68 protein-coding genes and 1 tRNA gene (1 of these 69 cut by a window edge) are annotated in these 57,369 nt (G+C 33.2%); 35 read left to right on the top strand and 34 right to left on the bottom strand.

Annotated features, from left to right (window positions below; translation table 11 throughout):
- Both WDZ98_RS10115 and WDZ98_RS10110 read right to left on the bottom strand, forming a co-directional pair.
- Positions 1-100 carry the start of a response regulator gene (locus tag WDZ98_RS10115; protein ID WP_368057760.1) on the bottom strand. It extends 530 nt beyond the left edge of the window, so 100 of the gene's 630 nt are visible here — the first part of the coding sequence; the start codon lies at positions 98-100; the stop codon falls past the left edge of the window.
- 342 nt (positions 101-442) lie between these two features.
- A complete protein-coding gene (locus WDZ98_RS10110; RefSeq protein ID WP_368057762.1) occupies positions 443-784 on the bottom strand; it encodes a hypothetical protein in 342 nt (113 codons plus the stop codon).
- A gap of 129 nt (positions 785-913) precedes the next feature.
- Between WDZ98_RS10110 and WDZ98_RS10105 the strand changes: the two genes are divergently transcribed.
- The gene (locus tag WDZ98_RS10105; protein ID WP_368057764.1) at positions 914-1,288 is read left to right on the top strand and encodes a hypothetical protein; all 375 of its coding nucleotides are present in this window, start codon (positions 914-916) and stop codon (positions 1,286-1,288) included.
- Between the two features lie 231 nt (positions 1,289-1,519).
- Here the strand turns inward: WDZ98_RS10105 and WDZ98_RS10100 are convergent, their stop codons facing one another.
- Positions 1,520-1,888, bottom strand: a complete 369-nt coding sequence (locus tag WDZ98_RS10100; RefSeq protein WP_368057766.1) for a response regulator — start codon at positions 1,886-1,888, stop codon at positions 1,520-1,522.
- A gap of 56 nt (positions 1,889-1,944) precedes the next feature.
- Here WDZ98_RS10100 and WDZ98_RS10095 point away from each other — a divergent pair, with 56 nt between their 5' ends.
- The 4 genes from WDZ98_RS10095 to WDZ98_RS10080 all read left to right on the top strand — a co-directional run bounded on the left by WDZ98_RS10095 (position 1,945) and on the right by WDZ98_RS10080 (position 5,483).
- Complete coding sequence (locus WDZ98_RS10095; protein ID WP_368057768.1) at positions 1,945-3,522, top strand: porin PorA family protein; 1,578 nt, start codon at positions 1,945-1,947, stop codon at positions 3,520-3,522.
- 359 nt (positions 3,523-3,881) lie between these two features.
- Complete coding sequence (locus WDZ98_RS10090; RefSeq protein ID WP_368057772.1) at positions 3,882-4,175, top strand: winged helix-turn-helix domain-containing protein; 294 nt, start codon at positions 3,882-3,884, stop codon at positions 4,173-4,175.
- A 108-nt stretch (positions 4,176-4,283) separates the two neighbouring features.
- Positions 4,284-5,042: a transporter gene (locus tag WDZ98_RS10085; RefSeq protein ID WP_368057774.1), complete on the top strand. Its 759-nt coding sequence runs from the start codon at positions 4,284-4,286 to the stop codon at positions 5,040-5,042.
- 231 nt (positions 5,043-5,273) lie between these two features.
- Positions 5,274-5,483: a hypothetical protein gene (locus WDZ98_RS10080; protein WP_368057776.1), complete on the top strand. Its 210-nt coding sequence runs from the start codon at positions 5,274-5,276 to the stop codon at positions 5,481-5,483.
- On the opposite strand, the gene WDZ98_RS10075 is transcribed toward WDZ98_RS10080, so the two are convergent.
- Positions 5,476-6,072 (bottom strand): protein-disulfide isomerase, encoded by a 597-nt coding sequence (locus tag WDZ98_RS10075; RefSeq protein WP_368057778.1) that lies wholly within the window; start codon positions 6,070-6,072, stop codon positions 5,476-5,478. The two genes, WDZ98_RS10080 and WDZ98_RS10075, sit on opposite strands and share 8 nt — an antisense overlap.
- A gap of 379 nt (positions 6,073-6,451) precedes the next feature.
- Here WDZ98_RS10075 and WDZ98_RS10070 point away from each other — a divergent pair, with 379 nt between their 5' ends.
- Positions 6,452-6,859, top strand: coding sequence for an HIT domain-containing protein (locus WDZ98_RS10070; protein WP_368057780.1), 408 nt, complete (start codon positions 6,452-6,454; stop codon positions 6,857-6,859).
- Here WDZ98_RS10070 and prf1 read toward each other — a convergent pair.
- Genes prf1 through WDZ98_RS10055 form a run of 3 tightly spaced genes read right to left on the bottom strand, consistent with a single transcriptional unit; the run spans position 6,852 to position 9,667 of the window.
- Complete coding sequence (gene prf1, locus WDZ98_RS10065) at positions 6,852-8,132, bottom strand: peptide chain release factor aRF-1 (protein ID WP_368057782.1); 1,281 nt, start codon at positions 8,130-8,132, stop codon at positions 6,852-6,854. The two genes, WDZ98_RS10070 and prf1, sit on opposite strands and share 8 nt — an antisense overlap.
- Positions 8,133-8,186: 54 nt before the next feature.
- Positions 8,187-8,831, bottom strand: a complete 645-nt coding sequence (locus tag WDZ98_RS10060) for a DsbA family protein (RefSeq protein WP_368057784.1) — start codon at positions 8,829-8,831, stop codon at positions 8,187-8,189.
- Positions 8,832-8,890: 59 nt separating this feature from the next.
- Positions 8,891-9,667 (bottom strand): response regulator, encoded by a 777-nt coding sequence (locus tag WDZ98_RS10055; RefSeq protein WP_368057786.1) that lies wholly within the window; start codon positions 9,665-9,667, stop codon positions 8,891-8,893.
- Between the two features lie 145 nt (positions 9,668-9,812).
- Between WDZ98_RS10055 and WDZ98_RS10050 the strand changes: the two genes are divergently transcribed.
- Entirely contained in the window at positions 9,813-10,028 is a 216-nt protein-coding gene (locus WDZ98_RS10050; protein WP_368057788.1) for a CbtB domain-containing protein, read from the top strand.
- 4 nt (positions 10,029-10,032) lie between these two features.
- On the opposite strand, the gene WDZ98_RS10045 is transcribed toward WDZ98_RS10050, so the two are convergent.
- A complete protein-coding gene (locus WDZ98_RS10045; protein ID WP_368057790.1) occupies positions 10,033-10,668 on the bottom strand; it encodes a DUF4443 domain-containing protein in 636 nt (211 codons plus the stop codon).
- 79 nt (positions 10,669-10,747) lie between these two features.
- Between WDZ98_RS10045 and WDZ98_RS10040 the strand changes: the two genes are divergently transcribed.
- The 5 genes from WDZ98_RS10040 (at position 10,748) to WDZ98_RS10020 (ending at position 12,719) form a co-directional block, all read left to right on the top strand.
- Entirely contained in the window at positions 10,748-10,963 is a 216-nt protein-coding gene (locus WDZ98_RS10040) for a CbtB domain-containing protein (RefSeq protein ID WP_368057788.1), read from the top strand.
- A gap of 9 nt (positions 10,964-10,972) precedes the next feature.
- The gene (locus tag WDZ98_RS10035) at positions 10,973-11,701 is read left to right on the top strand and encodes a CbtA family protein (protein ID WP_368057792.1); all 729 of its coding nucleotides are present in this window, start codon (positions 10,973-10,975) and stop codon (positions 11,699-11,701) included.
- A 70-nt stretch (positions 11,702-11,771) separates the two neighbouring features.
- Positions 11,772-12,101, top strand: a complete 330-nt coding sequence (locus tag WDZ98_RS10030; RefSeq protein WP_368057794.1) for an ArsR/SmtB family transcription factor — start codon at positions 11,772-11,774, stop codon at positions 12,099-12,101.
- An 8-nt stretch (positions 12,102-12,109) separates the two neighbouring features.
- Positions 12,110-12,460, top strand: a complete 351-nt coding sequence (locus WDZ98_RS10025; protein ID WP_368057796.1) for an ArsR family transcriptional regulator — start codon at positions 12,110-12,112, stop codon at positions 12,458-12,460.
- Between the two features lie 97 nt (positions 12,461-12,557).
- On the top strand, positions 12,558-12,719 hold the full coding sequence (locus WDZ98_RS10020; RefSeq protein WP_368057798.1) for a hypothetical protein: 162 nt from the start codon (positions 12,558-12,560) through the stop codon (positions 12,717-12,719).
- Positions 12,720-12,911: 192 nt separating this feature from the next.
- Here WDZ98_RS10020 and WDZ98_RS10015 read toward each other — a convergent pair whose 3' ends face one another.
- From WDZ98_RS10015 to WDZ98_RS10005, 3 genes are read right to left on the bottom strand one after another with little or no spacing between them, the layout of a single operon-like run.
- Positions 12,912-13,937, bottom strand: a complete 1,026-nt coding sequence (locus WDZ98_RS10015; RefSeq protein WP_368057800.1) for a DUF1297 domain-containing protein — start codon at positions 13,935-13,937, stop codon at positions 12,912-12,914.
- A 23-nt stretch (positions 13,938-13,960) separates the two neighbouring features.
- Complete coding sequence (locus WDZ98_RS10010; protein WP_368057802.1) at positions 13,961-14,170, bottom strand: hypothetical protein; 210 nt, start codon at positions 14,168-14,170, stop codon at positions 13,961-13,963.
- Between the two features lie 51 nt (positions 14,171-14,221).
- Entirely contained in the window at positions 14,222-14,410 is a 189-nt protein-coding gene (locus WDZ98_RS10005) for a hypothetical protein (protein WP_368057804.1), read from the bottom strand.
- A gap of 112 nt (positions 14,411-14,522) precedes the next feature.
- On the opposite strand from WDZ98_RS10005, the gene aspS reads away from it, so the two are divergent.
- Positions 14,523-15,833 (top strand): aspartate--tRNA(Asn) ligase, encoded by a 1,311-nt coding sequence (aspS, locus tag WDZ98_RS10000; protein WP_368057806.1) that lies wholly within the window; start codon positions 14,523-14,525, stop codon positions 15,831-15,833.
- Positions 15,834-15,876: 43 nt separating this feature from the next.
- A complete protein-coding gene (locus WDZ98_RS09995; protein ID WP_368057808.1) occupies positions 15,877-16,008 on the top strand; it encodes a hypothetical protein in 132 nt (43 codons plus the stop codon).
- 87 nt (positions 16,009-16,095) lie between these two features.
- Here the strand turns inward: WDZ98_RS09995 and WDZ98_RS09990 are convergent, their stop codons facing one another.
- From WDZ98_RS09990 to WDZ98_RS09980, 3 genes are all read right to left on the bottom strand, one after another.
- The gene (locus tag WDZ98_RS09990) at positions 16,096-16,986 is read right to left on the bottom strand and encodes a transcription initiation factor IIB family protein (RefSeq protein WP_368057810.1); all 891 of its coding nucleotides are present in this window, start codon (positions 16,984-16,986) and stop codon (positions 16,096-16,098) included.
- Between the two features lie 23 nt (positions 16,987-17,009).
- On the bottom strand, positions 17,010-17,867 hold the full coding sequence (locus WDZ98_RS09985) for a hypothetical protein (protein ID WP_368057812.1): 858 nt from the start codon (positions 17,865-17,867) through the stop codon (positions 17,010-17,012).
- 609 nt (positions 17,868-18,476) lie between these two features.
- Positions 18,477-18,620: a hypothetical protein gene (locus WDZ98_RS09980; protein ID WP_368057814.1), complete on the bottom strand. Its 144-nt coding sequence runs from the start codon at positions 18,618-18,620 to the stop codon at positions 18,477-18,479.
- Positions 18,621-18,794: 174 nt separating this feature from the next.
- Between WDZ98_RS09980 and WDZ98_RS09975 the strand changes: the two genes are divergently transcribed.
- Positions 18,795-19,478, top strand: coding sequence for a class I SAM-dependent methyltransferase (locus tag WDZ98_RS09975; protein ID WP_368057816.1), 684 nt, complete (start codon positions 18,795-18,797; stop codon positions 19,476-19,478).
- On the opposite strand, the gene WDZ98_RS09970 is transcribed toward WDZ98_RS09975, so the two are convergent.
- Both WDZ98_RS09970 and WDZ98_RS09965 read right to left on the bottom strand, forming a co-directional pair.
- Positions 19,446-19,883, bottom strand: a complete 438-nt coding sequence (locus tag WDZ98_RS09970) for a hypothetical protein (RefSeq protein WP_368057818.1) — start codon at positions 19,881-19,883, stop codon at positions 19,446-19,448. The two genes, WDZ98_RS09975 and WDZ98_RS09970, sit on opposite strands and share 33 nt — an antisense overlap.
- Positions 19,884-19,907: 24 nt before the next feature.
- The gene (locus tag WDZ98_RS09965) at positions 19,908-20,594 is read right to left on the bottom strand and encodes a hypothetical protein (protein WP_368057820.1); all 687 of its coding nucleotides are present in this window, start codon (positions 20,592-20,594) and stop codon (positions 19,908-19,910) included.
- Positions 20,595-20,766: 172 nt separating this feature from the next.
- On the opposite strand from WDZ98_RS09965, the gene WDZ98_RS09960 reads away from it, so the two are divergent.
- Positions 20,767-21,054 (top strand): hypothetical protein, encoded by a 288-nt coding sequence (locus WDZ98_RS09960; protein WP_368057822.1) that lies wholly within the window; start codon positions 20,767-20,769, stop codon positions 21,052-21,054.
- 404 nt (positions 21,055-21,458) lie between these two features.
- Here the strand turns inward: WDZ98_RS09960 and WDZ98_RS09955 are convergent, their stop codons facing one another.
- Positions 21,459-21,602 carry a hypothetical protein gene (locus WDZ98_RS09955; protein WP_368057824.1) on the bottom strand — a complete coding sequence of 48 codons (144 nt, stop codon included), beginning with the start codon at positions 21,600-21,602 and terminating at the stop codon, positions 21,459-21,461.
- 410 nt (positions 21,603-22,012) lie between these two features.
- Between WDZ98_RS09955 and WDZ98_RS09950 the strand changes: the two genes are divergently transcribed.
- Positions 22,013-22,159, top strand: a complete 147-nt coding sequence (locus WDZ98_RS09950; RefSeq protein WP_368057826.1) for a hypothetical protein — start codon at positions 22,013-22,015, stop codon at positions 22,157-22,159.
- Between the two features lie 284 nt (positions 22,160-22,443).
- On the top strand, positions 22,444-22,641 hold the full coding sequence (locus WDZ98_RS09945) for a hypothetical protein (protein ID WP_368057828.1): 198 nt from the start codon (positions 22,444-22,446) through the stop codon (positions 22,639-22,641).
- Positions 22,642-23,128: 487 nt separating this feature from the next.
- On the opposite strand, the gene WDZ98_RS09940 is transcribed toward WDZ98_RS09945, so the two are convergent.
- Positions 23,129-25,504 carry a hypothetical protein gene (locus tag WDZ98_RS09940; RefSeq protein ID WP_368057830.1) on the bottom strand — a complete coding sequence of 792 codons (2,376 nt, stop codon included), beginning with the start codon at positions 25,502-25,504 and terminating at the stop codon, positions 23,129-23,131.
- Between the two features lie 168 nt (positions 25,505-25,672).
- Here WDZ98_RS09940 and WDZ98_RS09935 point away from each other — a divergent pair, with 168 nt between their 5' ends.
- From WDZ98_RS09935 to WDZ98_RS09905, 7 genes are all read left to right on the top strand, one after another.
- Entirely contained in the window at positions 25,673-26,515 is an 843-nt protein-coding gene (locus tag WDZ98_RS09935) for a plastocyanin/azurin family copper-binding protein (RefSeq protein ID WP_368057832.1), read from the top strand.
- Between the two features lie 276 nt (positions 26,516-26,791).
- Positions 26,792-27,049 (top strand): hypothetical protein, encoded by a 258-nt coding sequence (locus tag WDZ98_RS09930; protein WP_368057834.1) that lies wholly within the window; start codon positions 26,792-26,794, stop codon positions 27,047-27,049.
- A 535-nt stretch (positions 27,050-27,584) separates the two neighbouring features.
- Entirely contained in the window at positions 27,585-27,854 is a 270-nt protein-coding gene (locus WDZ98_RS09925; RefSeq protein ID WP_368057838.1) for an aspartyl/glutamyl-tRNA amidotransferase subunit C, read from the top strand.
- A complete protein-coding gene (gatA, locus tag WDZ98_RS09920; protein ID WP_368057840.1) occupies positions 27,851-29,296 on the top strand; it encodes an Asp-tRNA(Asn)/Glu-tRNA(Gln) amidotransferase subunit GatA in 1,446 nt (481 codons plus the stop codon). Before WDZ98_RS09925 ends, gatA begins: the two co-directional genes overlap by 4 nt.
- A complete protein-coding gene (gene gatB / locus WDZ98_RS09915) occupies positions 29,293-30,699 on the top strand; it encodes an Asp-tRNA(Asn)/Glu-tRNA(Gln) amidotransferase subunit GatB (protein WP_368057842.1) in 1,407 nt (468 codons plus the stop codon). The genes gatA and gatB overlap by 4 nt, the downstream gene beginning before the upstream one ends.
- Positions 30,699-30,962, top strand: a complete 264-nt coding sequence (locus WDZ98_RS09910; protein WP_368057844.1) for a hypothetical protein — start codon at positions 30,699-30,701, stop codon at positions 30,960-30,962. Before gatB ends, WDZ98_RS09910 begins: the two co-directional genes overlap by 1 nt.
- 36 nt (positions 30,963-30,998) lie before the next feature.
- Positions 30,999-32,933, top strand: coding sequence for an AMP-binding protein (locus tag WDZ98_RS09905; protein WP_368057846.1), 1,935 nt, complete (start codon positions 30,999-31,001; stop codon positions 32,931-32,933).
- On the opposite strand, the gene WDZ98_RS09900 is transcribed toward WDZ98_RS09905, so the two are convergent.
- The 11 genes from WDZ98_RS09900 to WDZ98_RS09850 all read right to left on the bottom strand — a co-directional run bounded on the left by WDZ98_RS09900 (position 32,923) and on the right by WDZ98_RS09850 (position 46,132).
- Positions 32,923-34,041 (bottom strand): sensor histidine kinase, encoded by a 1,119-nt coding sequence (locus tag WDZ98_RS09900; protein WP_368057848.1) that lies wholly within the window; start codon positions 34,039-34,041, stop codon positions 32,923-32,925. The two genes, WDZ98_RS09905 and WDZ98_RS09900, sit on opposite strands and share 11 nt — an antisense overlap.
- A gap of 12 nt (positions 34,042-34,053) precedes the next feature.
- Complete coding sequence (locus WDZ98_RS09895; protein ID WP_368057850.1) at positions 34,054-34,470, bottom strand: response regulator; 417 nt, start codon at positions 34,468-34,470, stop codon at positions 34,054-34,056.
- A complete protein-coding gene (locus WDZ98_RS09890; RefSeq protein WP_368057852.1) occupies positions 34,467-35,426 on the bottom strand; it encodes a TrmB family transcriptional regulator in 960 nt (319 codons plus the stop codon). Before WDZ98_RS09890 ends, WDZ98_RS09895 begins: the two co-directional genes overlap by 4 nt.
- Before the next feature lie 75 nt (positions 35,427-35,501).
- Positions 35,502-36,197 (bottom strand): A24 family peptidase C-terminal domain-containing protein, encoded by a 696-nt coding sequence (locus WDZ98_RS09885; RefSeq protein WP_368057854.1) that lies wholly within the window; start codon positions 36,195-36,197, stop codon positions 35,502-35,504.
- 77 nt (positions 36,198-36,274) lie between these two features.
- The gene (locus WDZ98_RS09880; protein ID WP_368057856.1) at positions 36,275-38,815 is read right to left on the bottom strand and encodes a hypothetical protein; all 2,541 of its coding nucleotides are present in this window, start codon (positions 38,813-38,815) and stop codon (positions 36,275-36,277) included.
- A gap of 95 nt (positions 38,816-38,910) precedes the next feature.
- A complete protein-coding gene (locus tag WDZ98_RS09875) occupies positions 38,911-40,356 on the bottom strand; it encodes a type II secretion system F family protein (RefSeq protein WP_368057858.1) in 1,446 nt (481 codons plus the stop codon).
- 2 nt (positions 40,357-40,358) lie between these two features.
- Positions 40,359-41,894: a type II/IV secretion system ATPase subunit gene (locus tag WDZ98_RS09870; RefSeq protein WP_368057860.1), complete on the bottom strand. Its 1,536-nt coding sequence runs from the start codon at positions 41,892-41,894 to the stop codon at positions 40,359-40,361.
- A 128-nt stretch (positions 41,895-42,022) separates the two neighbouring features.
- Positions 42,023-42,655 carry a hypothetical protein gene (locus WDZ98_RS09865; protein ID WP_368057862.1) on the bottom strand — a complete coding sequence of 211 codons (633 nt, stop codon included), beginning with the start codon at positions 42,653-42,655 and terminating at the stop codon, positions 42,023-42,025.
- A gap of 141 nt (positions 42,656-42,796) precedes the next feature.
- Entirely contained in the window at positions 42,797-43,435 is a 639-nt protein-coding gene (locus WDZ98_RS09860; protein ID WP_368057864.1) for a hypothetical protein, read from the bottom strand.
- 95 nt (positions 43,436-43,530) lie between these two features.
- Complete coding sequence (locus WDZ98_RS09855; RefSeq protein ID WP_368057866.1) at positions 43,531-45,102, bottom strand: vWA domain-containing protein; 1,572 nt, start codon at positions 45,100-45,102, stop codon at positions 43,531-43,533.
- 10 nt (positions 45,103-45,112) lie between these two features.
- Positions 45,113-46,132: an AAA family ATPase gene (locus WDZ98_RS09850; protein WP_368057868.1), complete on the bottom strand. Its 1,020-nt coding sequence runs from the start codon at positions 46,130-46,132 to the stop codon at positions 45,113-45,115.
- A gap of 98 nt (positions 46,133-46,230) precedes the next feature.
- Here WDZ98_RS09850 and WDZ98_RS09845 point away from each other — a divergent pair, with 98 nt between their 5' ends.
- From WDZ98_RS09845 to WDZ98_RS09815, 7 genes are all read left to right on the top strand, one after another.
- Positions 46,231-46,743: a hypothetical protein gene (locus tag WDZ98_RS09845; RefSeq protein WP_368057870.1), complete on the top strand. Its 513-nt coding sequence runs from the start codon at positions 46,231-46,233 to the stop codon at positions 46,741-46,743.
- A 58-nt stretch (positions 46,744-46,801) separates the two neighbouring features.
- Entirely contained in the window at positions 46,802-47,287 is a 486-nt protein-coding gene (locus tag WDZ98_RS09840; protein WP_368060986.1) for a hypothetical protein, read from the top strand.
- Positions 47,284-49,902 (top strand): LamG-like jellyroll fold domain-containing protein, encoded by a 2,619-nt coding sequence (locus WDZ98_RS09835; RefSeq protein ID WP_368057874.1) that lies wholly within the window; start codon positions 47,284-47,286, stop codon positions 49,900-49,902. Before WDZ98_RS09840 ends, WDZ98_RS09835 begins: the two co-directional genes overlap by 4 nt.
- A 143-nt stretch (positions 49,903-50,045) precedes the next feature.
- Positions 50,046-50,573, top strand: a complete 528-nt coding sequence (locus tag WDZ98_RS09830) for a hypothetical protein (protein WP_368057876.1) — start codon at positions 50,046-50,048, stop codon at positions 50,571-50,573.
- Complete coding sequence (locus WDZ98_RS09825) at positions 50,570-51,256, top strand: hypothetical protein (protein WP_368057878.1); 687 nt, start codon at positions 50,570-50,572, stop codon at positions 51,254-51,256. Before WDZ98_RS09830 ends, WDZ98_RS09825 begins: the two co-directional genes overlap by 4 nt.
- Before the next feature lie 129 nt (positions 51,257-51,385).
- A complete protein-coding gene (locus WDZ98_RS09820) occupies positions 51,386-52,090 on the top strand; it encodes a TrmB family transcriptional regulator (protein ID WP_368060984.1) in 705 nt (234 codons plus the stop codon).
- Positions 52,091-52,316: 226 nt separating this feature from the next.
- Entirely contained in the window at positions 52,317-53,054 is a 738-nt protein-coding gene (locus tag WDZ98_RS09815) for an RAD55 family ATPase (protein WP_368057882.1), read from the top strand.
- Here the strand turns inward: WDZ98_RS09815 and WDZ98_RS09810 are convergent, their stop codons facing one another.
- Positions 53,055-54,278, bottom strand: a complete 1,224-nt coding sequence (locus WDZ98_RS09810) for a TIGR00300 family protein (protein WP_368057884.1) — start codon at positions 54,276-54,278, stop codon at positions 53,055-53,057.
- A gap of 50 nt (positions 54,279-54,328) precedes the next feature.
- Positions 54,329-54,676 (bottom strand): hypothetical protein, encoded by a 348-nt coding sequence (locus WDZ98_RS09805; RefSeq protein WP_368057886.1) that lies wholly within the window; start codon positions 54,674-54,676, stop codon positions 54,329-54,331.
- 77 nt (positions 54,677-54,753) lie between these two features.
- Between WDZ98_RS09805 and WDZ98_RS09800 the strand changes: the two genes are divergently transcribed.
- Complete coding sequence (locus WDZ98_RS09800) at positions 54,754-55,050, top strand: hypothetical protein (protein WP_368057888.1); 297 nt, start codon at positions 54,754-54,756, stop codon at positions 55,048-55,050.
- Here WDZ98_RS09800 and WDZ98_RS09795 read toward each other — a convergent pair.
- Together WDZ98_RS09795 and WDZ98_RS09790 are read right to left on the bottom strand one after the other, a co-directional pair.
- Positions 55,047-55,271: a hydrolase gene (locus WDZ98_RS09795; protein ID WP_368057890.1), complete on the bottom strand. Its 225-nt coding sequence runs from the start codon at positions 55,269-55,271 to the stop codon at positions 55,047-55,049. The genes WDZ98_RS09800 and WDZ98_RS09795 overlap by 4 nt on opposite strands.
- Positions 55,272-55,274: 3 nt before the next feature.
- Positions 55,275-55,805: an HD family hydrolase gene (locus tag WDZ98_RS09790; RefSeq protein ID WP_368057892.1), complete on the bottom strand. Its 531-nt coding sequence runs from the start codon at positions 55,803-55,805 to the stop codon at positions 55,275-55,277.
- Between the two features lie 79 nt (positions 55,806-55,884).
- Here WDZ98_RS09790 and WDZ98_RS09785 point away from each other — a divergent pair, with 79 nt between their 5' ends.
- Complete coding sequence (locus WDZ98_RS09785) at positions 55,885-56,421, top strand: cob(I)yrinic acid a,c-diamide adenosyltransferase (RefSeq protein WP_368057894.1); 537 nt, start codon at positions 55,885-55,887, stop codon at positions 56,419-56,421.
- A gap of 43 nt (positions 56,422-56,464) precedes the next feature.
- Positions 56,465-56,541 (top strand) — tRNA-Phe (locus tag WDZ98_RS09780).
- Positions 56,542-56,775: 234 nt separating this feature from the next.
- On the opposite strand, the gene WDZ98_RS09775 is transcribed toward WDZ98_RS09780, so the two are convergent.
- Positions 56,776-57,066 carry a hypothetical protein gene (locus tag WDZ98_RS09775; RefSeq protein WP_368057896.1) on the bottom strand — a complete coding sequence of 97 codons (291 nt, stop codon included), beginning with the start codon at positions 57,064-57,066 and terminating at the stop codon, positions 56,776-56,778.
- Positions 57,067-57,369 lie beyond the last annotated feature (303 nt).

Genomic DNA, 57,369 nt, shown 5'->3' with positions numbered 1-57,369 from the left:
CGTTAATCATATCCAACAAGTCACAAAACACGTCAATAATATTCTGATCATCCTCAATGATGATACAGTTGAGCTTTCTGAGAGTTGGACTGTCTTTCATATGTTACATAAAATAATACATTCATAATTTATATAATTTTCGTAACTTGTTAATTCCATATTTGGGAATTTCCATAAAATGTATGTGAATATTTAAAATTACATTTTAATAAATACCGCAGCATTACAAAATAATCATGAAATATTCATTTGATGAGAATCCATTCCAGCGATCTGAGGTGTCCATATCCATAAAAGAAATTATTAAATGTCAAAAATGTCTCTCAAATGACGTTCTTTGCTGGTTTCATACAGAGTCATTAAAAACAAGCGTTATCATCGATGTGCAAAACTGGATTAATGACAGCAAAACAATTCAAAAAAATGAGATTTTGCGTGATTTTTAATATAGTTTCACTACTATTTGTTTTGCAGAAATGATGTCATCCTTGTCATATGCAATGATGTAAAGAAGAGCATTGCCGTTTGCAAACGCGGTAATGTTGTGCAGTATTATTTTATCATGAGTTGTTTGCTCTGAGAGGTTAGGAAAACAGCTCACACATCCTATCTCATAATGAGATATACCGTCATCATGATTCCAAATTAATTTAACTGAAATTTCAGAACTCTCAGACTCAAATGGAATTGCATTGACATCCTCCAATGGTTGAGCATGTGCAACATTTATGAAAGCAAATACAAAGACACTAGCAATTACGCCTAACAGAATTTTAGAATTCATTTGAATCTCTACTTATCATAATGTTTTAGTTTTATCTTTTAAGCATGTCGCAGTATTCATACGTTATTTAATTCATAGATCAATGCAAAAAATTTGAGCAATTAAATATGATGCATGCATAATTGAACCATGGAAGAAGATGCTATCCGATTTTGGATTATTCCAATCATATGTTTAGTTATTGTAATGGGATTTTTTGTTTTTTCAGTAGATTATAAAATAAACACAATTTTTCCTAATGCCGAACTAGAAAGACAAGAGATGAAAGAAATGTCTTGCCCTGAAATTCTACTAAAAGATTCTTCAAATAGATATTGGACTTCAGAAAATGCCCAGATAGGAAAAGCCAAGGCTCTCAGTTGCGAGGGTCCGCAAGAAAGTCAAAGTTCTGGTCTTAGTCCATATGTTGAGTTTTGTACTCCGGGAGGATTTGCACCTGTTAAAAAAATTGAAAACAGCACTTACTTATTTAATCATGATACATGTGTCTGGGATTTGAGATAAACCCTTTTTGTTCTTTTATTCTTGGGATTAAGTAAAAATCTGTTTTCATTTCTTGCTATGTCTGAGAGGTTCCTATCACATGTATTGTCGTTACATTCTCTTCCAATGTGATGTTCATTCTATCTAGGAATATTTTTAATAGAATAATTACACTATTAATGTTCAGAATATTTTGCTTGTGAGAGTAGCTTCAGCGTAGTTTTTTTGATTTGAAAATTTGAAAAGATTAATCTATTTTGTATTAATTCTGTACTTTTCAGTTAGTACTTTTTTTATCTCATTTTGATTAAATGGCTTGTAGATTATCTCAGAGATATTCAGATCATACAGTCTTTGCTGTGTCTCTGATGAGACATCTGCAGTTATGGCAACAATTTTTGCATTCGAATCAATCTCTTTTATTTTTTCAATTCCATAAAACCCGTCATATTTTGGCATCATGATATCTGTGAATAGGATGTCTGGTCGATGTATTTCATACAGATTTACTGCTTTACCGTCATGTCCTATTGCTAGTATTTCCAAGCCCATAAGCTCCAAAATATCAGATAATACCTTTGTAATGTTATAATCGTCATCTACTATGATACAACTGATCATGATTACGACATACCATATCATAATATAAACAAAAGTATGTTCATATCCAATATAATTTGGATTTGTTTTTTAGTGGGACAACTACTAAAAATTATGACGTGATTTTTAATTTCAAATCAAAACTTGTTATAGGATTTTTAATAATTTTAACAGTAATTACAATATATGAAATATCCGTATATGAGATAAAAAAAATTCCTTTAGACTACAAGTTAATTTCAGAGCACGAGGGTGAAGACAGGATACTTGAATCCCTTGATGGAAACCTGTCTGAACCATTTCTAATTCGTGAGACTTTGAGACAGTACGTTACAAATGTGACAGGAGACATATTGGAAATCAAGGCCACGATTGTTGGAATAGACCCTACAACAAACAACATTGTCTTTAATAGTGAACAGACTTTTTTTGTTGATAGAGATTCAAGAAAGCATGCACAGACAAACGAATATTTTGCATTTCCGCCAAATGTGAAAAAACAAGACTATGAGTTTTTTCATCCAATGATATTTACCACTACAACTTTTGTTTTTGAAAAAACAAACAAGATAGATGATCTTGAAGTGTATGACTTTTCGTGCAGGTATGCAGGCATTGATGTGTCTTCCGCTTTCCCACAATTTACATCAAAACAAATACTTTCTGATGGAAAATGCATGGTTTCAGTAGAGCCTGTAACTGGCATGGTTGTATCGTTTTCCAAGGACTGGGATGACTATTTTGTTGATGAAGGTATACGCGGAGCGCAGGTGGAGTTTGGAGGCAAGCGCACAACTGATTATTCTGAATCAATTCTTGTAGATAGTGCCAAGTCTACAAAATCACTTTACCACTTTTTTGATGTTGTGCTGCCAGTACTTGTTGGTATAATCGGAATTATTGCATTATTAGTAATGATATTGTTTGAAAAAACAAAAAACCAGACAAGAATGATACTTCAGGCCCAAAACGACCTGATAAAAAAAGAAAAATTATCTATACTTGGTGAACTAACTTCAAGAATTTCACATGATTTGAGAAATCCGCTCAGCGTAATTCAGTTGACAATTGACAGTATGGAATCAAGAATCGATAAAAAATTAGATCCAAAACTAGATGAATACATTCCTATCATTCGTGATGCAATGTTAAGGATTAATCACCAAATAAGCCAGGTCTTGGGATTTGTCAAGACCCCTCTTCCTGAAATGAAACTGGTATCAATTTTAGCAATATTACAAGAATCTATTGCAAGTACAAACATTTCAAAAAACATTACAGTTGAACTACCAGAAAATGATTTCTCATTAATGGCAAATAAAATTCAGTTGCAGGCAGCATTTGTAAATCTCTTCTCCAATGCCGCTGACGCAATTGGAAAAAACGGTGGAAAAATTACCATACGTGCAAAAAATCAAAACAATAATCTGATCTTAGAGTTTGAGGATTCAGGAGAAGGTATATCAAAAGAGAACCTAGAGAAAATTTTTGAGCCTTTATTTACTACAAAGCAGCAAGGGACTGGACTTGGACTGGCAAGTGTCAAATCAATTATCGAGATTCATGGTGGAAGTATCTCTGTAAGTTCTCCTCCAACAGTCTTTACAGTAATAATTCCAGAAAACGCTGAAAAACTTGCAAATAATATTGGTTAGATAGTATCAAACGACATTAAGCGATGACCTAATTACAATAAACAACAAAAACTCAAAAATGGTTTAAAATCTTCTAAAAATACATTACCAATAGTATGTATCAGAGAGAAACTTTCAATATTCATGCAAGAAAAAACATTGGAATTATTGAAACAGGATATTCTAACATATTGGAAGGATTTGAAAGAGGGAGATTTTATGAATGATGAATTCTTAAAGGAACTTAACGCATGTATTGGTTATTACAATGAGTATAAGCGTGGACAATTAGTAAAAACAAAATAAAATTAAAACCGTAAAATAATTATGTCTGTCTATTAAAACAAATTATAAGAGATGAGTTTTATTAGTAACTAATTATGACTGTAAATCATAAAGTAATTGAAATTTTAAAAACTAAATCACTAGTGCCAACCTTTGATCCAAGCATGAAAACCTTGATGCGCATAGTAAAATTTATGACTGAAAATTCATCTGGAGGAAAAACCCAGCTAGCACTTGATACTAAACTAAACTATGCAAGACTTGCAAAACACATTGTATGGATGGAGAAAAAGGGCCTTGTTGAATCTACAATAGACGAAAATAAAATCAATGTTGCTTTAACTGAAACTGGTAGAGATTTTGCTAAAATAATCTCAAAAATTCTTTGATATTCAGTTAATGATACTGACAAATTTGTCTGCTATCCTACTACATGTGTTAATCAAACACTCATTCATGTCAGCGCCGCTTAATACGATATATTCAATTATATCATCATGACAAAAACAAAACAACTTCTAATACTTCCTGTATTAGCAGCATTAATTTCTGTTTTAGCTTTTTCTGCTCAAGATGCAGCAGCATTAACTTTTACAGTCAATGATAAAATATCCTGTGAATCTCCAGCAGTAGGTGGAACATGGAACTCTATTACTTCCACATGTGCAGTTGCAACTCTTGTAATTGGACCAACTGACACACTAGTAATTGCATCAAATGTTAATTTTAACATTGGAACAATAACTAGCAGCGGTGTAATAGTCAATAACGGAACAATTAACATTGCAAGTGGCGGTGTAATTACAACTTCTGGTACCTTTATCAATAACGGTGTTATTGATAATGTCAGCGGTACAATAACAAATAGTGGACCATTCAATAACTTTGGTGAACTAACTTCATCTGGTACAATCACTAATGGACCTACGGGTGTTATACAAAACAGAGGTCACATGACTAGCACCGGTGTAATCACATCATCGGGTGCAATCCAAACAAACTGGGGTAGTGTATTGATTAGTAGTGGCACCTTTACCAACTCATTGAATTTGGTCAACAACGGCAGCATCATGACTTCTGGTACATTTACCAACAGTGGTCCAGTTATGAACATAGGTGACATCCTAAATCAAGGCTTGTTTACCAATAGTAACACAATCACAAATTGGGGAGGAATATTCAACCTATGTGGTGGATCAATCACAAATTCAGGAACGATAGCGGTACGCACAGTAATAGACATCTGTGCAGCTTAAGATAAACACGCTATCTTTTTTTATTTTTTTTATTAATTTTTTTAAATCTCATTTCATACCTATCTGTATCCATTTCTATCTCCAAAATGGTGGCGAATCTATGTGGTGTTTAAATGAAAACTACCAAATAATTTTTAAATGTAAATTATTAGATTAGAATCTAGGCTTTGTTGATATTATCTATTTGAAAAATTTCATTGAGTTTAAATTGTAAATATTTTGGATTATTTTATGGAACAAAAAACTCTGGAATGTCCAGTATGTAAAAGCAATAAAGCTGAGATTGCAGGAGAGAATGTCAAACTTAGTGGACGATTTGAAGATAAGGAATTTCTTACTACTGAACTCACTGTTTTAAAATGCACAAGATGTGGATATTATATGCTATTTGATAAAATGGCTCAATTCACAACAAAAGAAGAATCTGAAAATTCTATTTAATTAATTCTTGATTGTCTAATTGTAACAAATATGATTCAATTTCTTCAGGTGTCTCAGAACCAAACACAACTAAGATTCTATCTCCTTCCATAATCTCATAATTTGTTATGTCTGATACTTGTTCTCGATTGATGAAGAACTTTAGTGTATATTCGTCATTAGTACAAAATGATTTTCCATCTGGAAATACATAACATTGATCATCTATACCAATACCTATGGTGTCAAACAGATATCCTAAATTCACACCTGTAGCGTGTTTGTGAATTGTGGTTCCATCATTTCCTTCAAAATGAATCCAAGATGATTTGATTTGGAAAGCTGGACTGGAAAATTCAAACGTATCTCCAAAAATCTTCACCAAAATTGCTGCGTGTGAATGCTCACTGCCTAATGCGCCTGCATTTTCTGGTCCACCTGGTGCTGTTTCTGTCATGTTGATAAATATCCAACTTGCATATCCTACAATTAATGCAATTCCAACGAAAACTCCAACTGCAATTAATGTCTGTTTTCTTTTTTCATTCGAATGTTTAGTAGCATAGTTTTCACGTTTTTCTTCACGTTCACGCCTTTCTTTTCGTCCCATTGGATAGTAAAACTCTAAAATTTACCCTAATTAACTATTCGACACTTTCTATGTAAAACTCGCAATATTTTTTGAATATTGAATCACACATTTTATGATGTGTTGGCGTTTATGAAAAGAGTCAACCTTTGATCGATATTGTTGTTGACAAGGTACTTTGTATTATTATTCAAATCATAGTCTATGTGAGTTGCAAGGAAGGATTTATTCATGATTTTGTGTGGTTTGAGATATTATCATCAAAAAGATGCATGCATTGTGGCCAAGAAGAAATCTAGGAATATAGGATTTACTTTTTACAGTTAGGTTGTCTGTCTGTTCTTAGATCTGATTATGTCTAACTAGAAACAATAAATAAAATTACAAGATGCATCTCTTTATGGGTTGTATTTTTTGTGACATTTTAGAAGGAAAGAAAGATGGTCATTTTCTATATGAAGATGAACATCACGTAGCATTTTTAGATAAATATCCTATAGATGTAGGTCATAGTTTGGTAATTCCAAGAAAACATCATGAAAGAATCACTGATATGGATTCTCAAGATGTTGGAAATGTGTTTGCCATAGTTCCAAAAATTGCAAAAGCCATTCTAGATGCAACCGGAGCTGACGCATTTAGTTTGGGCCAAAACAATGGAAGGGCAGCAAAGCAAATCATTCCGCATGTTCATATTCATATTATTCCAAGATACAACAGTAAAGGAACAGTCTGGACAAAGCGCCAAATATCAACTGATGAGCAATTGTTAGAACTTGCAGCAAAAATCCGTGCTTTTCTTATTTAGAGTGTCCTGGATTATATCTCAGGATTGCACCTACTTTACCTAAACTTGCAAGCATATTGCCATGTTCTGCACTTCCAGAAATGACCTCTAATCTAGTTCCTGTTTTTGCTGCAAGTAATTCTAAATAGTCTACAATGTCTTGTTCGTTAGCTTCAACTTCCATGGAATTACATCCTGGACATGGGTTGTTTGCAAATTGTGTTTTTTTTGGAATGACTAGTGGTCTTTCAACTATTTCCTCTTGAAGATGTTGACATCGTTTACATTTTCCTTCTATTCGATTCAAGTTTGTGTTATCTGTAATTAGTAACACGTCAACAACATTGTTTTTTAGATATTCTATGACTTCTTTTAATCCATATGATCCCTTTCCAGTGTTATTGTTAATTTCTCTAAACAAATCTTCCACCATCTTTTTTTCTTCTACCATTCTAAAATCTCCTAAAATGTCGGCAGATTTTACAAAAGCTTCTCGTATTCCCTCAGCACCTGAATATGATGCATCAATAGTGTTTATGATGTTGTTTTGTAATCTATACTCTAAATAATTTCCATTAATGAAATCTTCTTTTGTATGTCCCGGACCTGAAATTATCAATCCTTTCACTGGATAAATGTCAATAAAATACTCTCTTGTAGTCTGTGCAACTCTGTTGTAAAAATAACTTAACTCCATCTCTCTGAGTTTTTGGAATCTCTTTGCTGATTGACCCCCCTGCCTGTGTTTTCCTGCTACTCCAGACCCTGTTTGCCCTAACACTTCGATTTTATCTCCGTGTAATAATCCCCATCCTGCATCTTTAGCATCAATTGCTAAAAACCCTATGAGGTTGTCATCTTTTAACATGTCTTTTAGAATGTCTACATGAAAATGATCATCGCATCTGTACAAATATTGATTCAGGTCTTTTGGAGGATCAACCTCCCACACTGTCACAACTTCACTTCCAAGTGGTCCTCCTTCTTCTGGTGGTAATGCTCCGCAGAACACCACTAGACCTCTTTCTGGTGTTTTTTTGTATAGTTTTAATCTCTGAATAACTTTACCAAGTGAATCAACAACATGTGATCTTGTTAAATCTGATTTTATGTTATCTGCAGTTCCTTGTTCTTGTTGTAGTGAGCTGATAATTTCATGGAGTTGCTTTCCCTTTGGAATATACACTGTGATGAGCTCTGTGCCTCTGCCTGATTTATGAGATAATTCTTCAAGTGTTTTTCTGATTTTATAGAGTTTGACTGAATCTTGTTTCTCTACGTTGATTTTTTCCATTTCTCCTCTTACTTTAATATGCGAATATTAATTGATTCACTTCTGATTTCAAAATTACATTTCATCAAAGGTTTTGAGAAACACTTCTAGAGGTTGATTCCCTCTTATTTTGATAATTTTTTCATCATTGAAGACTAAAAATGATGGTGTGGCATCAATTCCGATCTCTTTTCCAAATTCATGTAATGTAGTTACTTTTTGTTCATATTTTTTTCCATCAAGGCATTTGTTGAATTCATCTAAATTCAAATTTACAGTATTTGCAAATTTTTCAAGCGAATTTCTTGTTATCCAGCCTGTTCTCTCGCCTCCCCAATTTTTGTATAGTTCATCATGATATTGCCAGTATTTTTCTTGATCTTGAGCACAATATGCTGCTTGTGCTGCAAGAAATGAATCTGGTCCATTTAGGGGAAAGTCTTTAAAAACTAATTTCACTTTACCTGTTTTTATAAAATCTTCATTAATGATATCTAAAGTACTTTGGTGAAATTTGTAGCAAAATGTACATTGATAATCTCCCCATTCCAGTATTGTAATTGGAGCGTTTGAATTTCCAAGAATTGGTGATCCACCACTAATTAGTTTTGTAGTTGTAAGTAAGTTTGAGTCTGTTTCTGATTCAGGATAAAATGCCAAAAACACTCCAGTAACAATTCCAATTATTACTGGAATTGCTAATAGGTAAAATTTTGTCATTATGGAATTGTAATCAGTTCACCGTAAATATCTTATCTATTTTATCTGAACTTTTGTGATTAAATATGATTTTGTAATATGATCATCACTTCAGAGAGTTTTTGACTAATGTCTTTTTCCTCTTGATTTAGATTAATTTTTTCTAATTTTTCAAAAATCGCAGAATTATTTATCATATAGTCTAACACATCTAATGAAAATGGTTTTTCAATTACTGCAATTGCCTTGTTGAGTTTTGTTAATACTTCTAATAGTGTTTTTTCAAGATATCCTGACGCAAAAATTATTTTTTGTTGAGGATTGATGTTTAAAATTTCTACTGCAGCTTGCAATCCTGTCATAAATGGCATTTTCTGATCAAGTATCACAATATCAAAATGACTCTCTGCTTGTTCTGAGGAATTTTCTTTTTTGTATATGTCCACGCATTTTCTACCGTCTGTCGCTGTTGTTACTTCTCTGCCTCTGCCTTCAAGAAATGTCTTGTATAATGTTAAAATTTCTGGTTCATCATCTGCAATTAGAATTCTCAACGATTTTTTTTGAATTTTTTCTTCTTGATAGATATTTTCAATTCCAATTTTACTTATTTCTAATTTGATTGGATCTAAGATCTTTGATTCTGCCAATCTTCCAAAGACACTTTCTGCTAATGATGCAAATAACTCATAGTTTGTTGTGATTTCTTTTTCTTTTTTTCCAGAAATTTTTGTCATTGTTTGCATAATTGATTTGTATCCGTTTGCACCATACAGATCAACAAGTTCTCCCTGAATGATCTCAGAAATTTGTCTTTCATACTGTATGTCGTTATTTTCTGTTCCTAAATTTCCCATTTTACAAAATTTTATGGAAAAAATGAATCAAAAAGACACGTATGTTAGATCTGAGAATAACAGTTTTTTTATGCCTAAATTTTGACTTTTTATTGATTCTGACATTATCCAAGAGCTTAAATATATTCAGAGAATCATGTTTTTCATGTCAGAATCACAACAAATCAATGTATCAAAATCAAGTGTTTCAAAAATAGCAATTCTGGCATTATCAATAATCTTTGCAGTAGGATTGTTTGTTGTTGGATTTGATCAAGGGCATATCTTTAGTCTAGTTTATGGTGAACAAGCATTCACTGACCTTTACATTCATGAGCTTACCCACGATATGAGACATGCCGCAGGATTTCCTTGCCATTAGCTCACTATTTTTCATTTCTTAAAGTCCATAATGCTGTATTGATTGCTGATATTTCTGCTACAAATTTATCATCTGATGATGTGATAATAATCACATCTCCATCCTTTGGGTCTAGTGTCTTGATTAATTCTTCTTTAGTTTGAAATTCATCTAAAAAACAAACCATGTTGTCTCCTGAAAAAACAAACTCATTATTTTTGAAGACAAGTGTCAATGAATCACTTGCTCCATATAGAATAGCATAGTCACGTTGTTGCATCCCATTTCCTAGGTTTGAAACATATTCTTTCTTTAATCTGATTGCATAGTTGTATTTTCCATTAGTTATGTTGCAGTTTTTTATGAAATTTTGTGAAGGTATAGCTCTGCAAAATTCTGTAGCAAATTTCATTCCTTTTTTTGTAAGAAACGTTCCTGATTTTATCGAGGATACTATTCCATATTCTTTCAAATGTGAAATTAGTGTTTTCACAGCTCCTTCTCCTAAATGGATTTCTTTACAAAATGTTGCACGACTAACATATTTTTGATCATTAAAACAAAAAATTGATTTCAATACATGTGGTGTGCTAAATGTTAATACTCTGCTTGATCCTTTCCGTGTGACTATATTCTGTAGTGTTTTGATTTCTTGTTCCACAAAAATATGTTAATTTCATAGTATATAAATTGGATAAAACATCCAACTGTTTAAATAATGTCTGAAAATATTTTACGTATTGTCAGAATCACAACAAATCAATGTATCAAAATCAAGTGTTTCAAAAATAGCAATTCTGGCATTATCAATAATCTTTGCAGTAGGATTGTTTGTTGTTGGATTTGATCAAGGGCATATCTTTAGTCTAGTTTATGGTGAACAAGCATTCACTGACCTTTACATTCATGAGCTTACCCACGATATGAGACATGCCGCAGGATTTCCTTGCCATTAGGTGTTTGATTTGAAAACAATCTTTTTCATAACTATCGTTTTAATATCTGGCGCATTTGCTGGATTAATCCATGGCACTGTAAATTTTACAATTGTAGAACCATATCTGGATGAAGCAATAGGAATTGAAAATCACAATTTGTTTGAATCTGGTGAAGAAGAAGACACTCCTAAATTTTGGGTAGAATATGAGGAATATCGAATATGGCAAAAAAGTGGACAGATTTTAGCCGGTATCATTCTAGGAACTTCAGTCGGCGCCCTTTTTGGAATAGTGTTTTTATTCTCTAGAAATTCTCTTCCTGGAAATCATGATGTAAAAAAATCCGTTTTACTTGCAGGAATTATGTGGATTACTTTGTATTTCATACCTTTTCTCAAATATCCTGCAAATCCACCAACTGTGGGTGATGGCGAAACAGTAGTTCTTAGAGCAATTTTGTATCTTTCTTTTATTGCAATCTCTGGAATAGGTGCTCTAGCATTTTACAAACTATCAAAGAAATTTAAAAACAATAAAAAATTTGTATCTTTAATTGGTTATGGAATTTTCATTAGTGCTGTCTTTTTCATAATGCCTGAAAATCCTGATGAAATTACCGCACCTATGAATTTGGTAAATGAATTCAGATTCATGTCCGTCTTGGGGGTTTCATCTTTTTGGATTTCCGTTGGAATTATTTTGGGATTGTTTTGGAATAGATTTGAATCTGAGAAAAAAACTATAAAATATTCATAATTATTCTAACTCTATAGAATGAGAACAATGACATCTCGTTTAAATATATGACCCATATTTCTGATATTTGATGTCTAGAAAATTAACATTACCTCAATTAAAAAAATATGATATTACTCAAAGAGTGATTGAAGCCTTGGCTGATTCTGAATCTCGTGCAATTTTATTTTCAATCATAAAAAAAGGAAATACTGCCGCTGAACTTTCAGATAAATTAAAAATTCCTCTTAGTTCTGTGTATAAAAAATTAAATGATCTTGAAGAATTGACACTAATTGAAGTTGAAAAATGGATGCTGTCTGATAAAGGTAGAAAATACAAAGTCTATCGAAGTAGGATTAGCAAAGCTGACATTTCCATTAGAAAACCTGATCCTGTTCTTACATTGATTCCTAACTGAGTGATTTGATGCAAAATCCTAACATTATTCAATTATCTGAATTTGATATAACTCAGAAAATTATTGAAACTTTGAGTAATGTGTGCACAAGATCAGTGTTATTTTCAGTTAAAAACGAATCAAAAGATGCAACACAAATAGCTGATGAATTAAAAATCTCACTTTCAACTGTTTACAAAACTTTGTCTACTTTGGAGGATTTGGCACTTGCTGAAGTTGACAGATTTGTTATTTCATCTGAAGGTAAAAAAATCAAGCTGTATCGTAGTAGAATAGGTAAAGTCGAAATTACTATGGATGACATGGAACCTAGTTTGAACTTGTATTCTAATACCTCAAATCCTAAATCTGCTGCCTAACGTTTCAGTATTAAAAAATAATTACAATGTTGGCTTTTTTCCATTTTTGAAACATTGGTGATAATATTATATAGAAAAATTTTGGATTAAAATTAACATGAATATCTGTAGTGAAGCCCATACACCAGTTTACAAAATAACTTACAAAGGTGCAAAAGGTAGTAAATACAAACCTGAATGGCTAGTTTGTGAAAATTGCCATGAAAAAAAATATTTTGGAGCTTTTGATGTTGTCTTGAATATTGAAAAACTTTATTGATCTTGATTTTCATCTGATGTTCATTCTAATAGTTTAGAATCAAGACATTCTGAGATTGCCCAAAAGTATTCTTACTCAATGATCTGAAATTGGTGGATTATTCTAGCCTTACATCTTCTTTGAAGATCATAGATGCTGTAAGACAAGAATTAGAAGTGTCTGAAAAGGCTGCAGTTCTAATAGAGTTATAGATTATGTTGTAATCTTCTCTAACTGATTGGATTCTGTGGCAGTTTTTACTTCTCTTGCTATTCTTTTACCCATACTCATTGTCTCATTAAACAGTAATGAATAGTATGGAGAGCCATCCATGTAGATATTACTTCCTGCAACAATCCTTGCAGAAAACTCAAACGATGTGAATTTGGCATTTTCATCATAAACACCTTCTATACAAAACGGACCGTTCATTCCAGGTGCCACTATTCTTTTAGCAGCTTTTACAAAATTTTCTCCCATATTATACACTTCATCTAATAATGATTCGCGTAACACTAGAGGACTATTCCCAATGACGTTAAATGAAGGAACTTTGTTTGATTTTAACTGTTGTTCTGCAGGAATTCTTCCTAATCCTTCAATATCTGATTCATGTCTTTGATCAACTCCAAAGAATTCTAACTCTTCTTTCAACGGAGAATAGAAAAATGTCAAATATGCCAAAACACCAGCTGCATATTCTTGAATGTAAAGTGTTTCGTCTTTTGAAATCACTCCTTCTATAATTAACTGATTTCGTTTTGTATTGTAATCATTTTCATTTGCTGCCATAAAGTATCCTTTGCCACCAGCTGCTCCTTGTCTTTTTACAATGACCAAACTTTCAATATCTTTAGGATCACTCACTGGTTTTGGAACTGGAAGATTTGCTTCCTTCATTAATTTTTCTTTCATTACTCTATCTGATTCCCATCTTAAAATCCATTTGTTACCAAAGATTGGAGTTTTAATTGACTCAATCTCTTCTGAACTCATCTGTGCAATTAATGTTCCATGTGGGATTAGCACTGCATTATTTTGTTCAAGAATTGATTGACATTTTTGATCAAGAACTTCTTTGAAAGAATCTACAAGTATTAGTTCATCAATAAATGGAAATCTACGATATAGTTTTTCGCGTTTGTTTTCACATATCAGAATGGTTTTCAATCCTTCATCTTTTGCACCTTTTAGGACTTGTAATGAACAGTGAGAGCCTAGAGTTGCTATTGCTGTCAATAGTGTAGATATTACTTTGCACTTTATGAACTATGTGCGGAGGAGACATACTGGAATATTTCATCTATCAGCTCTGTGCTTAGTTCTGATTTGATATCTTCCGGTATCACTTTTAACACAAAATCATACATTGATGTATTTTTAGGTAAATTGCCTCTTTCTTGTAACAGTGAAAAAACTGCAATACCATTTGAAATAATTGCCACCATTTTTTCCTTGTTTGAAAGTGTCATAACTTTATGAATAATTATGGTGATTTAATATAAATTCGACTTAGAATTTGATTATATGATTGATTTATCTAGTTTGGATATTTGTAGAATCTGAACTACTGAATCATGATTAAACACATCTAATTCTGTTTTGACATCATGTCCTTCTGCTACCTCAATTGACTGTTGTGATGCATGATGTCCTACATATGCTCCAGTGATTATGAACATTGCAATAACTAGGCCGATTAAGATATTCATGCTGTTTTGATGTGGATTTTTTGTTGGCTATAAGCATTATGAAAATCAATGTAATGGTTCATTATTTTGTATAAAAATTAATTACACCATGATATCTGGAATAAAGTAAATTATGATTAAAACTGATTTAGGAACTTTACGTCGATCTCATTACTCTGATGAAATCAATTCTTCCATGGATGGGGCTGTGGTTACTGTCATGGGTTGGGTCTTGACAATTCGTGGACATGGAAATATCAGTTTTGCAACAATTCGTGATAAAAATGGCGATATATCCATTGTAGCAAAAAAAGGGGATTGTCCTGATGACATTCGTGAAAAAATATCTTCACTAAAATCTCATTCATCAATTGCAGTTATTGGAAATGTAAAATCCTCTGAAAAGGCACCTAATGGATATGAGATTGTCCCAACTGAATTACGAGTTTTCTCTGATGTTCAGAAAATTCCTCCTTTTGAGCCTACAGTAAAAACTGTAAAAAATATTGACACTAGATTAGAGGTTAGACCTATTGATCTTAGACGTGATGTATTACAACATATTTTCAAAACTCGAAGTCTTGTCTTACAATCAATTAGAGAATATTTTGCAAATCAAAATTTTGTTGAAATCAACACTCCCAAAATGATTGCAACTGCAACTGAAGGAGGCGCTGCACTGTTTCCAATATTTTACTATAACAAAGAAGCGTTTTTAGCTCAGAGTCCGCAATTGTATAAAGAACAATTGACAATGAGTTTTGAAAAAGTATTTGAAATTGCACCCATCTTTAGAGCAGAACCATCTAGAACAAATCGTCACTTAGCTGAAGCAATTTCTATTGATTTGGAAGAAGCGTTTGTTGATTACAATGACGTGATGAATAGAATTGAAGAAATTATCAAAGTTTCTATTCAGACTGTACATAATTATGTCAAAGATAATACTGGTGCAGAATTTGTAGTTCCTTCCATTCCTGAAACAATTCCAAGATATTCTTATGATGAGCTGATTGACAAAATGCAAAAAGCGGGGGCAAAAACTGAATGGGGAGATGACTTGTATCCATCAAACCTCAAAAAGATTGGCGTTGAAGGATTCTATTTCATAAAAGATTGGCCTCTTGCTCCAAAGCCATTTTATGTTAAAGACAGTAAATCCAATCCCAAAGTTTCTGAATCTTTCGATTTGATGTTTGGCGATTTAGAATTGTCCTCAGGTAGTACAAGAATTGAAAAACGTGATGAGTTAGCTGAGAGAATGAAAAATAAAGGGATGAACACTGATGCGTTTGAGTATCATTTGGGTGCATTTGATTACGGTGTCCCACCACACGCCGGCTGTGGAATTGGTTTAGAGCGACTGATAATGGCACTTACTGGCACTGAAAATATTCGAGATGTAACATTTTATCCAAGAGATGTCGATAGGTTAACCCCGTAATTCTCGACCCCTTTTTGTAGCTTAATGGATATTTTAGGCATAGATGTCAGGAAAAACCATAGAAATTATAGAAGAGTTTGACCCCAAGAAAAAATACAACATTCCTGTCAGAAAGCAGATTGCAAAAATAATCTTGATTTGCACAGAAAATCTAAGAGAACAAGGCAATTTCTGAAAAAGACAGGATATCCCAGCAATTCTTTGGGATGGATTGCAAGGAAACGGATTTTTTAAAACAATTTGCAAGTTTTGAATATTTGTGTTATAGTACAGTCCTGAGACCCTTGCACCTATTTCTTATTGTCACTTCAGTAATTCCTGCCGCATCGGCAATGTCTTTTTGAGTTCGATTCTCATCCAAATCTATACTTGCAAGATATAATGCAGATGCTGCTAGTCCCATAGGGTGTTTTCCAGCAAGGGCGTTTTGTTTTTCTGCCTTTTTTAGAATTTCTACGGCATGGCGTTTTGTTTTCTCTGATAGTTCGGCATTACTTGCAATTTTTGCAACACATAAAACAGAATCAACAACAGGTATTTTCAGTTCTAATTCTTTGAAGATTAATCTATAGTTTGCAGTAAGTTCTTTTCTTTTTATTCCAATTGATGATGCAATTTCTTGCAATGTACGTGGGGTCTCAGATTCACGACATGCAGCATAAAGAGCAGCTGCAATAAGGGCAGAAATAGAGCGTCCTTTGATCAGTTTTTTCTCCAAAGCTTTTCTATAGATGTAGGATGCTTTTTCTACAACTGCATCAGGCAAGGACAGCTTTTCTTTTAATTTTAAAAGTTCTGATAGTGCTTGCTGGAGATTTCGCTCATCATTGTTTTTCATATGGCTTCTATTATCCCATCTTCGAAGGCGTTTCAAGGAAGATTTCATTGAAGCAGATAATGGATTTCCAGAAGAGTCTTTGTCAAAGGGATTAATCATAGTGTTTAGACCACGATCATGTCGTGTCAAGGTTGCCTTGTCACCAGTATGAGACTTGCGTGTAGTAGAATTTGTAAATGTCCTCTCAGGTCCACTGTCATTTACTTTTTCCTCTAACACCACACCACATTTGGAACAGAGTACTTCCTGAGATACTATATCTGTGATAACGGTGTTTTTTCCACATCTGGGGCACCGTGTTTCTTGCAAACTCATAATAAAATCAAAAACATTTTGTATTAGTTTCCTGCAGCTCTCTTTAGTTTTTCAGACATTGTGATTAGACTGCTTTCAAATATTTTGGGGTTTGCAATGTAAAAATCCGCATAAAAATAACCGTCATCTTCAAGCCCTTTTGTATCAATTCCCTTGTTATGCAAAAGAGTGACTGTCTTGTGTTTTTCTTCCGCATCTGCAAATCTTCTCTGTCTGATGGGTTTTAGATCATTTTTTACAAGAGAATAGCCATAGTGATCAAAGGTTTTCTCAATTTTTTCCATGTCAAAAATCCTCAAAACAGAGAATGCAAATACGGGGCCTTTCTCTGAGAATTCTAAATCAGACTGTTGTTTTTTAATTAACTCAAAAAGATTTGAGAATGCCTTGTACCCAATATATCCAACGCAGCCAGTTGCAATTATCATATCTGATCGTGGCATATCTTTGATTGGTATGCTCTCAGATTCCAAATTGACACATATTCCTTTTTTGCAAAGCCCTGTGTTTTCAGAGAATTTGAGTGCAGGCTCAGACACGTCTATTTGATAAAAATCAAGTGTGTCATCATATGGAATATTTTCAAAGATTTGTTTTGATTCTTTGATTGTAGGCTCTTGTTCTAAAAAGAAATCATCCAATTCAGACATTTTCAAATCATATTTCATTAGCGCAGAATTGATTCCATAAGAGCTTCCAATGTCTATAATGTTAATTTTTTTTGAAATTTTTTTGTAAATTTGTTTTGCAATAGAAAGATACAGTGGCTTTGTTTTATCAGGAATGCGATAGTCCAACCTCTTCATTTCTTTTAGATATGCATTTGGAAATTGCTGCGTGTAAATGTTTGTAAATTTTCTTTTTACTGCCAGCTCTTCCATGTTGGCAAAATGTTATCATGCCACCTGTTATAAAACCATCGATAAGGTAACAATACCGTATTTACCCTAAATGACATTGTCAGGGAAATTATTTAAAAATCATAGATTTGGAGAAAGAGAAAATGACTTTGATTACAGAAAAATACTCAAACTTGCAAATTTACGGACTATTTGGATTGTTCTTGACTAATGCTGTGTGGACATTTTATGCTATAACCTTGTGAAACTAGTCCCAAATGTAAGCGATACTCTTGGTTACTTGTATGAGATAATTCCTATGTTTGGAGTTTATGTTGGAATCCCACTGATTGCTTCATTGTTAATTTCGTATAGAATGCATACTCGTAGCATGTTAGTCAAGTCAAACTATGTTGTTGTATTATTAATTGGATTTTTGACGAGTTTGATATTTATGATATCGGATTATCTCTTATTGTAAAAAATGAAACCACTGCCGAGATGGAGCAGCAGATAGTTGTATTAAGTGAAAAAAAGGTGACAGTGGATATTGAACATTTGCTTGGAAACTAAAATTAAAGATGCAAAACATCAAAAGAATTAATCAATAACGGAATAACCCATAGTATGATACTGCTATGAAAGTATTTTTCAATAGCCTTCTTCATTTGGATCTAGTTCGGCATCAACTTTTTCAAATGTCATATCCCTTCTTTGACAGGATTCACATTTTTCCATAATGCCAAATTCATTCCTGTATTGACCTTTCCCATCACATCTAAAACAGACCAACATGTTCTAATGGGGTTGGATATGACTTAAGGTTTTGAGAATTTAATAAAATCCCTAATAAAGATTAGAAATTAATTGTTAGTAACAGTACCATCTAATTGTTTCATACTTAAAATCAGGATTTGGATGAGGTCATTAACTCACAAACTACTTTAAATAAAAAATTCAACAAATCTCATGATCAAAGAAAACCCCAAAGCTCTTGTTCCAATATTTTTCAATAATACGTCTAATTCGTATGATAGAATAGTAAATTGTACTACTTTGGGAAAAGATAGTTTTTGGAAACATAAAATTCTAGAGCAATTATCGACTGAAAGAACTGTATTGGATCTTGCGTGTGGTACAGGTATTCTCACAAAACAAATTGTAGAAAAGCTTCCACATTCAGAAATTATGGGTGTAGATATTACTAAAAACTATCTTGAAAAAGCAAAAGAAAAATTGATTTCATACCCAAATGTCTCTTTTGTAAATCAGGATGCGGAGAAACTTAATCTAGGGAAAAAGTTTGATTGCATTACTGCATCGTATCTACCAAAATATTGCATAGCTGATGTTCTGGTCAAAAATTGCCTCGAACACCTTAATGTGGGTGGAAAAATAATTTTACATGATTTTACATATCCAACGAATAAATTAATACGAAAAATGTGGAATTTTTACTTTAAATTACTCTATTTGGCAGGATTTTTTATTCCAAATTGGAAAAATGTCTTTGTTGATTTACCTCATCTAATACGAACCACAAATTGGGTAAAAGAATACGAAGACGTTATGAAAGATTATGGGATGAAAATATCCAAGCAAGTTCTGACATGTGGCTCTTCAACTATTATTGTAGGAATCAAGACTGTCTAGTCTTATTTCTTCTAATATAGTAAACCAAACTATTCCATTATGAGTTATTTCATACTCTCTTGATACTTTATTCTCATCAGGATTGCGATTCAAGGATATGATATTTCTGACAACGTTAATGCCATTTACATTAAGAATGGTTCCAACACCACGTTTTTTCTTTAAAAGATCGGCCATGATAAATTCAGGTAAAACAGTAGAGTCAAATTTTACGTTAGCTTTTATCACAGGTAATTCATTTGCAGTAATTGAGACCTTTCTCACAAATTGGTTAGGGGCTACAGTATTCTGTTCTATTACTTTTAGTTTAATACTACAGTCAAGGATCTCCCCAAGAACAGTAACCACCTGACCTACGGGCGCATCTAATATTTTATTTAACAAATCTTCAGAAGATATATTCACACAGTATTACCTTGTTTTAATGAATTAAAGATATCTTAAAGCAAAAAAGAGAACTGTACCAAATATTACACCAGAACTTACAATCTTGAGAATTACTTCACTTTTGTAATATGTTTCATAATTTGCATTTTGTTGTTTTAGAACTTTATACTTTCTAGATGTTACTATCAAGATATAACTTGCAAGACCCGCAATTGCAGAAAATATTATTGTTTCAACAGATATGGAATTAGATTGGATTGCAGCGCCTGCAAAAACAGGTAAAATTCCCCAAGATATGACAAATGATACATTGTTGTGAAATTTACCACGAAATAATTCTAGATTATATGCAAAAAGAAAAAATCCCTCAATTAGTCCTATTGGAAATAATAACCAAGAATCCAAAAATGCGTAATACAATCCTATAGAAAAAGCTATGATTAAGGAAATTATTGACGCTAACCAAAGCTTTGAGTGTGATATGTCTCCCCAAGGTTTTTTCTTACTTCCCAATGCATCAAGACAATGTGCAGATATTCCTATAGCAAAAAAATAGAGCAAACAAATGGATACTAGTCTATCCAGACTAAATTCTACTGAAAGAGAGCCCCATATGGTAAAGGATACTACCATTCCAGTGTAAGGTAAAAATAAAATTCCTATTGACAATCTAAAATTTCGAGAACCGAATTTTGGAACAAACCATTCCGATAATCTGTCCCCTTGCATTATTTTTTAATAACAACGTTACATTAAATGATTTAAACAAAAACCCTGTGGAAATTGGAATAAATCTGAAAAGATTTTACGTGAATTTCCAAAAATAACTTGATGTTGTTATAGTTGTATGTTGTCTCTTGTCCATCAAAAATAATTTAATCATGTATGTCCATATCATTTTATGTCTATTAAACGTCCAATGCCAAAACCAGGAATCCCTACACTGAAAAAACCCTCGATATCAAAACAAAAACGCCTTACAAAAAGAACTTCATCTGTAGTGGAAAAAAAAATTCTTAATAATCCTAAACAAATTGTCCAGAAAAAAACTAAGAAATCTGTTTTGGGTACTTGTTATCTGAACAAAAATTGTAATGCTGTACTTTCAAGACATGTTTCAAAAATCCAATGTAAGAGTGAAGGTGGGAAAAGCTGGAAAAAAACAGGAGGCCCATGTGAAAATATTTGATCCTTTTTAATCTAATTTCTTAAGATACTGTAAAGTTGTCAGTTGATCATGAATAGAGTTTACGAGTCATCAATTACAGATTTGACAGCCAGTTTGTGAGTGATTTTATGACGTTTTGTCGTAAAGATTAATTTAGTATTTGAGATATTGTCATAACCTGTTAAGAGATAGGTGGTGGATACTGTTTTATCGACAATCAGTAAAAATGGTATGCCCCACATTTAGGACAAGGTTTTTTCTTCTCATCTGGAAGAGTAATTTCTAAAGGAGTTTGACAATCTAGACATGATTCTGTTGCATTTGTTGACATGAGTTTTTTGATATGCTGTGAACTTGAGCGTATTGAAGTTTAGAAGTCATTATTATCTTGATACATTTTTCTTGAATTTTTCTTTATTGTCTTACTATCTTTCTCTAATTGATTTTTTTAATTCCTCAAAGGATTTCGAATATTCCTTTCGTATTAGATTTTCAGGTTTTGTTTTATTGTTCTTATTCTTTTGTTCTAATTTTTTCTTTGTTTTGGATTTGTTTGATGTTTTACTCATATCGAATGTGATACTGTGTTAATTTAAGGATTTAGAGTATAGAATCAACTGATACATGGGAAGTTGTATTAAATCAATGAGATACACTCTCTAGTTTTACCCAAAAACGGTTCAAGGCTATGCAGATTTGAATCTAAAATATGGTTTTTAGACACAAACGAAAAAGTCTATCTTTTTTCAATTTTTAATCTACTGATGATGACACAAGAATGTAAAATATATGATATCAAAAAAATAGACAGGTGTTATTTTATTCCAGATACCACAATCAAGCCATTATGGAAAAATTTTCTTTATGCAAATACTGTAATTGAAAATATCTATCATTTGATTTCAACTACGATTATATTTTTGGAAAAACATGGGTGTTATTTAGTAATGCTTAATTCGATATACTCTTTCTATATGTCATGATCGATGTAAAAGATTTGAAAGTGTGCTCTAACTGTGGAACCGTGTATTATGAAAAATTTTCCAGAGGATTATGTCCTAATTGTCACACCAACAACTATGAGCAGGTATCAGCTGACAACGGCGTAGGAAATTTAGATAGATAAAATTAGTCAATTCAAAATCCTGTATTTGATCTTTATAATGTATACCTAATATACAGAGTAGACTCTATAATAAATATGAAATATTGCCATGATTGTCTAACTCCCATAAATCGATACAACAAAGAAGAATATTGTGCATCTTGTTTATGTGATAGAAATACTAGGGAAATCCCAAAAAATAAAACATAAAGTTAATCTACCTCAAAAACTTCTAACTGTTTTACATTGACAATAATTCTTGCAGGTAGATATATCTTGAAAAATATCTTGATGAAAATAACGAGTTGAATTTTGCTCAACCCTATGACAACAATGGCATGATTATTGATGATCTTCAGAGAATTTATGATTGGTGTGATTATATTGGTGAGAAACCTGTTGGTATTTTAGCTGGAGTAACCAAACTCATCATATTGATTACAAACAATGTGAATGGTATGGATGTGATGACGGTGAGATTAACTTTCGTGGTGTTTGCATGACTCCTGAAGCAAAAGAAAAAGCACAGTCTGTTGGAAAATTAGAAAATGAAAACTATTGATAATCTTATTTGTCTTGGTTGGTGTAATTTTTGGAATTTTTCTTATTACGAACCCTAACACAATTCTACATTTGATGTATTCTGATAGATATATGTTTGATACATCTATCTTTTAGAAATCTGTAAATTCCTGCACTAATTGCGAGAATGGATGTGTTCTGAAATTTCTTGTAATGTTAAAAATTTAAGAACATTCAGATAAAATTTTGTAGTAATCGAATAATACTTGGTTTGTTAATTAGTTTTTTAACTATGTCTAAAATCTCAAAATTTTTCCTAATATATTCAATCTCTGAATTGGATGGCAGATGCAATTAACCTTGTTTTAGAATAGATCTTCAAACAGTAATGGTTGGTCTGCAAATAATGCAGTGAATCCAACTGTCATTTTATCTATCAACAAAGCAAACAAAATTGTTTTTGTCGTTCTAACTTGTATTTTCTAAAACGATTTGTTTTTTCCAATTTAATGCAACACCTAATGCCACAAGATAGATCAAAATTCCTATACTCAATGCGTATGATGCACCATGCAGTATTCCCACCACTACTGTAAGCACCGCACCAAGTACTGAAAATGCACCGTTGATAGCCCACATCCAAGGAATGTATGTGGGCAAGTTTGATTTTAGCACGCGCATTCCTGTGGGCAGTGGCATTCCCATCAAAAATCCAATAGGTGCCAGCATTGCAATACTCACTGCAACCTTTACCATAAACTCCTCTGAGATTACAGAATGTATCAAGAGGGGCAGCATCATTACATAAAAGAATCCAATTCCGACAATTCCCAATATTGCAAACGTTAGATTTCGAATTCCAACTTTCATGAACTTTGTACTTGCAAGACTTCCAAAACCGCTAGACAGTAGCATTGTAAAAAGCAAAATTGCAAAAGTCATTGTAGGATTTCCCAAAAGCAGGATTAGTTTTTGTAGCAATGCCAGTTCTATGAGAATAAATCCAGCGCCAAGTGCTGCAAAATACAATACAATGCCTGATACCCTAATGGATGAGGATTTTTCTGCATCCTTTCGCAGCCATACAAAAGGAATCACAAGAAACGAGATTGCAATGACAATAGAGACATACAACAATGTTTCCAGAATCTTTGGAATTGGTTTTTCAAATGACAAAAAGAATGGACTATCATCAGTCACAGGATGTATCTTGGTTGGAAATTGCTCATTGAATTTTTCCATCGGAATATTGTCACGCAACAATGATGGATATGGTTCCAACATTACTCTATCTGGTATCAAAATTGACTTGTAGCCATTTCTTTCAAATGAGTCTGCCAAAAAAGATATCTCAGATTCGGTAAAAGGCTCCTTTGAAAGTATAGACATTGTGACACTTGGATCCTGTACTGCGGATTCTGATGATACAGTGATGATGTGTCTGTGTATGTCGTCTCTGCTAATATTGTTATTTTCTAATAGTTGCGTAAATGTTGTTACAAACCTTGGAGCATCAATGAGCCATCGTACAGCTACAATCTTTCCACCCTCTTCTAGATGGTCATAATATTCCTGAAATCCTTCCACGGTGTAGAGAAAATTTTCAGATACTCCTAAACCGCCAGAAGAGACTGATGCCCAGGTATCAACAAACGGTATGTAAATGATGTCAAATTTCTCAGTAGAACTTGAGACAAAGCTTCTGCCCTCATCAACGTTAGAGTTCACATACTCATGATCATAAAGATTTCCTGCCCTCTCACCGTAGCTTCTTACTGTTTGAAAGATTATTGGATTTATCTCCACTGTGGTAACATCGGTGCTTCCACTTGCTATTGCAGCAACTACATCTCGTCCCCCTCCTGAACCGATAATCAAAATCTTTGGATCATCTTTCATTGTAAATGGAATGTACTGCATCCATGAAGAAAGATCTTTTCTGCTTTCTGGATTGCCGTCCCAAGATATTATGTTGGTTCCTGCCCCACCATCGATGAAAATTTTTGCCACCAACCCTTCTTCTGCACATTGCGATGGGTTTCTCAGATCCAGTGCAGGAATACAATTCCCTGAGATTCCCTCCACCACGTCAATTCTGGAAAAGGAATTCCATTGTGTGTTGACTATCTGTGAGCCTGGATTCTCCCTTAAGAAAATTGGAAGATCCTTGTTTGCAGTAGGATCCGTTTGAATTGAAAATGCCTGTGTACTTGAATTGACGGCTAGCAGCGATATGGCAAATACAACAAATGCCAGACTGATTATGGTTTTTTTCTTGCTTTTAGTTATAATTGAAAAAATCGTGGCACATATGGCTGCAATTACACCCACTAGGAGTGTTGTTCCCTCCCCACCAATCAATGACAAAAACAGTACTACTAGTATTGCACCAACAGATGCTCCAATAAGATCCGATGCATAGAGTCTTCCTGCAGTTTGGGCAAACGCACTAAATGCTGCAGATATGACTACTCCTACAAAAAAGAATGGAATTGCAAACAGGAACATGAATAATGGAAGATACGTCACCTGTGACGCAAGAGAATGCATAATGAAAAGCGTTATTGGAAGTACAATGCAGATCCCAATTGATGATGCGATAGTAATGTCTGCAGCCCAGTTTTCCTTGATTTTCTTTAATCTATAATGAACCAAAAGCCCTGATGAACCCAACCCCACCAAAGCCACTGAAACTGCAACAAATGCAAAGTGATACCATATTGCTGCAGAGAAGATTCTTGTAATTGCAATCTCCAATACCAATCCCGCAAGTGCGGTAAGAAAGATTCCTACAAAGAGTAGTCTTTTGTCAATCAGGGAAGGTGATAATCCTAATTTAGACAAATTGTTTGTGGTCTTTTTAGTTCATATATTATTCTTTAAGCCAACTTAGTTCCAGTCTATTGGGATTTGAACGATATAGAACTGTATGAAATTTACCATGGTGGATCTGTGAGTTTGATACAAAAGATTCGAAGCACTTTTCAATGATAGAATAAGCAGTATGACAAGATGCAGTTACAAAGTTATGCAAAAATTGGCATTTGTGTAGGTATTGGAGTAGCTGTAATTTTTACAGTGATAGGTATAGTTGGTGCAAGCAATAATCTTCAGGAAAACTGGCTCCTCTTGACAATAAACAAGGACAAACTGATGGAGAAGATGAAAGTGCTTCCCTCTGTAATGCTATTTGCAGAAAAATATCCTGATCACTACTATCAAGAGAATCTCAATAGACATAATACTCAACTTGAAATGTATGCGCATGATTTTGATACTGGAAATAGACTACGATTGAACATTAACTATGATATTTGGAATGAAAGATTTGAAGAATATGTCAGATGCGATATTGAGGATAACAAATACAGAAAGAGTTTAGGTGCTACTGGGGAATTTACAGGTGGTTTCCAAGTTGAGATGCTATTACAAGAAGGACGTGCAGAAGACCAATACGCATATGACTTTATCAAATATACCAACTGCTTAGAAATGGGTTCTGATGATGTATCACAAGAGCCTCAGATAGTTGCACCAGAATACGGAGACATTCCAACTTTTACCATATCAGTTCCGCAAGGAAGCTCAGTTCCGGGCTGTGAAGAAATTGCACATTGCTTTGAGCCTGAAGAAATTACAATCAAGGTTGGTGAAATTATAGAGTGGAAAAATTATGATGATGCAATGCATACAATAACTTCTGGCAATCCGGAAGATGGTCCCACATCACTATTTGATTCAGGACTGGCAGAGCCTGATGCAACATATGCGTTAAAATTTAACAGCGCTGGAACATTTGATTACTTTTGCATGGTGCATCCTTGGCAGACTGGATCAATTACTGTAGTGGAATAATCATCTTGGGATTTTTGTCTAGTGTTAGAAAATGAAAACTAGATTTCTAATTCCAATCATAATTATTGTTATTTTATTTGTTGGATTTTCTGTTCTTAATTTAATGTTGTACAAAACATGGGGGTAACAATGAACATTACTATGTTCCTTTTAATGGCATGGAGATAGTTTGTGATGTACATCTGTTTCAGAATCCATCGAATTGTCATCCAATTAATGAAAAAGGAGAAATTGTAAAATGGCCTGAAAACTACCCTCGTCTGGGAAAATAAGAAAATGAAAACTGGTCTGAAACTAATTCTCATCGGAATTATTTTCTTTTCTTACTGGACAATTACAACTTATGTACGAATAATCACCATTGAAACTATGACTCTGGAACAACATTCAGAAGATGTTTCTATGATGAAACCTCTTGCATATCCATGGTGGTGGTTTGTAATTTTAATTAGAAATTATGTTGGTATGGCAAGCTTTGTTCTCATTGTCGTAGGGATTGTAAAGGCGTATTTGGTTTGGAGATTTGAAAAATGAAAACTAGACTATTGATAATCAGAAAAAGTTTTTGACTGTACTTCATTGTTAGAAATAGCCATAAACACATGATTAAGATTAAATACAAATTTTGTATATGACAAGTATGACAAGCAAGCACGACTATTTCAAAGCAGATTGCTCAAAGAATGAACCTGAAATACTTGTTGCACATTCAAACGGAGAGCAATTTTACAGGTGCAAAAATTGCAATTACTTTGGCACCATAGAGTCATTTACAAAGCCTTTTCATACTTTTGAAATATTACAACAGCATTAATCATTAATCATTAATCATAAAATGAAATTAATTCTGTTGTTATAATTGGCAGACCTGCAACAAGTTGAGAGTTTCCCAATTACTGATAAACCTGCCAAAACCGGGAATCATTAGCATTATATCAAAGAAATTGATTTCTAAATTATGATAAAAATGACGCAATTTTATGATTTTTACGCACGAAATGCCCAACTAGTAACAAAAACAGGTAGCAAAGTGCGAGATGTCGATAGGCTAACACCATAGGTGCATTGAATGGTTACTAAAGAAGAAATTGAACATGTTTCAAAATTAATGAAAATCGAGATTACAGATCATAAAGAATATGTCGACAAGGTCCAAAAAATCTTGGACTATTTTGACGTTTTAGATTCTGCCGGTGTGGAATCAGAAGAAATCTCAATGCATGAAATTTCAATTACAAATCTTCGAGAAGACAAATACATTCCATTTAATGATAAACTAATTGAGAAATTAAATCACTATAAAGGGACATATGTTCGCGCACCAAAGATGTCTTCATGAATCTAAAAATATCTGCGCTTGATTTTATTCAAGAAGTAAAAACTGGAAATATTTCTGCTGAGGATTTTGTTGCAAAAACAATGGAGCAAATCAAAACTATGGATGACAAATTACATGCATTTTTATCTGTAAATGAAAAGGCAATTGATCAAGCAAGAGAGGTTGATAAAAAAATAAAATCTGGTCGAGATGTTGGTGCTTGTTTTGGAATGCCGATTTCTATCAAAGATAATATCTGTATCAAGGATTCAAAGACTACATGTGCATCAAAAATGCTAGAAAATTTCATAGCTCCATATGATGCAACTGTGATTGCAAAATTAAAACAGCAAGATGCAGTATTTGTAGGCAAAGTCAACATGGATGAATTTGCCATGGGGCTTAGTACTGAGTTTAGTGCATTTGGTCCAAGTAAGAATCCGTGGAATACCGAATGCGTACCTGGCGGTTCATCTGGAGGTAGCGCAGTCTCTGTTAGTGCCTTTGAGTGTATTGCTTCACTAGGTTCTGATACCGGTGGATCTGTAAGAAACCCTGCAAGCTTTTGCTCAACCGTGGGGTACAAGCCAACATATGGTTTGATAAGTCGATATGGTCTTATTTCATATGCTAATAGTATTGAACAAATTGGACCACTAACAAGAACTGTAAAAGACACTGCATTTATGTTAAATCTTGTTTCAGGAATTGATCCTAATGATAACACTACAATTGATAACAAAAATACTGACTATCTTTCAGATATAGAAACAGGTATCGAAGGCAAGAAAATAGGAATAATCAAAGAAATGATTGGTGATGGAATTGATTCATCTGTTTTATCTGCAACAAAAGACGCCATCTCAAAATTAGAAAGCCTTGGTGCAGTCTGTGAAGAAATTTCACTTGAAATGGTGAAATATTCAGTTGCAGCATACTATACAATCACTGCAACTGAAGCAGGTAGCAATCTTGCAAGATATGACAATCTAAGATATGGATACGATTTCCCTCTTGAAGGATATGAATTTAATTCTTACATCTCAAAAGCCAGACGTAATTTTGGTCCTGAAGTTACTAGAAGAATGATCCTTGGTGGATTTGTTCCATCTGCAGGTCATGCAGGGAAATATTTCCTCAAAGCATTAAAAGTTAAAAGTAAACTAACAAAGGAAATCAATAACGCGTTTAAACAGTTTGATCTTTTAATTTCCCCAACTGTCCCAGTATTGCCATTTAAAATTGGAGAAAAAATTGACGATCCTATATCGTTGTTTTTGATTGATATCAATACCGTAACTGCAAATCTTACTGGAAAACCTGCAATTTCAATTCCTTATGCAATTTCAAATGGACTTCCAATTGGAATTCAACTCATGGCAGATTCAATGAATGACAAACTGTTACTTCAAGCTGCATATGCCTTGGAGCAGACTGTCAAATTACCGGAGATATCTATATGACAATGATTGGTTTAGAAATACATTGTCAGTTAACAAATTTGCAAAGTAAACTGTTTTGCTCATGTAAGGCAAATTATCGAGAATTTCAAATCAATGAAAACATTTGCCCAATTTGTATGGGATTGCCTGGAAGCTTACCACGATTAAATCAAGAGGCAGTTAAAAAAGCTACAATGATTGCAATGGCTCTAAACTGTACCACTCCTGAAAAAATTGCGTTTTTTAGGAAAAATTATTTTTATCCTGATTTGCCAAAGAATTTTCAAATCACTCAGCTAAACATCTATGGTGATACAAGTATTGGAGGAACAGGTTCCATAATGATAGGAGATAAAAAAATCAGAATTACTAGAATTCAACTGGAAGAAGATCCTGGAAGGCTAATTTATGAGGGAAGTTCATCTAAAAATCAAATAACTCTGGTTGATTATAATAGAGCAGGCACGCCATTAGTTGAAATTGTCACAGAGCCCGACTTTGAAACTCCAAAAGAAGTAAGAGATTTTCTAAATGTTTTATCTGATTTACTTGCTAATCTTGGAGTTGCGGATCCTAGCTTAGAAGGTGCAATGAGGGCTGATGCTAATGTTTCAATTGAAGGTGGGAAAAAAGTTGAAATAAAAAATATTGGTTCTTTTCATGATTTAGAAAAAGCAGTTCATTTTGAAATCACTAGACAAGAGAGTTTGCATTCTCGTGATATTGAAATTGCTCAAGAGACACGCCATTGGGACGATAAACGAAAAATTACTGTATCTTCACGTTCTAAAGAAGAAGATCTGGATTATAGATATTTCTTAGAAGGCGATATTCCTTGGGTTACCATTGATACAGATATTCAAAACAAACTCAAATCCGAAATGCCTGAAAGTATTATCTCAAAAAAAGAAAGATATGTTTCAAAATATAGTATTCCTGTACAAGTAGCCGATGTGTTATCTTCTGATAAATTTTATTCTGATTTATTTGAAGAGTCTCATACTGAATCAAATGCAAAAGAGGTTGCAAATATAATAACAACAGAATTAATGGGCTTAGTTGATACTAGAGAAAAACGTGAATCTTCCAAACTCACTTTTAGACATTTGAGAGAATTGGCGAATGCTATACAATCTGGAAAAATATCTAGAAATTCATCAAAAAATGCATTACATGCAATTTTAAAAACTGGAAAGGATTTGAATGATATCATTACAGAGTTAGATCTTGGAAATGTTTCAGATGAATCAGAACTATTGGAAATTGTAACTAGTGTGATTTCTGAGGAATCAAAGGCAGTAGATGAAGCAAAATCTAATCCTCAAACAATAAATTATTTGGTAGGTAAAGTTATGCAGAAAACAAAAGGAAAAGCAGATCCTACTCTCACGCTAGATTTATTGAAAAAACAGATTGGTATTTGATGGCTGAACTTTCTTTAGAAGATATCGAGTTTATCAAAATTTTGGCAACCTCTGATGCCACAATTCTCCAAGCCGGCATGAATGATGCTACTAGGCATAAATTAGACGAACAAGTAGGCGTGATTTTAAGAGAATATTACCGTGAAAATACTATGGGCACTAAAACTGAATGGACTGACAAATTACTCCGTGTTGGAATAAATGAAGATGATGGCAAAGCGGCAATCGCATGTGCTCGTAGACTGGGAATTGATATTTCATAAAAAAATCTTTTTACCTCTTTGATTTTTAAATAAACATTGTCTGATTTTGAATTTATACCAACTGAAAAACAGATCCAAGAATCAAATATCTATCAATTTATGCAAAAACATCACATTTTATCATTAGATGAATTGTCACAAAAAGCTAAGGATGATTTAGAATGGTTTTGGAAATCAGTTGATGAAGATATTGGAATCGTTTGGGATGTGCCATATTCAGATGTGTTGGATATGTCAAAAGGAATCGCATGGTCTAAATGGTTTGTAAATGGTAAAACAAACATTTACAAATCATCAGTTGAAAAATTTGCAAAACAAACTCCTCAAAAAATTGCATATCATTTCATATCCGAAGACGGCATTACATCCAAAATATCTTACTCTGAACTTGATTCTAAAGTATCTAAACTTGCAAATGGATTAAAGTCACTTGGAGTACAAAAGGGAGATGTGATTGCAATTTATTTGCCGATGATTGAACAGGCAATTTTGGCAATACTTGCTGCTTCAAAAATTGGTGCAATACAAACTGTAATTTTTTCAGGATATAGCTCAGAGTCATTACACATACGTTTACGAGATTGTAATGCAAAAATTCTTTTCACATCTGATGGATTTCATAGAAAAGGAAAGTCTGTATCTCAAAAAGAATCTGTAGAAATTGCAATAAAAGATACTGCAGTTGAAAAAGTAATTGTAGTTCCATACAAAGGAATTGATGTTTTTGCTGAATCCCAAAAAATTGTATATTATGATGACCTTGTTTCATTACAAAGTGCTGATTGTGATACAGAAATTTTGGATTCTGAAGATCCTTTGTTTATTTTGTATACATCAGGCACAACTGGCAAGCCTAAAGGAGTAATTCACACACATGGTGGTTTTTCTGTTTTTGCTGGTCATCAAGCCGCATATCTTGTAGATATTCATGATTATGATGTGTTGTTTTGGCCTGCTGATATTGGTTGGATTACTGGATTAGTTTGGAATGTGTATGGATTGCTAATCATGGGAGCAAGTGGCGTGATTTATGATGGAGCACTGGATTTTCCAACAACTGATCGACTCTGGAAAATGTTACATGATTATAATGCAAGTATTTTTGGAATCTCTCCAACTGCTGTAAGACTATTTAAAAAAAACAATGTTGAACCATTAAAATTATTTTCACTGGACAAAATAAAAAATATCCCTACTACTGGCGAACCTATTGATGAAGATTCATGGTACTGGTTATATGAAAAAGTTGGCAACAAAAAAATACCTATCATAAATTTATCTGGCGGTACAGAAATTGGTGGAGCTATGCTTTCTGTATTTCCTGGAATGAAACTAAAACCTTCCACTGTTGGAGTTCCTGTACCTGGCATGAGTCTTGATGTATTAGATGATGATGCAAATTCTATTAGAGGAAAAAATGGCTATCTAGTTATAAAATCACCATGGCCTGCAATGACTCGTGGATTATTACATGATGATCAAAGATATATTGAAACATACTGGTCACGATTTGAGAATATTTGGTTTCATGGAGATTATGTGTATGTTGATAAAGATAATCTCTGGTACATGCGTGGAAGAACAGATGATGTCATTAATGTTTCAGGTCATAGAATGAGTACTGCTGAAATTGAGCATGCCGTAATTTCACATGATAAAATTTCTGACGCTGCATCTATTGCAATACCTGATGATATGACGGGTGAATCAATCGTAGTATTTTTTGTACTTTACAATACATCTGATGTTATCTCACAATCTGAAATCTCTGATTACATATCAAAGAAAATTGGTAAACTGGCCAAACCAAAATATCTTTTTCAATTAACAGATCTTCCAAAGACTCGGACAGGAAAAATAATGCGTAGATTACTTAAATTGAAACTATTAGGCATGGAATTAGGGGATTTGTCTTCTTTAGAGAATCCTGCAGTTTTAGAAGAAATTCCACAACTACAAACTAAATGTTGATTTCAGATTTTTTCTCTGAGTTATTTTTAATAGTTATTTTGATTGGTTTTTTTGGAATTTTAAAAAAGAATGTCGTTTGAACATTTTCTTCACTTTCCACCCAAATCTTACCGCCTAATCCTTCTACTATTCCTTTACATATTGCTAACCCTAATCCACTACCACTTCTTTTTCTACTAGCTGAGGTATCTATTTGATAGAATTTTTTGAATATCTCGTTTTGATTAATTAATGATATTCCTGTGCCGTTGTCTTTAACAAAAAATTCAACGTTTACTGGATCTTCTTTTACTCCGATTGTTATTTTTCCTGTATTTTCGGGGACAAAATCAATGGCATTTTTAATTAAATTTGAAAAAACTTGATTAATTCTATCCTTGTCTGTGATGATGTTTGTGTTACCTTTATAATCATGTGTCAAAAGGATCTTCTTTACATCTGCACTTGGTTTGAATTCCTTAATTACGCTGTTTATTAATTCTGAAACACTGACTTGTTCTTCATTGAAATCTAATTTTCCTAAATCTAGTTTTTGTGTCGTAAGGATGTCTCCTACTAGTCTTTGTAGTTTTATTGTTGATGTATAAATTTCATTTACTGCATCTAACTGTTTTTCATTTAATTCTCCTAAAAAATTATCTTTTTGTAACATCTGAACATATCCTAAAATTGGAACCAACGGAGTTTTTAACTCATGAGATACCATGGATGAGAATTCTAGTTTTTTTCTGTCCATATCTTTTAATTTTTGAACATATTCGTTTTGCACCTCTATTGTCCTTTCTACTTTTTCTCCCATACTTTCAAAATTTTCATTTAATTCAAAAATCTCTTTAACATTAGTTTTAATCTGATTTTTATTTGACATTTTATTTGTCTTTGAAAATTCTGTCATGCTTTGAGCGAGTTTTTCTATGGGCTTTGTAATGCTCTTTGAAATGTAAACCGTTCCCAACAACGTGCCTGTGGCTACGAAAACTGAAAATATCAACAAAATCATCCCAGTCGATTGTTCTACAGATGTTAGGAAATTTACTATCCCCATGTAAAATATGATGAAACTTGATACTCCTGATACCAAAAATAATGTGTGTTTAATTGGAAGCATTTGATTGCACTATTACAAGTTTGCAGTGTCAACAAGCTTTGCCAGTAAGACGTCTATGTCAATTGGTTTTAGAATATATGATGTCACACCTCTTTTTACAAGATCATCTAATTCTTCTTGAGTAATTGTTGATGCTGTAAACACAATGATTTTATGATTTTTTAACATGTCATTTTCTTCAAGATCTTTGATTACTGAATAACCATCAAACTCTGGCATGGCTAAATCTAGCAATACCACATCATGCCTATTTTCTTTAACTAACGCCAACCCTTCTTTGCCATCGTTAGCCACCGTACATTTATGCTCTTTTAATTCTAGAAATGTTGTTAACATCTTTGTAATTTGCTCGTTATCGTCGATGATTAAAATTTCCAAACTCTTTATCTCTTCTTTTTGTTTGCTTTTTACCTTGTCGGTTTTACTCAATTTCTACCCCTCGTGTTTTCTAGTACTTGAAAATGTTCTTGAAGATAGTTTAGAATTCTCTTTTCTTGTTCTATTTCTCTTAGTCTATGCTCATATGTGATTTCGGAGCCTAGCAAAGATTCAGCGTCTGTTTCATTAATATGATGTGATTTTTTCCACATCAAACTAAACAATGATCTTAATGTTGTTACAAATGCTTTAGAATCAGTCCACACTGCTAACATCTCCTTTACTTTGTTATCGCTGATGAAGAAAATTACCTCGCTGTCATCTTTGATAATGAAACAAAAATCTTCTCTATTTTTGTCTTCGATTTTTTTGACTTTTTTAGGTAGAATGCTTTCAAAAATATGTTGTTTGTCACTTGAATGATCAGTTAAAATTCTGAGTTCGGATTTTGTATTGTTTAGTAATTCTGTAAATTCAGTGAAATAAAATCTCTTAAAATCTGCTTCTGTTCCTAAAACTAAGATGTTCTCTTTTGATTCTTTTATCATCTGTTCTAATTTTACTAGTATTGAATTTCTTCCTTGCAGTGATTGGAATTTATTATCTTGTGATTCATCTTCACTTTCTCCGTATTTTGGTATGATGTTCCACAATTTGATTAGACTGCTTTTCCCTAACTCTAACTCGTTAATTCTATTTTTCTCATTATTGATTAGAATCTCCAGTGATTCTTCCAATCCTACGGCATTGAATTTTGTAGGTTTGCCAAATACTGAAAAAATTATTCCTTTTTGTTGCAATGTTGACAACAAATGATACGTTTCGGTTCTTGGGATTTTTAATGCCTTTGATATTTCTGAAGCAGTCTTTACCCCAATTTTACTCAAAAATAAATACACTTTGGCCTGATTTGGAGTCAAATCATATCTGACAAGCATACGATTGAGTTCGTGAATAGGATTCTCTGTTTGAAACATTCCTTCTTCAACTGTTTCAGTTATTGTCATTGAATCTGTTCTATTGAATTATGACATAAGCGGGTGTATGTTATTGCATGTTACAGATCGAACTTGTGTTTGAAATTACGTGCCTAGAAATTTGGTCAGTATGATATCTCCAAAGAATAACTGGATCACAAATCCTCCTGTTATCAATAAGAGATATGGAATTCCTGGTGTAATCCATGTGTTTGGGGTGGTGCAAAATTCTTGATTTTCTGCATGGTGTATTGTTAAATCTATCTTCTTTTTACCGTTCTCTGTTTTTTCTATTGCAAATCCGAATTTTGGGTTTTTAGATCTATATCCCATGAATGCTGCAACAATTTTTTTAATGGTACTCTCATCAAATCCTTCAAAAATATTCTCTCCTTTGCTCTGGGATATCACATTTCTAGTGATGTTGATCAAAAATGGAATGACAAACAATATTGCTGCATTGGACAGAGTAGTAAATGGTGTTACTGGGTTTTCAGTGAATGTTGCCATTGGGGCAATTACTGCTAATGCTATTAGAGCAAATGCGTCTGCCCCACCAAACAACCCAATTCTCCATATTAAGATCACAAATGGCGCAATAATTAATGCAAATCCCATCATCAGTATATTTGGAATTATTTCTGAACTTAGAAACACCAGTAAGAATCCAATTATTCCAAAACCAATCCAATAATAATCATGAATCTCTCTTTTCCATACGTCGATTATTGATCCTAGGATTAACATGATTAATCCTAGCCCAATACCGACAATGTGATAATTTGTTAATGATTCAATCATGCTACATCTATCACAATCAACATTTCAACTTTGTTTGAATAATTACATTCATCTTGTTCATTTTATAATTAATGTAATTAACGATTTCGTATGTCGGAAATTCTTTCTTTTATCTCTTCAAATTTATCTCCGATTGGAATTCTATCTGTAATTAAATCTAATTTATCCATACGCTTTAAGAAAAATAGCGTCCCTCCTACTGCAACAGGAATTATGATCAACATTAAAGTCATCATATCTAGTTCAAATCCAGTTGATTCCTCTACAATTACTTCTTCTACAACTGGAATGTTTAGTATGGTGGCAGTTTTAGTTAAGGTTGATGAACTAAGTCCGTTTCCTGATACTTTGGCAGTTATTGAAACAGTATCTTTATCATTTGCAACAATATTTAGCGTTGCTATGCCTTCACTATTGGTCACTTCTTCTATGGATTTCACTTCTCCTCCTTCAGTAATCCACTCAACTTGAAATCCTGCCAATGATGTTTGAATTTCGGGTATTTTTACTGACAATTTTGCTTCAATTCTTTCATTCCAATTCATTGTACCTAAAAGATCTAGTGAAAGTATGGGGCTTATGTCTACCACATTGATTTCATATTTTGATAATGCAAAATCTTCAGAAAGTAACGCAAGCTCAATTTTACCTTCATTTGTAGTTTCTAATTCAAATGTTACAAAATATTCTCCATTTTTGATAGTTAGCTCTTGAGGAACTTGTAAAACTCTCTCATCATTTGAAACTAATTTTATTTGAATATCTTTTTTTGCATAAACTGGATTTCCAGCTGAATCTAACAGTTGGATTGTTGCTAAAGTATTAGCATTTGCCAAAATATTTTTTGGAAATGCAAGATACACTTCTGCTGGATCGGTTGTATGACTGACAATATTTGTGACTCCATCAAACCCCCCCATCTGATATGATATCGTTGTTGTTCCAACTTCATTTGACATCATATCCATTATTGCGTATGGTTGATTTCTTTTAATAATCAAGGAATTTACATCTACAGAATCATTTGCTGAAAAAGTAAGTATCCCATCTTCAATAAAATAAGTTACTCCTAGTCTTGGATCTCCTTCCTCTCCTTCGTCTGTATTTACAACCTCTTCTCCTTCCCCCTCTCCAGATTCATCTAGATAGGCTAGTGCTGGAAACTGATTTTCTGCTAAAATCATCGGTACAAGTGGTTCTACTCTAAGAGAAATCCCATCTCTAATTGGACCAATTGCATTCCCTGTAATTGTTTTGACACCTTCATTATCAGTAATGTAAAAAGTTATTGAGTCATCTGATGCGATGGTTCCAGTTTTTCCATAAACAATCACTGCATTTTGACCTTTTTTCATTATTGGATTAATCGGGTTTACTGTATCTGATTCAGATGAAGAAAAATTCACTTCATGATCATTTTTTGCTTGAACCGGTACTGTAACTGTAACTAATTCCCTGCCTGTAGTTCCTTGAAGACTTGTTCCTGTTTGTCTTGAAACTTCTATATCTGTTTCATAATATGTTACTGCTATAATCTCTTCATTTCCTGTAGTGAGAAATGGTAAAACATCTGTAAATGATGGACCTTCTCCCTCCAGTGCTCCTATTTCATCATGAGTAATTTTGAATGAATCCCCCCCTGTCAAAATATTGTTTGCTGAAATATACATGCTATATTCTTGTTCAAACGACTCTGTAAATTCACCAATGTTGGGTCTAGGGGTAAATTTTGTAAATGTTGAATATTTACCTTTTTCAATTGTTAATTGAGTTTTATCAAAAGTCACTTCTTCAAAATTATGACTAGTGTTAACTGAAACATTTGGATTCTCAACTTTTAATTTAAAATTAATGTCTTCTTCAGCTATGACTGGAATTCCATCAGAATCTAATAATTGAATGATGGCAAATCCAGTGTTTACACTAAAACTGTTAAAGTTTTTTGGAAAAACAGATAATTGTAATTTCAGTGGAGTTGAAGCTTCAAGTATATTTACTATGTTACTGATTTTTTTCATACCATTAGTTTCTGCAAATATAATTGCATCTCCAGATCCTATGATTTCGAATTCTGTTATTACATAATAATTACCAGCAGAAATTATGACATCTGAATCTTTTAGTTTTATCACATCTTTATTTGGTGTGTCTAGATGTATCATAATGTCATCTGATGCAAGTGTGGGTAATCCCCCAGTTGTAGCTATCTCCAAAGCAATATGTCCATATCTTGGTCCATCAATTGGAAATTCTTCAGGTGTTGTTTTCATCAATAATTGCGTCGGATGATTGTTATTGTTGAATACTTGTAACGTTATCTCTTTTGATGAAAAGCCCGGAGCTGCTAATACTATATTTGTTATTCCAGGTTTCTTTGCTTTAATTATGATATCCTTTGTGAATCCATTCCCATCTTCCTCCACAGATAAAATTTGAATAATTGAATTGTCTGAGCTTATTACCTTTAGATTTTCAATTTCTTTTGGAACCATCATTTCATTAGATGTGACAAAAATCTGTAATGTCCCTTCTGTGTTTTCTAATAATTTTTCAGGATGTAACTGATATCCAAACTCTGATGTAGTTTGAGCGTTTGCTGGTATAACAAACATGCTCAAAACAATACTGCATAAAAGAAAATATGATTTCAATTTGAAATATGTTTAAAGATTTTTGTTATATTGAACAGTATGAAACATTACAATACATACAGTTATCCGAATATTGCCGAGACACTGAAAATTTTCATTTGAATGATAAGTATGGCTCCAATTGATATGCCTACTAAAAATATTGAATACATGAATCCTCCTGAATAGGATCCTGTAGTAATTTTTCCTAAAAATAATCCTGAAATCCATGATTGGACTAGTATTGCTATTCCTAATAACTCAAATCTTGATTTTGCTTCAAATTCTAGGGCAGCTCTTTTCACATCGTCTTTTTCAAGCTGTGCTCCTAAACTTGTTAGGGATTCTATGACAAGTAATGTCGTAAATCCTGTAATGGCAATTAACATAAAACCTACCATGACATATGGCTTTAATTTGTCTCTCTTTGTTTTTTCAATATTGTGCATTTTTTCTGCGACTCCTGCCAATGTGTTAAGAGTATTCACATTACCTCCTCCTGCAGAAATGATTTCAAATAAAACCTTGAAATTAATTAGAATTTGGAAACTAGATACTTCTTTTTTAATGAACCCAAAAATGTCATCTAGTGTCATACCCCATTCCAATTTATTTGCAATTCCGTTTGCAACTTTATTGAATAATCCATAATCTTTTCTTTTGGTTGTTCTGATGACGCATTTTTCTGGTCCTAGTCCTGCTTTTCGTGCTTCTGCTACATCTCTCATAATTTGTGCTGTGCCTGATTCTGCATCCAATGAAAATTGATATTTATTTTTAAAATTTATTGCTGGCCAAATTGCAGATATTATCAAGGCTATTCCTAAAACATACAAATTGTAATCTGGAAGTATGCTCAACGGATTTAATGCAGCAGCTGCCAATATTCCTGGGAGTCCAAATGTCAAAATTTTCTTCCAATCTAACTCCTTTACTTTTGACTTGTTTAACTTGTGTGCAATAAACAAAAAGAAAGTTGACACTAGTGGTGGCATTATGATTACCATGTATAGCGGATCAATGTCGTTAGGACCAGGTGCTGTTCCTACTCCATCAGTAGATGTTGCAGTAATAATGATGTAAACTGCCAATACTACCACTTGCATAGTCATGTAAGTTTCTATTACAGTTTCAACTTTTTTTGCAAGTTCTCCCTGTTGAGATTCATATATTTCAAATGCTGAATTCATTTTTGTTGTAAGATAATTGACTACGTCTCCTCCGCTTTGAATAGCTGAAACCCATCCATTTAGAAAATCCCCGAAACTTGATCCTCTTTCATTGGTTTCAGACATTACTATTAGTGGGTCCTTTCCTAGAATGTCAATTCTTTTTAAAATCTTCATTGATTCTAGTCTAACATTTGGTAATAAATCCAAATCTTTAATTTTTAAAAATATTGTATATGGACCAAATCCACTTGTTGCCAGTAATGTAACTATTGTGATAAAAAATGGTAATTCTGAATCTATCTTTTTGTTAGATTTTTTCTTCTTGTCATTTCCTTCAATTTTTTTTAAAAATGACAATTCTATACACCATATTCAATTTTCTTTATGAGTGTTTGAGGATCTCTATAGTATTTGCCTATGATTTCTGCAACTTTATCATATGCTCTCTCTCCTCTTTGAACTAACCATTGTAAAATTATTTTTCTTCTTTCAAATTCTTCTAAAATTTCATCCATGCTTTTTCCTGTTTGAGTTGAAATCCTACCTAGCATTTCACTGTCTTCTAATTGAGGAATGAAATAATCTGATTTTGGATCCCATTTGAATGCATTGTGAAATGAATCTGATGTCTTGATTTCTTGAACTGATATTGCTCTTCTAGTACTTTTCCCGTCCTGACCTTTGACTCTTCTAATTACAATTGCACAATTCATCAATGCCATATATGATGCAGGAATGTCCATTGGCTTTTGTTGCAATCTTTTACTTGCAGATTCTAAACTGTCTGCATGCATAGTACACAATCCTCCGTGGCCTGTTGCCATTGCTTGAAACATCACATATGCTTCTGACCCTCTGATTTCACCTACTACGATATAATCAGGTCTGTGTCTTACACCTGATTTAATCAAATCATACAATCCAATTTCTCCTTCTCCATCATTTCCAAATCCTACTCTGGACACTAAACTAAACCAGTTTTCATGTTTGATGTTAATTTCTGCTACGTCTTCGACTGAGAATATTTTATAATCAGGATTAACTAAACCCGTAATTGCATTTAGGATGGTTGTTTTTCCACTTCCTGTAGAACCTATTACCATGATAGACATCTTTTCTTCCATCAACATCCACAGATATGCTGCAATATCCACACTAATTGTTCCAAATAAAATTAAATCGACTACTGAATATGGGTCCTGTTTGAATTTTCTTATAGTAAAACTAGTTCCCTTTGGAGTAACTTCTTTTTGATATAAAACAGAAATTCTATGGTTGCCTTGCAATGCTAAATCTGAAATTGGATGTGCTGAACTGATGTGTTTTCCTGCTCTAAATACTATTCTTGATACAAACGAGTTTAATTTTTCATCTTCAAAGGTAACATTACATGGAATACTGTCGTATTTTCTATGCCATACATAAACCGGTGTGAGAATTCCGCTGCAACTGACGTCTTCTATGTTTGGATCGTTCATTATTGGATCAATATTTCCAAATCCGTCAATATCTCTTTCAAGATAATATTTGACCTTTTCAATACTTGCTAGAGGTTGCTCTTCAAATAATTTTTTATTTTCTTTAAGGATTTTGTTTACAAATGACATGAATCCGAAATCTTTTTCAATATTTTCTGGTGAATCAAGATTTTCCTCTATTAGTCGATAAAGCTGATTATACACAATTTGTTCTGCCTGATTTAATTTAATTTCATCAACTTGATATGATATACTTCCTGTTTCTTGGTCTTGAAGAATATTTGCATAACTAAATGGTGGTTTTAGAGGATATTTTTCTAATAATACGGACCCTTTTGGGGTTTCGTTGTTTAACTCTGATAGAAATTCACTTTTTAAAAATGTCTCTAGCCCTTGCTCTTCATTCTTTTTCCCCATTTTATAACAAAGTTATTCTTGGTTTTTTGGTTATATCGAACAGTATGAAACATTACAATACACACAATTAGGGATTTTAAAAATAATGAAAAATATTTTTTGGATAAGATAAAAAAATCCCTCTTATCCTAAGGGGATACGCCTGCTACGGTAATGCTTGATGGACCGCCAGCTTTGCCAGCAAATATGCTGACAGTTGTTGAAATACCAGAGTCAAGTGATGTGATTGTGCCATTAACTAATTTGAAGTAGATCATGACTGATTGACCTGGATTAAGAGATACTGGACCTGATGCTGCATTAGCACACAAAGCCGCTTCTCCACCTGCACCGTCAAGATCTGATTGTAGTGTTTCTGTGCCACAATCGCTATCTGGGTCATCTTGCACTAAACTGCCAGTTACTCCAGACCATCCTGTATGGTTAAGAGCAAGTTGGAAAAGATTTGATGTTACAGATGTATCTGGATACCACAATGAAAATGGAATATCTGCACCTCTAATCTGTATCTTGTCTACTGATACAACTTTGTCTCCTGTATTTCTAATTCCTGCTGCGCCCCAAGCTAAACCATCAGGTGCTTCAGTATGTACCCAAAGCTTAGTTCCTGCGATTTGAATGTTTTCTGTCTGTGTACCGCCTTGGAACAGACTAGTACCATACAAAACAACACCTGAACCAAGTACAACTGATGACACCAAGATGATGACAGTTGTAAGTACTGTACTTATTGCACGTTTTTTGCTTAGTTTGGTTTTCATTTTATTATTAGCACTTTTGGTTAATAGAATATCTAGTCGCGTATGTAATTTTTTTGAATTACAAATCAGTTAATTTCACTCCCTTGTGCCTGAATTGAACATTTAATTGAATTATTATGAAAAAATAATGTCGATTTGATGCTATTTGGCGCCAATTGTGATAGTTTGTGGACCGCCAGCTTTGCCAGCAAATATGCTGACAGTTGTTGAAATACCAGAGTCAAGTGATGTAATTGTACCATTAGCTAGTTTGAAGTAGATAATGGCTGATTGACCTGGGTTTAATGCTACTGGACCAGATGCGGAATTGGCACAAATAGGTAATTCGCCACCTGCTCCATCTGAATCTGATTGTATTGAGTTGTTTGGTGTGAATGTAACATCATTGCAGATTTCATCGGGGTCATCTTCTAATAACATGCCACTGACACCAACCCATCCTGTATGGTTCAACTCTAGCTGATACAAATTAGGCGTTATTGCAGTATCTGGGTACCATTGAGTAAATGGAATTTCTTGACCTCTTACCTTGATTTGATCTACTGATACAACTTTGTCTCCAGAATTTCTAATTGCAGATGCTCCCCATGTCAACCCATCTGGTGATGTGGAATGCACCCAAAGTTTTGTTTGATCAATTGAAATTGATTCTGTTTGCGTACCACTTTGGAAAAGACTGGTACCATACAAAATTACGCCTGCACCTAGTACAACTGATGACACCAAGATGATGACAGTTGTAAGTACTGTACTAATTGCACGTTTTTTGGATTGTTTCAATAACAAATTAAGATGTTAATAATCGTTATAAAAATCAGAACCAAACTTCCCAATTATGGATATTTTTTTCAGTTGTCATATTTACAAAAGTCACATTACATGTCATCTCCTGCAAGCAATGTATATGCATTAAGAAATTTAGCTACTGTTTTTCTCAATCCTTCATAAGGCATACACATTGAAAAAATCTTTGTAACTCCTGCAGGCATCCCAATTGCAACAACACTGATTCCTTTTTTTCTTGCTGCTTCTATTGCTTCTTCCATCTTTTTATCTGCTTGATAAGTCCCTAAGGCTTGTCCGTCTGTAATCAAAAAAATATATCTTCGTTCTATATTCTCTCTTTCCAAAATTCTAGAACATAATTTTACTGCATCTGCGATAAATGATAATCCCTTTATCTCAATTCCACCAATTCTTGATTTTGAGTTTTGATCATAATTTTCATAATGATCTTTTACTATGGTAAAATTATTGTTAAATGTGAAAAATCCCCATTTCCCATTTTTAGAATTTACTTCATTTGCAGCCTCACCTAGGCAAATAGCAAATTTCTTCATCTCATCAAATTTCAATCTCATACTACTGCTTGTATCAACCACAATTGCCCATTCTTCTTCTATTCGCCTGTAATCGTCTTGCTCAAAGATCTGAATACTGTTATTTTGTGCTGCCACTGCTTGAATGGCAGCTTGCATCTGTAACAATCCCATGTCTTCAGGCATCCCCTCATCCATTACATTTGGAGTCATCTTCATCTGTGATGACATTTTTTTCAAAAACAAGTGTGTTGCATTTCTCAGTCTTAGATATTCTCCAATGTTTTCGGGTGCAAAGTCAATCTTATCAAATTCTAAATCATCTGTAATTCCACCGTATTTTTTCCTAACTTTTGCTCTACGTTTTAACTGTTCAAACCATACTTCTCCGAATCTTTCAACTAAATTAAAAAACACACCATCTGTATTGATTATGATATTTTCATTCCATTTTTCTATTCTTTTTGGATGTGAATAATGATCTGCAAAAGGCAATTGATAATCAGATAAAATGTTTGATGATTCGTATATGGTATCTGCTATTTCTATGAATTTTTCTTTGTCTTTAGGATCTATGTCTAGAATTTTTTTCTTTAAAATTTCTCTCTGAGTTTTGATTTTTGTAAGAAATGTGTTTGAAAATATTTTTTTTGATGATGTGGTGATGTCTTCTAATGTCTTTTTTTCGTAGATAATTTTGAAATACTCTTCAATTTTTTGAATTTCAGAATAATACTCTGGAAATTCTTTTTCTAATAATTCGTTTACTCTAATGTCTTCTATAAATTCAAATGTCTCATATGCACGTTTTTTGTTTTTACCTTTCATCCATTGCTTGTAGTTTGAAAAATTAGTTATTTTTGCATGGCCTGCAGCATGGCAAACTGATGCAAAAAATAACGAAAATATGGTATGTTGTGATTTTTCTAGACTTGAAAATATACAACCTTGAATTGTTTCTAATCCTTGTATTTGTCTTGGCATGGGAAAATACACTGTCATTCTTGGCTCATAGTTAATTTTTGGAAAATACTGTTGCTCTAAAAAGAACATGTCAATATTCATAGGTTCTTTTCCACAAATGTCAAAAAACAGCTGGTGTGCTATGTCTTGAACTGTATCTTTCAATTATGTACACCTATTGCTTTCTTGCTGCAGCCTGGCTTTCTAGCACTTTTTTGACAATATGTCTTACTTCGTCTTGAACTTCTGGATCATCACTGGTCATTGGAACTAGTGTCTCATCTCCTCCTTCTATAACGGATGCACCATCTGAACAAATTTTTGCCCAATTAACTAAATCTCCAACTGATGGACCATAAGGTAAATCTCCCATTTTATATTCTTGTCTGAGTTTGGCTCCTATCTTTACAATGCTTTCTGCATCAATTAATGGGATTCCACCTCGCTCTGAGACCATCTTGATTTCTTTTTCATCAATGTTGTCCCCGATACTCATATAGTCAAAATTCAACCACACACTCATTCTTCTCCTCATAGCAGCGTTGATTGGTTTTGTACCTGCAAATTCTGAAGATACTGGGTTCATACTGATTATCATGTATGCATGTTTGTGTCTGTGAATAATCTCACTGTCTTTTTCTGTTAATACCATATGACCTCTTTGGTCTAACAACGGATTGAGTTTAGTTGCAACGTCTTGCTTCATCATGTTTGCTTCATCAAGATATAATATTCCGCCTTTTCTACACCATCCTGTAATTAACCCATCAATCCAGTTTTCCTTTCCCAACCCTACATATCTTCCAAACAAATCAAAAACAGATGTTGCAAGACCACAGTTAATTTCCCACATTGGTAATCCTGCCAATTCTGCAACAAGATATACAATGTGTGTCTTTCCTGTTCCACTCGGACCAATCAATGCACATTGTTTGAAAAATTTCAAAGCTCTGCCAATTCTTTCTACATAATGCTCGCCATTATCCAAGTATGGTGGTGTATCTTTTGGAATCATTTCATCCATCTCTTCAGGAAATGTCATGTCTGATGAATCCATGTATTTTTTAAAATCATACATCTTTGATAGTGCGTGTGTGTCTTTTTTGATCTTGGAAATGGATACTGAAAGATTCACTTTATCTGAATTAATTCTAGATCGATTTGTTGATGAAATTAGCTTGTTTTTCTGTTCCAACGGCGCTTGTTTTATACCTGGATATACTTAATGCTGTTATGTGTGTGTGGATATTACATACACATTGTAATAATGAATTTTCTGTAAATTCATTCACAATGAATGCACAAATCGAGCTTACTTCCATTGCCATGAGTAAAAACGATCCTACAATCACTAAATTGGATAAATATGATATTGAAGCAAACATCGAAGAGGTGGATAATGGGGAAAATCTATCTGTATTCAAATATGGATTTACCGCACTATCTAATCCAAAAAATGTGCGACTTGCAATAGAAGGAATCGCTCGAATTTCTGGTGATTCTGAAGAAAGAAATGAAATTTTAGAAAAAGATGAAAATGATGTCCCAAAAATTTTAACTATGATTTACCATGAACTTTTTCCTACATTCTTTTTACTGTCAAAAAATCTGAATGTTTCTTGTCCTCCACATGTAATTGGTTCTATGGGAAATCTTGATATTTCAAATACAGATGTTTTTCAGAATTCTCAAAGCCAAACAATAGTTGATGCAGTTTTAGATTCCGATTCAAAACAATCTGATACTGTGACAAATTCTGATGTCTCTGATGTAGAAAATAATGATGTTATACAGCCTACGGTGTAAGTATAGTATCTTACATACTAGTAATAATAGGATAACTTTCAGATGAGTTCAATGCTGATTGATGGTAATTAACATGTTTATACTAAATCAAAAACATTATCGCAGAGGACTTGCAACTGTTGTAACTAGTGCCATTCTTTTATCTGCAACAAGTATTATGGGTGTGATGTTGTTGGGATGGTCTCAAACAAGTTTTTCTGCACAACAACAGGAAATGGAAGATACATACAATACACAGATAAACAAAATAAATGAGGATCTAGTTTTTGATAATGTTTGGTTCTCTGCAACCTGTCCTGGAAATTGTGTTAACATTACAATGTCCAATGTTGGAATACTGGGATTAAATGTGACTCAAATGAGATTTGATGATGGGGCAACTCTAGAAACTTTAGTTAATTTTTACTATACTGATGCAGGAATTGTTCCTTCTGAAACATTTTCAACAAATGCAACATATGCATGGACTACTGGTCAAGACATAGATATCATCGTATTTACCGATAGAGGGAATCAATTTAGAACTCAGGAGATAGTCCCATGAGAAAGCATAGAGGATTAAGTGCTGTTGTAGGAACTGTCTTTCTTGCAGCTATAATGGTTGGTGCTCTTACCTATGTCTCTTATAGTATGGATTTGATGGGACAAATGTCTGAAATGCTAATTGTTTCAGAAACTATGCAACGAGACCAAATGAATGAAGCATTTGAAATACAATCTGTGGAACGAGATATTGCTGGAAAATTAGATGGTGTTATATCAAATTCTGGCGAGATTCCATTGGAAATTAAATCCATCTATATTGAAGAAGATGGAGTTCTCGAAACTAGTAAGAAATTTGATGTTAATACCACAATATCTCCTGGAGATCAAGCTGATTTAGGAAGTTTGGTAGATTTTGATCTGGATGAAACCAAGGGTTATGAATTTAAAGTGGTTTCAACTAGAGGCATGGTAAAAACATTTTACATCAACTCGATAGGATCTCAAAGCCTATATCTTAACATGAAAGCCATTCCTGAAACTGTTTCAACAGATTTTGTTACCACTTTATTATTGATAGTAACAAATAATTCCACAAATAACGCCCCAATTTTAAATTTAACTCCTGAAGAACCTACTGTTGATCTTTCTGATTGCAGTGTAACTGGATGTACGTCAGTTAAAGTTCGTGGACCTACGCCAACATCATATCCTAATTTGAAGCCTGGAGAAACAGCTACCTTTTCATGGGATTATACTGTTTCTGGGAATGATGGTGATGTGATTGTTTTTGAATCATCTTTACTTGGCGGTCTTGATTCAAATACTGCATCATCTGCTGTAACTATTAAAGAAGTTGTATCAGCTTTATCATCTGGCACATCTTTATCCTCATTGGGTTTGGAAGAACTGGTTGAGTCTGATGATCTTCTTATATTTCATTCTGAAACCGTCGATGTCCCATCTCCTGGGTATCAATTATCTCCGACCTCTGCTGAAAGAACTGGAATAACATTAAAACTATCTGAGACTGTTCCTAGATTTTTTACAAATAATTCCACATCTGCAATAGATATTCCAGATGGTCAATGGACTATTTATTCAAAAATAATGCATGAAAATTTGCCTGATTCTCTTATGTATAATGATGACAATGACGACAGATCAGTAGACATGATATTTCATTTTACAACTAGCGATAATGTACAAAATGATTCTACTGGAAACACAAATGGATTTGATAAAGATGGCACTAATCCAACGTTTCATTCCTCAGGGAGTCATGATGGGAGCTCATATTTTTCTTTTGATGGTAATGATCGTTTTACAAGTATTTTTGATTTGGATAATGATTCATGTCCTGGACCTGATAGTGACTGTGAAGATTATGCCGATATAGAAGGTGCAGATGACAGTACATCTTTGTGGTTTCGAGTACCTATACCATACGATAGTAATTCAAGAAATGTGTTGATTAGTTGGAATGATAATGATTATGATTATCATGATGCTGAATTTTATCAGATTCAAATGGGTGATGGTAGCACATCTGGCAATCGTGGTAAAATTATATTCTCTTATGATGGCAGCGGTAATGGAGATCCAAGTGGCCCTACTAGTGATAATGCTGCAGTTTGTCCTAGTAATTCTAGATTAGATGATGGTGAATGGCATCATGTTGTAGCTGTAAGGGATGGATCTGATGATTGTAAGTTGTATATTGATGGTGTATTACAATCAACTGAAATAGAGGCTAGTGGAAATTTAAATGTAGATTTGGATGGGGTTAATACGGAAATTAATATCGGTTTTAATGGCTCGGGAGAATATTTTGAAGGAGATCTTGATGACATCATGCATTGGAATGATCATGCATTATCCCAACCACAAGTAACTGATTTATACAATGCAAATTTTGGTGATGATGCAAGCGTCATTGATATATTCATTTACGAAACTGATGTAGACGGTAATTACGTTGAACCAGCTATAATAAGCATGACTGACGTTTCAATACCATTCCAAGATTCTTTTAATCTTTTAGAATCTGATGATTATGATACTGATTCATTATATCTTAATTATGTTTTTTCAGATACTACAATTGTCCCTATAATTATTGATGCCCAAAATCTACTCCATGTAACCTTGGTATACAAGAATGGATTAGACACACTTGTCAGAATCGACGATGAAACAATGTCTAACCCAAAATCAACTTACCTTCAATTCCCTATACCCAGTGAACAATTTCAGGCTTTTTTCACTTATGATAACGATGAGATTTTGAAAATAATTGCTCAAAATACAGGGGATGTTGGTGCTTGGTTTACATATCAAGGAACTAGAGCCATATTTGAAAATTTGAGTGTTGGTCCTTCATACGCTGGAATTGTTTGCTCTGCTAACTCCACTGATATTGGAGATGAATGTGATACTGGAGGTGGCAATACTTGGAGGATAGATGAGGATAGAGACAGTATATTCGTAGATAAAGGTGAGGTAATGAATTTATATTTTTTTGAAATTCAAGACAGACCCGACAGAAATTTCAGTGGAGGTAACAAAATAGTTGCTGGGGACTACCACATGTATGTATTCATAAGCGGATATGATGAAACAGGACAGTCCTTCCTTAGGAAAATTGATATTGGTAAAATTACAGTAACTGACTAATCAGTATTTTATCATAAATTCTAAATATTCTCGTTTCAAAATAGGCTTCATCTTATTGTAATGATATAACATGCATGCACTTATCTTCTGTAATATTAAAATACATACAACTTTTAATGTGATCTCTAAGTGTTCGATAATCATTGCAATCCTCAGAATCTGCAGATAATCATGCATCTACAGTAGAACCATCTAGAGAAAATCTATCTTTAGACCCTTCAGATATTAATGCAAAAACACTCACACAGTTAAACACCCTGATGGAGGAATCATTACAAATCTATGAGTTAGAGGATCAAAAAACAAACGTTATTGATGATCTGCATAATGCTTTACAAGTAATTACTCAATTTTTAGGATTTTCAACTAATGTTCATCCAACAATATTCAATCTTCCACCAGATGCTACTATCACCATGTTGCCAAATTTAAAATTAATAATCAAATTGATAAATGGTAAAACTGAAACAAAGAAATTCACGGATTATCCTCCAGAAGTTATTACACAAATTGTTGAATATGTCACTCCACAACTATTAGAATTAATTAAAACTCAAAAAGCATATCTTACTGAGAAAATTACATTCTTGCGAACAGCAACCAAACAACTTAGTACATTAAGCCAACTAAAAGAAAACTTACCATCACTAGTGCCAATTGATGAATCTTGATAAGTCTAATTAAAAAATATAATTCAGTCAATTCTCTGAAAACTAGTTTAGAAAGAGAGATTGAAGATACTGAGACAATTATTCAAGATTACTCTAATCTTTTAGGTGAGAAAATCAGGACAAATGAAGAATTTTCTGCAGATGATCCTGATTTTTTGGCATTAAAAGCCAAATTAGATGGCTCACAATCCGGAAAGAAATCTTTAGAAACAATACATGGTGATAAAAAATCAACTGAAACAACACTTGATGACGAAGAAGCTGAAACAACTCCAGACAATGAGGAATCAAAGATTAAAAAAATAAAGGAAAAATCTCAAGACATAAAGAAAAAAGCAGAGAGAAAAAGAAAAGGTAAAGGTGTCAGTGACAAATGGTATGATCTGAATGAGATTCATATTTACAATGGAATTGGCTTGAAAGGAGAATTAGAGCTGTATTTTAAAGCAATAGATGAGTTAAAAACCAATTTGGAAAATCTTCAGAGATGTCTTGCTACATTGAAAACTGTGATCGAAAAAGGTCTTAAAGAAGACATGGTGTGTATTGTTTTTAGAGGATCTGACGGCGTTCTGGAAATTGCATTTTTAAAATCATCTGGAATGAGGCAAAATTTTTCATTAAAATCGATCTATACTGGACCTGCAATACATGTTGAAAACATGATAAAAATTGGAGTTTAATGAATAATTATGCCTGAACAAATATTGAGTTTTACTCAAAAAACTGACAAAAACGATCAAGCCGATCTAACAAATTTAGCTATACATGAATTTAGACTAGTATATTCTAACGGAGGATCCTGAAAAAACATGGCAAAAGAAACAACACAAACTTCAATATTTGACTCTACACCAGACTCACAAATGTATGAGTACAAACTATCTGTTGAAAAAGTTCAAACAGAATTATTACAATATGGATTAACATCTAATCAAAGTAAGGTATTCATTTATCTTGGAAAATATGGTGCAAAGACTGCTCCTGAAGTATGTAGGGCACTAAAACTACCCAGAACTGAAACATATCATTTACTGTCTGCATTACAAAACAAAGGAATTGTTTCAGCGACTTTTCAGCATCCTATTCAATTTACAGCGTTACCTCTAGACAAGGCAATATGGATTCTGGTAAATTCTGAAAAAGAACGAGTAAAAACATTAGAACAAATGGAAGAAGGTCTGTCAAAATTATGGCAAGATATTCCAGCTTTTGATTCCATACATGATGAGGTTGATGAAAAATTCCAAATGTTACAAGGCTCCAATCAAATTCATTCAAAGATTACCGAGATGACTGATAGTTATAATGACGAATTTTTAATTCTTGGCTCTGAGAAAGATTATCTTAAATTATATCATGGTGATTTCCTAGAATCTTTTGTAAAATCAAAACAACAATTTAGATTACTTAGTGCATGTTCAGAAAAAACAGCGTATATCTTTGATGATTTGGAAAGAAAGAACATCAAAAAACTTAGTGCTGATATTGAAAATCACCTATATGCTTTATCATAAAAGATAATGGTGAAATGTTGTTTTTTACCAAAAATGCAAACTCTAGTGAAGAGTTATTTGCAATGTGGACTAATTCAAAATCCATGGTCTATTCAATGAAATTACTCTTTGAATCATTGTGGACAAATTCAAAGAACATCCACCTATAATTTTATCCACAATCTTTTGTTAGAATCAAACTAGTCTCCGTCTTTATATAGAAAATTATGCTAGTGTTTCCATAGATATGGATTCAACATATTCTAAAGTAAAGACAGGAATTCCCGGATTGGATTCTGTGATTTCAGGAGGTATGAAATCTGGTAGGGCAGTAACAGTTTCAGGTCCTCCAGGTAGCGGCAAGACCACATTTGGGTTACAATATCTCTATTCTGGCGCAACTGACTTTGATGAACCTGGAGTTTACATTACAATGGCTCAAAATATTGAAGAAGTAAAAAATGACTGCAAATCTTATGGATGGGATTTTGATAATTTAATTTCACAAGATAAAATTTTAATGATTGATGCAAGACCATTTAAAATTCATGATGATACTATCGGAAAAGACGATTCTCTGTATCGTGGAGAACAATTGCCTTTTGAGCACTTGACAAAATTACTTCTTAGTAGCATAAAACGAATTGAAGCCAAGAGAATAGTTATTGATTCGATAACAATTTTGGCCATGCAGTATCATGATAAATTTTACATGAGACAGGGATTGCAAGGAATGCTTCAGGCCTTGGAAAATTTTGGAGTAACCAGTTTACTTCTTTCTGAATATTCTGAAAATGATGAAATTCCTCTAGAATGGTTTGTAACATCAGGGATCATCCAACTCAGACATACAAGAGTTGAGGATACCATGGAGCGAACAATTCAGATTCTGAAAATGCGTGGAATTAAACATAGCGAACAAATTCACCCGATTAATCTTGATTCAGATGGATTGCATCTGTTACATCCTAGATTGATGCCTTGATCATTTCTTTTTTCTAATTTGCTGTACAACCATTGGTAAAAATGCACCTACATCAGATACAATTCCTAACGCTTGCCATGTTCCTCTGTCCATTAGTTTGGTAACTGTTGGTTGATTGATATCTACAACGATTACTTTGACATTTGCTGGAAGCATATTGCCTGTTGCAATTGAATGCAACATTGTTGAAATCATGATTACCATGCTTGCATCTTTTAGAATTTTTTTGTATTCACGTTGGGCTTGCGCAACATCTGTAATGACATCTGGTAATGGCCCATCATCTCGAATTGAGCCAGCTAAAACAAATGGAATATTTCGTTTTATGCATTCATACATTATTCCCTTTGTTAGTTTTTTGGTTTTTACCATATTTGCAATTGATCCTGCTTTGAATACGGCGTTGATTGTATCCATATGATTTCGATGTCCATGATATGCCAATGTTGCATCATGAACATTCATTCCAAGAGATGTACCCAACGTCGCATATTCTATATCGTGAACTGCAAGTGCATTTCCTGCTAAAACCCCATCAATATACCCAGATCTGATTAATTCTGATACTGCATCATCTGCTCCAGTATGCACTATTGCAGGACCTCCAACTATGATTATTTTACCACCTTTCTTTTTGGTGTTGTAAATATCATCTGCGACTTTTTTTGCAATGTGTTGGGTTGGCCTTTCACTAGAGCTTGAACTTCCCATAAATTCAAAAACATTCACTCCTTCTCTTGGGCGTTCTGGTGGTGTGATTTTAACTCCGCTTTCTCCTACAATTATCAAGTCGTCTTTTTTTACATCTCTGACTGGTACACAAAATGCCCTTCCACTTTTCACAACTATACATTTATCCATCATCATATTTTCTACTGAAACCCATTTTCCTTTATGGAACACATGAGTGTGATTGTTTGTTGTGCTGTAAAAATTATCTGGCATTACGCAATTTTTTGGAGATTTTTTTAATGTTATTTCTTTTTGAATTTTAGATACTGCACCTAAACGATAAACTGTTTCTAAAATTTCATCTAGATGTTTTTGATTTTTCCCAGTAATTAATAATCGTGCAAATGACTTGTCTCCTTTTTTCTCACCAATTTTAATTTCTTGAACTTGGAACTCGCCTTGTAAATCCATAATTTTATCAAAGATCTTTGTTAAAATCGAAGAGTCAATCAAATGACCTTCCACTTCTATTTCTTGAGCAAATTTACTCATTTCTTATTCTATATTACATGATAACTAAAGCTTTACGTTTTATTTCAAGGCTATACTGGCAGTATGACTTTACCATCAAATTTTTGGATATTGTCTTTCTCAAATACTTTTTCCAATAATTCTTTTTGTTGTTTTGTTACTCCTTGAACAATTGTTTTTGAAGATCCAGTTTTGTCAACAAGTGCAAGAATATATCCACTATTATCAGTCAACACAAAACCTGCAGATTCATCTACAAATGCATAAAGATTCTCCTCTCCAACTGGCATCCATACATTTGAATTGCCAGTTACTAATGCCAATGCAGGCATTGCTTTACCATTAGTTAAAGTATTAAGATATTCTCTTGCTGACGCAACTCTTTTTTGACCTATCTTTAAAGCCTGAAAATACTGCATGAATTCAAATAATTTCATTCTTATAAAAACAGTAACGCTGGAAAAGATTGTTATAGAATCTAGACTTTAATCAGTTCATGCCTTTAACAAATAATGTTATAATCAAACTAAATGAAATCACAACCATGGTTGAAAACAAATCAAAACTTTCTGAATCTGAAATAGATGAAATTAAAATAATTTTCAAAAACCTTGTTGAAAAAAATGAACGATATGATCTTGATGAAATTGAATTTTGGTTTGAAAATGAAGGTAGTTGGACAACTAAAGAGCCAAAAGTAAGGATTGTAAACCTTGCAAACTATGTTCAAGATAAATATCAACAGACTGCTCATCTGAGAGTTATCTCTGACGATAATTGTGGTAGTAATTAAGTTTCTAATTGTTTTAGTAATCTGGTTGCAATTTTTGCATTCTCTGCTCGTTCATCAAATATCTCTTTAATTCTAACATTATTTTTCTCATCTTTTATAATTAATTGAAAATACTCTTCATCCAGATCATTATTTGCTTGGAATCTCTTGATTATTTCAAATAAAATACCAATCACTTGTTTTTGTGCATCAATCAATTCATCTTTCTCTGTATCTGGCATTATTCATTCTTCCAAAATCTGTCTAAATAATTCTTTTAGTTTTGGATCAGTGATTTCTTTTTTTGCAGATTCAAAAAAAGATTCTATTTCTTTGTAATGCCCTTTTTGTTGATATGATCTTGCTTGTAATGCCATCTCTAGTTTGTCAATTTGGTGAACCATTTTTGATTCTGATGAATTTTTTTCTTGGTATTCTTGCCAAATTTTCAAATACTCTAATTTTATATTTGTGGGAAGTTTTTCCACAATTTCACTAAATGCGATGTTTTCCAACTCTTTCTTTTTTTCATAAGAAATTTTTCCAGGTGTGTAATCTCCAACTTTTGTTTCTGCTAAATCATGCAATAATATCATTTTGAGAATTTTTTCAGTATTGAAATTTCCTAAATCCGATATGACCATGCCCATAACGGCCATAGAATAGGAATGATCTGCAACTGATTCTGGATTATCTATGGATAATTTTTCTACCCACCCTTGTCTTGATACAGTCTTTAGATTGACAGCAGATTTTAAAAAATCAAATATCATCATGTGTTGTTGAATGGCTTTGCCTAATGAATTTTCATGTTACTTGCGAATAACATAATAGTATTTCAGAAATACTATGTTTATGAAAATATATACTAAAACAGGCGATGATGGAAATACAGGGTTACAAGGGAATTTTAGAATATCTAAATCTCATCCAAGAATTATTGCATATGGTACAGTAGATGAAGCAAATGCTGCATTAGGAATTATTTTGACAAATTCACTAGATGAGGATATTGTTCAAATTTTAACAGAAATTCAAAATGAATTGTTTGTTGTAGGTGCAGATCTTTCAAATCCTAATATGAATGACGTAAAAAATAGGATCTCATTAGACATGATTGAAAAATTGGAACGCCATATAGATAAATTTGAATCTGAACTTCCTTCGTTGACTAATTTTATTTTACCTGGAGGAGCACTTCCTGCTGCACAAATACACTTTGTGAGAACCATTGTGAGAAGAGCTGAAACTCAGACAGTACAACTAAGTGAAAAAGATGAGATTAACTCTAATTGTATAAAATATCTTAATCGACTATCTGATTTGTTGTTTGTTATTGGACGTCTAATAAACAAACGAACTAATCATGAAGATATTCCATGGAAGATCTGAAAAGACAAACTTTAATTCCTCAACAGAATTATTTTTTTCAAGTGCCGAGGTAGCTCAGCCTGGGAGAGCACTCGGCTGAAGACCGGGCTGTCGCTTGTTCAAATCATGCCCTCGGCACCATCACATTTCCCAGGATATCATTCTGCCAAAATCTTTGTAAATTCAGATGAAAGTCTCTAGTGAAAATGTTTTGTGTACCTTCAATTACATTGTAGTTATTCTAAAAAACAAATATTGTCATTTTGTAGTCCTTTTCAATAATGACATATGGTTAAGTAGGGATTTCATTTAGTATTCTTGGTTTTCATTTTATCCACCTTTCTTTTAAAAATAAAGAAAAGGTGGAGAACCTTTCTATGCATCAACTAAATTGAAGAAATTTTTACCTGATGCTGATTTTTCAGAGATGCATTTGACTGGACCCAAAGGTATGTGTTTATTGTTTATGTCATCACGAATCTTGTCATTTCTGAATCGATTAACTATTGCAACTCGTGTTGTATGGAATTTATTTATTTTACTCCCATCAACACTAAATTCTTCCCTAGTTGTGACTTTTACTCCTTTTGTAATATTCTCTCCTTGTGTGTAATCTGAATCTTCTATGAATATCACTGTAAATGACTGTTCGCCGATTTTTGCCAATGATGCACTATCTCCAATAATTTGGTAATCTGCTAATGTTGCTATATTCTCTCACCTCCAATAGGCTTTTCATGATTTAATTGATGATAAATGAAGTCATGAGTTATTTGTTGACTTGGATGGCTACTTTGATCGATAAAATTTATTTTAAAAATTTGTAACGAATACCATCTTCTGCATAATCTTTAAAAGCCACCCTACCTCTTGATTTTCGACATTCATGGCTGAAAAAACTGCAAAGAAAACACCTGCAAAGAAAACACCTGCAAAGAAAACACCTGCAAAGAAAACACCTGCAAAGAA

This window comes from Candidatus Nitrosopumilus sp., from assembly GCF_040878665.1.
Lineage (GTDB): Archaea > Thermoproteota > Nitrososphaeria > Nitrososphaerales > Nitrosopumilaceae > Nitrosopumilus.
Note: the sequence above shows the minus strand (reverse complement) of the source record. Positions and strands in the feature narration are given on the sequence as shown.

What these genes read in the sequence shown, in the direction of transcription:
- WDZ98_RS10110 (WP_368057762.1), bottom strand. Translation starts at nt 784, where the DNA reads ATGAATTCTAAAATTCTGTTAGGCGTAATTGCTAGTGTCTTTGTATTT.
- WDZ98_RS10105 (WP_368057764.1), top strand. Translation starts at nt 914, where the DNA reads ATGGAAGAAGATGCTATCCGATTTTGGATTATTCCAATCATATGTTTA.
- WDZ98_RS10100 (WP_368057766.1), bottom strand. Translation starts at nt 1,888, where the DNA reads ATGATCAGTTGTATCATAGTAGATGACGATTATAACATTACAAAGGTA.
- WDZ98_RS10090 (WP_368057772.1), top strand. Translation starts at nt 3,882, where the DNA reads ATGACTGTAAATCATAAAGTAATTGAAATTTTAAAAACTAAATCACTA.
- WDZ98_RS10085 (WP_368057774.1), top strand. Translation starts at nt 4,284, where the DNA reads ATGACAAAAACAAAACAACTTCTAATACTTCCTGTATTAGCAGCATTA.
- WDZ98_RS10080 (WP_368057776.1), top strand. Translation starts at nt 5,274, where the DNA reads ATGGAACAAAAAACTCTGGAATGTCCAGTATGTAAAAGCAATAAAGCT.
- WDZ98_RS10075 (WP_368057778.1), bottom strand. Translation starts at nt 6,072, where the DNA reads ATGGGACGAAAAGAAAGGCGTGAACGTGAAGAAAAACGTGAAAACTAT.
- WDZ98_RS10070 (WP_368057780.1), top strand. Translation starts at nt 6,452, where the DNA reads ATGGGTTGTATTTTTTGTGACATTTTAGAAGGAAAGAAAGATGGTCAT.
- prf1 (WP_368057782.1), bottom strand. Translation starts at nt 8,132, where the DNA reads ATGGAAAAAATCAACGTAGAGAAACAAGATTCAGTCAAACTCTATAAA.
- WDZ98_RS10060 (WP_368057784.1), bottom strand. Translation starts at nt 8,831, where the DNA reads ATGACAAAATTTTACCTATTAGCAATTCCAGTAATAATTGGAATTGTT.
- WDZ98_RS10055 (WP_368057786.1), bottom strand. Translation starts at nt 9,667, where the DNA reads ATGGGAAATTTAGGAACAGAAAATAACGACATACAGTATGAAAGACAA.
- WDZ98_RS10050 (WP_368057788.1), top strand. Translation starts at nt 9,813, where the DNA reads ATGTCAGAATCACAACAAATCAATGTATCAAAATCAAGTGTTTCAAAA.
- WDZ98_RS10030 (WP_368057794.1), top strand. Translation starts at nt 11,772, where the DNA reads ATGTCTAGAAAATTAACATTACCTCAATTAAAAAAATATGATATTACT.
- WDZ98_RS10025 (WP_368057796.1), top strand. Translation starts at nt 12,110, where the DNA reads ATGCAAAATCCTAACATTATTCAATTATCTGAATTTGATATAACTCAG.
- WDZ98_RS10020 (WP_368057798.1), top strand. Translation starts at nt 12,558, where the DNA reads ATGAATATCTGTAGTGAAGCCCATACACCAGTTTACAAAATAACTTAC.
- WDZ98_RS10010 (WP_368057802.1), bottom strand. Translation starts at nt 14,170, where the DNA reads ATGACACTTTCAAACAAGGAAAAAATGGTGGCAATTATTTCAAATGGT.
- WDZ98_RS10005 (WP_368057804.1), bottom strand. Translation starts at nt 14,410, where the DNA reads ATGAATATCTTAATCGGCCTAGTTATTGCAATGTTCATAATCACTGGA.
- aspS (WP_368057806.1), top strand. Translation starts at nt 14,523, where the DNA reads ATGATTAAAACTGATTTAGGAACTTTACGTCGATCTCATTACTCTGAT.
- WDZ98_RS09995 (WP_368057808.1), top strand. Translation starts at nt 15,877, where the DNA reads ATGTCAGGAAAAACCATAGAAATTATAGAAGAGTTTGACCCCAAGAAA.
- WDZ98_RS09990 (WP_368057810.1), bottom strand. Translation starts at nt 16,986, where the DNA reads ATGAGTTTGCAAGAAACACGGTGCCCCAGATGTGGAAAAAACACCGTT.
- WDZ98_RS09985 (WP_368057812.1), bottom strand. Translation starts at nt 17,867, where the DNA reads ATGGAAGAGCTGGCAGTAAAAAGAAAATTTACAAACATTTACACGCAG.
- WDZ98_RS09980 (WP_368057814.1), bottom strand. Translation starts at nt 18,620, where the DNA reads ATGTTGGTCTGTTTTAGATGTGATGGGAAAGGTCAATACAGGAATGAA.
- WDZ98_RS09975 (WP_368057816.1), top strand. Translation starts at nt 18,795, where the DNA reads ATGATCAAAGAAAACCCCAAAGCTCTTGTTCCAATATTTTTCAATAAT.
- WDZ98_RS09965 (WP_368057820.1), bottom strand. Translation starts at nt 20,594, where the DNA reads ATGCAAGGGGACAGATTATCGGAATGGTTTGTTCCAAAATTCGGTTCT.
- WDZ98_RS09960 (WP_368057822.1), top strand. Translation starts at nt 20,767, where the DNA reads ATGTCTATTAAACGTCCAATGCCAAAACCAGGAATCCCTACACTGAAA.
- WDZ98_RS09955 (WP_368057824.1), bottom strand. Translation starts at nt 21,602, where the DNA reads ATGAGTAAAACATCAAACAAATCCAAAACAAAGAAAAAATTAGAACAA.
- WDZ98_RS09950 (WP_368057826.1), top strand. Translation starts at nt 22,013, where the DNA reads ATGATCGATGTAAAAGATTTGAAAGTGTGCTCTAACTGTGGAACCGTG.
- WDZ98_RS09935 (WP_368057832.1), top strand. Translation starts at nt 25,673, where the DNA reads ATGCAGTTACAAAGTTATGCAAAAATTGGCATTTGTGTAGGTATTGGA.
- WDZ98_RS09930 (WP_368057834.1), top strand. Translation starts at nt 26,792, where the DNA reads ATGAAAACTGGTCTGAAACTAATTCTCATCGGAATTATTTTCTTTTCT.
- WDZ98_RS09925 (WP_368057838.1), top strand. Translation starts at nt 27,585, where the DNA reads ATGGTTACTAAAGAAGAAATTGAACATGTTTCAAAATTAATGAAAATC.
- gatA (WP_368057840.1), top strand. Translation starts at nt 27,851, where the DNA reads ATGAATCTAAAAATATCTGCGCTTGATTTTATTCAAGAAGTAAAAACT.
- gatB (WP_368057842.1), top strand. Translation starts at nt 29,293, where the DNA reads ATGACAATGATTGGTTTAGAAATACATTGTCAGTTAACAAATTTGCAA.
- WDZ98_RS09910 (WP_368057844.1), top strand. Translation starts at nt 30,699, where the DNA reads ATGGCTGAACTTTCTTTAGAAGATATCGAGTTTATCAAAATTTTGGCA.
- WDZ98_RS09900 (WP_368057848.1), bottom strand. Translation starts at nt 34,041, where the DNA reads ATGCTTCCAATTAAACACACATTATTTTTGGTATCAGGAGTATCAAGT.
- WDZ98_RS09890 (WP_368057852.1), bottom strand. Translation starts at nt 35,426, where the DNA reads ATGACAATAACTGAAACAGTTGAAGAAGGAATGTTTCAAACAGAGAAT.
- WDZ98_RS09885 (WP_368057854.1), bottom strand. Translation starts at nt 36,197, where the DNA reads ATGATTGAATCATTAACAAATTATCACATTGTCGGTATTGGGCTAGGA.
- WDZ98_RS09870 (WP_368057860.1), bottom strand. Translation starts at nt 41,894, where the DNA reads ATGGGGAAAAAGAATGAAGAGCAAGGGCTAGAGACATTTTTAAAAAGT.
- WDZ98_RS09865 (WP_368057862.1), bottom strand. Translation starts at nt 42,655, where the DNA reads ATGAAAACCAAACTAAGCAAAAAACGTGCAATAAGTACAGTACTTACA.
- WDZ98_RS09845 (WP_368057870.1), top strand. Translation starts at nt 46,231, where the DNA reads ATGAATGCACAAATCGAGCTTACTTCCATTGCCATGAGTAAAAACGAT.
- WDZ98_RS09835 (WP_368057874.1), top strand. Translation starts at nt 47,284, where the DNA reads ATGAGAAAGCATAGAGGATTAAGTGCTGTTGTAGGAACTGTCTTTCTT.
- WDZ98_RS09820 (WP_368060984.1), top strand. Translation starts at nt 51,386, where the DNA reads ATGGCAAAAGAAACAACACAAACTTCAATATTTGACTCTACACCAGAC.
- WDZ98_RS09815 (WP_368057882.1), top strand. Translation starts at nt 52,317, where the DNA reads ATGGATTCAACATATTCTAAAGTAAAGACAGGAATTCCCGGATTGGAT.
- WDZ98_RS09810 (WP_368057884.1), bottom strand. Translation starts at nt 54,278, where the DNA reads ATGAGTAAATTTGCTCAAGAAATAGAAGTGGAAGGTCATTTGATTGAC.
- WDZ98_RS09805 (WP_368057886.1), bottom strand. Translation starts at nt 54,676, where the DNA reads ATGCAGTATTTTCAGGCTTTAAAGATAGGTCAAAAAAGAGTTGCGTCA.
- WDZ98_RS09800 (WP_368057888.1), top strand. Translation starts at nt 54,754, where the DNA reads ATGCCTTTAACAAATAATGTTATAATCAAACTAAATGAAATCACAACC.
- WDZ98_RS09795 (WP_368057890.1), bottom strand. Translation starts at nt 55,271, where the DNA reads ATGCCAGATACAGAGAAAGATGAATTGATTGATGCACAAAAACAAGTG.
- WDZ98_RS09790 (WP_368057892.1), bottom strand. Translation starts at nt 55,805, where the DNA reads ATGATGATATTTGATTTTTTAAAATCTGCTGTCAATCTAAAGACTGTA.
- WDZ98_RS09785 (WP_368057894.1), top strand. Translation starts at nt 55,885, where the DNA reads ATGAAAATATATACTAAAACAGGCGATGATGGAAATACAGGGTTACAA.